Origin of the sequence: Psychrobacillus sp. NEAU-3TGS, assembly GCF_029955155.1 — a bacterium.
GTDB lineage: Bacteria > Bacillota > Bacilli > Bacillales_A > Planococcaceae > Psychrobacillus.
Genome location: NZ_JAPNOZ010000012.1, coordinates 57,672 through 115,342 on the forward strand (window position 1 = coordinate 57,672; position 57,671 = coordinate 115,342).

Below are 57,671 nucleotides of genomic sequence, written 5' to 3' on the forward strand. Positions count from 1 at the left end.
GTAAACCTTTTTTCATATTATCTCCTACTTTCTAAAATAATTATTCTCACTTATAATTAAATTCATCCAAACCTGATATTTTCTTTTTAAAATAGCTATGTTAAAGGCTAGGGTTGATTTTTCGTGAGATTGTTTTTTTGTGAAATAATAAACTAACGTTAGCAGTTTAGTTGAAGAGTGTTGTTTAAGATTAATTGGAGTGAACGTACAAATAGTGGTAAAACAAACGAACAAAGTGCACAACCTGTGGCTGTCGAAGATTAATTAAATTTAATCAATTTATTTTCTAAGTAATATCTTCTAATGAATTTAGCGAGAAGCGAAAACTTTCTTGCCAAGTTCTTTTTTTATTTCTCAACTATAAAAATTTACGTTAAAGAAAAATAAGTAATCTAAATTTGTAATTTTTTTGTTAACCTTTTTATTATTGAAACGTTTTAAGGGTGGAGGTTTGAAATGAACGATTCCATGATGTAAAAAAACTAAATAAGATACTAAAATTTGTTTACTCTTACCTAATAAAGATGGGTGCATCATAGGAAGATGCAGAAGATATTATTCAAGATACTGCTTATATATTTTTACAATACATAGACCCAGTCCAGTTTAATAATACCAAAGCTTGGCTTTTTAGAGTAGCTGTAAATCAATATTATGATATGTCTCGTAAGAAATCTAGGCGAATAGCGGTATTATTTTAATTCTGCAACAATAGGCGGAAGGATTTTTTTCTGGATTACTTTAGTAAATGGACTTATTAGTATAGCTGTTGCAGTCTTCGCGTTCTTAATAAATTTCAAGCACAAGGTGACTGCTAACTCAAATTAAATTATAACATTGTGAAGATTTTCACTTAAACTAACTGGTGCTTTAGTTAAACAAGAGCATCATTTCGATGTTCTATTTTTTTATCCAAAATATTGAGTAGACATCAGAAATCCATTGTGAAATGTTACACTTAAACTAACGGGGCAGTTTAGTTTAAGACGGAATTATCCGAAATAGTAAAATATAATTAGGGAAAGAAAATTAATAGGGGTTTACTGATGGATATAAAATTAAGTGCAGAGATATACAGAATAAGTGTTTCAATAGGACTTCTAACCATCCAAGATATTATGCTAAGAAAAAATAAAGTCGTTTAATTTTGAAGTGTTAAACATGCATAAATACCTTCTAAATAAAAAAACAAGCTCCCAATAAAATTGTTCGCTTGTTTTTTGTACCCTTACATTTAAAAGGGAGATAACATTTAGTTAATGAAATTTTGAGGAATACATTCACGAACACCAGAATTTCTCAATGAGTTAAATAAAGCTGCACTGATTCTTAAAAGAACAAAGTTATCAGTGCCATTTTCTAATTCATAGATTACAAAGTATGAATTATCGACTGTAAAAATACATTTTCGTTCTAATTCAAATCCAGGTGGTACAGTAGGAAGATTAAAACGTGGTACAACTACAGGTGTATCTCCTTCATCTCTGATAAAATTGAAAGTTTGTTGGTCAATCTCATAGATATTAACTGGATCAATCTCCACGCCTTTTTCTGGAATTGTAATTTCATCTTCAACTAATAGGAAAAAGCGTTCGTTTCGAAAATTGAAAATACCTCTCGCCCCAATTTCAAATGATGCCATTTTATTTTCACCTCCTTTCTTATATATAAGTTATTCGTATCGAATACAATTGCTTGGACAATAAGGAAGGTAGAGTGAAGAAGAGAAAAAAAACATTCATAGTAGTTGTTACAGCATGACTGCTAAAGAAGCAAACGTTGAATACATGGAAGTTCTTTAGTTTCGATCGTAAGAAGATAATCCTCAAAATAGATATTAATAAAGTTGTTTAAAATTGGACTATATAGCCCTTATAATTTAGGGTTCACCCTTTTAAACAACTTTATTAAGATGGAACAGATGTATGATGAGTGGATGTAAAAAAAGATACAGGAGTGATTACACTAAATTTGAATTAACGCAAAACGACTGAAAATCGGTTGTTTTCGATCGAGTTGAACTTGAATAAAGTGTAGTTTTGTAAAAAAGCTAGATTTTATATTGGAAATTTATGTTACGATTACTATAAAGATTGTGAAGGAATGTACTTAAACTAACTGGTGCTTTAGCAAAATATGGCCATCATTTCGATGGTCTATTTTTATGTCCACAACATTAAGTAGATCTAAGATATGCATTGTGAAATTGTTACACTTAAACTAACAAAGCAGTTTTGTAAGTAGGAGTTTGCTTTAAATTGTAGAATTATTATCAAGATAGGCAAATATAAGGATGCATAAAAATGGAAAATAGAAATACCGAAGTATCCCTTAGAAAAGGAAATATAAATGTTGCAGATGCGGTTTTAGAACTTCAAAAGGAAGTTCTTTCGGAAAGTGAATTATGATTTCGGTAATAGAAGAGTATGAGGAAACATCGGAGCAAATTTACTTGCAACGATTGTGGATTCACTTGCTTTTTCATTATTACTTGCTTCGCCTTGTTCTGGACCAAATAGATTCAAAATTAAAACATCTATAAGAATTAATGCGATTCCTGTAATACTGGCAACATTGATTTTCTCTTTCCAAATTAATACGGAAATAATGGTTATAGCAACGTTACCTATTCCAGACCAAAGGGCATAGGCGGTATTATTTAATACAAATATACTGGTTGAAAGCAATAGGACGGCAGAAGAAATAGAGGAATGGACAATTTGTTTTTTAAAGAGGAATAACTTTTTGTAGCAATATCAATTTATTCACTTACATAATTTTATACAAACGATTTTAAACGCTGTCCTTTTCACTTAGGATTAGCGTTTTCTTGATTCTTCCTATGACATTGAACTGTTCCTTTCTTTTTCCTCGATTGTATTTCTCCCATTCCCCCTCCACTAGACGTTGTCTCAACCACAGTCGAGAGTTCGCTTTTTTGTATTACGATAATGAAAAATTCTGAATTTTGTGTTGACTTATACAGTTCGAACTATTAATCTAATATCATATTACTGTATATAACATATCCGTTTTTTATTTGTTATATTAAACAGATATTGATAACTCCATTCCATAAAGAAAGAAAACTAGGGGGAATGATATTTGTATAATCCATTAATTGAAACGATGCAGCGTAAAGAAATGGAAAGCCTACAGCTAGATCGACTCCGTAGTACAGTTAAGAACGTTTATGAGAATGTTCCATTTTATCGAAAGAAATTTGAGGAGCTTGGGATTAAGCCAGAAGATATTCAAAGTTTAGAAGATTTAACGAAGCTGCCATTTACAATAAAAAAAAATTTGCGAGATCATTATCCTTTTGGATTATTTGCAGTATCACAAGAAGAGGTTGTTCGGATTCATGGATCTTCCGGAACGAGTGGGAAACCAACAATTGTTGGATACACAGCAGAGGATATAGAAATGTGGGCTGAAGTTGTAGCACGTTCTATTGTGGCGGCAGGTGGTAAAAAGGAAGATATTTTCCATAACGCATATGGCTATGGTTTATTTACAGGGGGAATAGGGCTCCATTATGGTGCGGAAGTTCTCGGAGCAACCGTTGTGCCAATGTCAGGCGGAAACACGGAAAGACAGATTACATTAATAGAAGATTTTAAACCTAGAGGCATTTGCGGGACGCCTTCATACATGTTGAACATAGCGGAGAAAATGAAAGAGAAGGGTATAGATCCGAGGCAATCATCGATGGAATATGGAATTTTCGGAGCGGAGCCATGGTCGGAAGAAATGAGAAAAAGGCTAGAGCAAACTTTCCATTTGAAAGCAGTTGATATTTACGGATTGAGCGAGATTATTGGACCAGGTGTCTCCGTTGAATGTTATGAAGCTCAAAATGGTCTACATGTACAAGAAGATCATTTTACATCGAGGTAATTAATCCTAAAACACTTGAACCAGTTGCTGAAGGGGAAGAAGGAGAGTTAGTTTTTACAAGTTTAACGAAGAGAGCGCTTCCAATCATTCGATATCGCACTGGTGACATTTCGTCCATAACACGCGTGAAGTGTACATGCGGCAGGACTTTGACAAGAATGTCGAGGGTGAAAGGTCGTACGGATGATATGTTGATAATACGTGGAGTGAATGTCTTTCCAACGGAAGTAGAACGGGTTCTTTTACAAGTGGAAAATCTTGTACCTCATTATCAAATTCATTTAATTAGAAAAGACGCGATGGACATCGCCGAACTACATGTAGAAATAGATAATAATCTCTATGAAAAAATCAATGGTGATTTAAGCGATTCTCAAGTAACTCAACTGAAATTAGAAATTCAAAGTTCATTGAAATCGAGCTGTTTAGTGTCTATGGATATTGTTTTTAATAGTCCTAAAACGATACCAAGATCTGAAGGAAAAGCGATTCGAGTTATAGATTCTCGAGATAAAAATGTAATAGGTGTGTAATTCATACTCAGAAGGAGGAAGTATGTTTGTCTCACAACGAGGAAATTATTGATGTAACCATAATTGGGGGAGGACCAGTAGGCTTATTCACTGCATTTTATGCTGGTCTTCGAAATATGTCTTGTAAAATAATTGAAAGCCTTCCGCAGCTAGGTGGACAATTATCTGCTTTATATCCTGAAAAGTATATTTACGATGTTGCGGGTTTCTATAAAATAACCGCGCAAGATCTCATCGATAGATTAAAGAAGCAAATGGAGCAATTTGAGCAAACAGTTTGTTTGAATGAAGCAGTGGAAGAGATAGAAAGACAGCCCGACAATTCTTTTAAACTATCGTCTAACAAAGGGATACATTTTACTAAAACAATCATTATTACTGCAGGAAACGGTGCTTTCCGTCCGAAAAAAATGGATCTTGAAAACTCTTCAAAATTTGAAGAGACTAATCTCCATTATTTTATTCATGATTTGCAAAAATTTGAGGGGAAAAAAGTGCAGTTGTTTGGTGGTGGTGATTCTGCAGTAGACTGGGCTCTTATGTTAGAACCAATAGCAGAAAAGGTTACATTGGCTCATCGTCGTGAGAAGTTCCGAGCACATGAACATTCAGTGGAGAAGTTGAAGAATTCAACTGTAGATGTATTAACTCCATTTGTTCCATCTGCATTTATAGGAGAAAAACGAATTAAACAAGTCGAGTTAATAGATGTGAAAGGCAATGAAACAAAGATAATCGATGTTGATGATGTCATTGTCAATTATGGTTTCGTCTCATCTCTTGGTCCTATTAAAAATTGGGGGTTTAATTTGGAAAAAAACAGCATTGTCGTAAATTCAAAAATGGAAACAAATATTCCGGGAATTTATGCAGCTGGTGATATTTGCACATATGAGGGAAAAGTGAAGTTAATCGCGAGTGGATTTGGTGAAGCACCGACTGCAATTAGCAATGCAAAAGTGTTTATCGATCCAACGTCTAAAGTTCAGCCTCTTCACAGCACAAGTGTTATGGATAAACCCAAGAGACAGGCTGAAAAAGTCTGATAAACATAAGAATGAAGAGAATATGCCAATGTATACAATTGTTGATCAAGAAACATGTATTGCATGTGGATCTTGTGGAGCAAATGCACTAGACCTCTTCAATTATGATGTGGAAGGACTTGCGTATGTAATTCTTGATGAAAATAAAGGGACAGCTGAAGTACCTCTAGAGTTGCAAGAATATTTAGAAGATGCGTTTGATGGATGCCCTACAGATTCTATAAAAATCGCTACCAGCCCAATAATAATAGAGATGGTTTAAAGTGAGCTAAATTTTATAAACTAGCATAATTTTTAAGTGATATAACATTATATAGTTATAACGTCATTAAATCGTTATATACAATCATATAAAGGCATAACTTTATTAAGGGGGGTTAGATATGACCAATTTGCATAATGCGGCAGAAGAAGAACAATTGGCTCATTTCATGCAGCGAATTGAACGTGGCGACAAGATTGAAGCAGATGATTGGATGCCAGAAGAATACAGACTGACATTAATTAGATTGATTTCTATGCATGGCATTAGTGAAATAATGGGGGCACTCCCTGAGAAAGAATGGGTGCCTAAAGCTCCTTCGTTAAATAGAAAGCTAGGCATTATGGCAAAAGTGCAAGATGAAATGGGTCACGGCCAGTTGCTTTTGCGAGTAACTGAAGACTTACTTTTACCTTATGGAAAAAACAGAGGAGATATAATGCAAGACTTATTTAATGGAAATTTAAAATTCCATAATGTTTTCCATATGGAAACGAAAACATGGGCGGATGCCGGAATTATAGGTTGGCTCGTTGATGGAGCGGCTATTATTACACAAACAAATATGCTAAATGCTTCGTACGGGCCTTATGCAAGAGCACTGCAGCGAATTTGTGCAGAAGAGGTATTCCATGCTCAACATGGAGAATCGATCATTATGTCGCTCGCTGAAGGTACAGAAGAACAGAAGGCAATGATTCAGGAATCTCTCGATCGCTGGTGGGAAGCTCTACTCATGTTCTTCGGACCGGCGAGCAAAGAGACGACAGGATCTTCTAAACAAGACTTGACGATTAAATATAAAATTCGTTCCAAAACAAACGAAGAATTTAGACAGCTATTTTTTGATAAATACGTTCCGCGTATTTTATCACTTGGTCTGAGAATTCCGGATCCGACAATCCGTTTTGATGAAGAAAGTAAGCTATGGTCCTATAAACAACCGGATTGGAATGAATTTAAGAAAATTATAAAAAACGGAGGACCACGTTCACATGCACGTCTGAACTTACGAAGGTCATCTTACGAAAATAATGCATGGGTGCGTGATGCACTAAGTGTGAAAGTCACTTAGCGAAAGGAGGCAGAATAAATGACCGAAGAGAAAACATTTTATCAAGAGTATGAAGTCTTTAGTAAGCGAACGACAAGCTCTGCATTCCAGCATCAGTTTAGCTTATTAGCACCAAATGAAGATATGGCATTTATTTTGGCACAGGAAAACTTCATGAGACGTGAACCGGTTGCTGACATTTGGATTGTGAATCGAAAGAGTATTCGAAAGATGGATGTTGAAGAGAAGATGACGCTTAGTAGACTTGACAATAAAGATTACCGGACAACAAAGGGCTATGGTTACTTAAAGAAAAAGTGGCGCCAGTACGAGCAGCAAATATTGGATGAAAAAGAGATTCTATCATGGGGAGGAGAGCGTAAATGAATGAAAATGAAACAGTCATGAGCCAAGAGTATAAAGATGCAATAACAAGCCTATTATTCCAACTTGCCGATGATGATTTCTTGTACGCTTATCGTGGATCTGAATGGCTAGGGCTCGCTCCCCATATAGAAGAAGACGTCGCTTCTTCTTCCATTAGTCAAGACAGCATGGGGCATGCAGCGATGTTCTATAAATTACTCGAAGATTTAGGAATAGGAAATGCAGATGAACTTGCCCATTCACGCCCTGCACTAGACAGAAAAAACAGCGTCTTGATGGAGAGAGTTAACGGAGAAGGCTATTATATGGAAATCCCTTTATATGATTGGGCTTATCAAGTTGTCAGAAGTTATTTTTACACACAAGCGAAAAAGATAAAAATCGATTCGCTATGTGAAAGCTCGTATAGTCCCCTTGCAGATACTGCTGTAAAAGTGAAAATGGAGCTTTATTATCATAGACTTCACTGGGAAACGTGGTTTAAGCAATTACTTAGTTCTACAGATGTTGCGAAAAAGAAAATGGACGAAGCTATTAAAAAGGTAATGGATGATTTTTATGATGTATTCTCTTATGGAAACGAAAAATTATTAATTGAAAAAAGTAGATTAATAAGTAGCGAAGAGATTTTGAGAGATAAGTGGAAAGCAAGTATTGAACAAGTATTTACAGCGCTTCAAATGGAAGTGCCAAAGATATCAGATAAGCCAACTAAAAACGGACGAAACGGTGAACATACACATGATTTGGAAGAAGCAATACGAACACTTTCGGAGGTTTACAAATTCGATCCAATAGCAACTTGGTAATTCGAAAATCGAAAGAGGTGACTTAAATGGAAGCATTCTTAGAAATTTCCCCTCGGCACGTATATGAAGTACTTGAAGGAGTACAAGATCCGGAAATTGACTCCATTAGCATTATAGATCTAGGCATGGTGAGCGAAGTTACTACAGAAGAGAATAACGTAAAGATTGTTTTGCTCCCTACTTTTTAGGATGTCCAGCACTCGATATTATTAAAATGAATACAATCAATGCTGTAAAAGAATTACCTGAAGTAAAAGATGTTCAAGTGGAGTTCGTCTTACATCCCCCGTGGACATCAGATCGAATTACGGAACAAGGACATGTGAATCTTAGGAAGTTCGGAATTGCACCACCACCAAGACGTATGGAAGCGGACGGCACGTGGCATATAGATTGCGCTTACTGCGGATCTGCGTATGTAACGATGGATAATATTTTTGGTCCTACTGCATGCAGAAGTATTTTGTACTGTAAGAGCTGTAAAAACGTCTTTGAGGCTATGAAACCTGTATCTACATTAATGTAAAGTGAGGAGAAGAAAAATGGCAAAGTTAATCGCATTGTATAAACACCCTGAAAACAAAGAGGCTTTTGATGCACATTATTTTAACGTCCATGCACCACTTACAGCGAAAATTCCAGGGCTTCGTGAGATGAAAGTAACCAAAGTAACAGGATCTCCAATGGGAGGAGATGGAAAATACTATCTCACATGTGAAATGCATTATGATAGTTTAGATGCATTGAAGGAGGGCCTACGTTCACCTGAAGGAAGAGCTTCTGGCAAAGACTTAATGGGATTTGCAGGTGATCTTGTCACATTAATGATTGGTGAGGAAGCAAAATGAATCGTTTCGAATTCATTGAAACATCTTTAAAAAGAAACATAGCAGTTATTGAGCTGAATCGACCTCGACAGTTAAACTCATTGAATCGAAAAATGGTAAATGAAATTGTCGGAGCGATGGAGGAATTTGACCGAGATGAAAACGTTCGTGTAATAGTTCTTACAGGTAAAGGACGGTCTTTTTCAGCAGGTGCCGACATTGACGAAATGATGGATGATAATCCAGTAAGCTTAGAACAACTAAATCAATTTGCTGATTGGGATCGTTTTGCACTCATTAAAAAGCCTATACTCGGTGCGGTAAAAGGGTTTGTCTTCGGTGGTGGATTTGAGCTTGCGCTTTGCTGTGATTTATTAATCGCTAGTATCGGTACTGAATTTTCATTTCCAGAAGTAGGACTAGGCGTAATGCCAGGTGCAGGAGGAACACAAAGGTTAACAAAACTAGTGGGTCGTACGAAAGCCCTCGAATGGCTTTGGACGGGGGAGCGTATTTCTGCGGAAACTGCTCTAAAACATGGAGTTATTAACAAAATCGTTGCATCTGAACTACTAATGGAAGAGACAATGAAATTGGCAGACCGTCTTGTTAATCAGCCTCTTCTATCATTACGGCTTATAAAAGACTCCGTTAATAAAGCTGTAGATTATCCTTTATACGAAGGAATGCAATATGAGAGAAAAAACTTCTATCTACTTTTCGCTTCACAAGATCAAAAAGAAGGTATGACTGCATTTGTTGAAAAAAGAAAACCGAATTACCAAGGGAAGTAAGGAGGCCGTTGCATGTTCGAAACGATACGCTATGATGTCAAAAATGGAATTGCATGGCTCTATTTAAATAGGCCAGACAAATTAAATGCATTTATCGCACAAATGAACAGAGAAGTGAAAGATGCGATAAAAGCTGCTACATTTGATGAACAAGTTCGCTGCATAGTCATTTCAGGTGAAGGAAGGGCTTTTTGTTCTGGACAAGATTTGGCAGAAGTTGATGAGAAAATGGATCATGGCCAAGTTTTAAGAGATTACTATGGACCGATGATAAAGCAAATTAGACAATGTGAAAAACCGATTGTCGCAGCTGTAAATGGAGTTGCGGCTGGTGCAGGGTTCAGCTTAGCACTTGCTTGTGACTTTAGAATTGTATCAGAACGCGCCAGTTTTTTGAATGCTTTCATTCATGTTGGCCTCATTCCTGACTCGGGTAATCTGTATTATTTAACCAAGTTAGTCGGTCATGCTAAGGCATTGGAATTATCCATTCTTGGAGAAAAAGTGTCGGCTACTGATGCAGTCGCATCAGGTCTTGCGAATAAACTCATTCCGTTAGATTTATGGGATGAAGAGGTGTCGGCATTTGCAGCAAATCTTTCTACTTTACCAACAAAGGCAATTGGTTTGATTAAACGATCATTGAAATTCGCTACAGAGCTTACTTTTGAAGACTATCTTGAACAAGAAGCACAAGGGCAACGTATTGCTGGTTTAACAATTGATCATCGCGAAGGTATTCATGCATTTATGGAAAAAAGAAAACCTGTTTTTTCAGGACAATAGGGAGAGCTGAGCACATGACAACAATTCGGGATAATGATATTGAACAAGAGGCAATGAAACGATCGTTTTATCATTTGATTGTAAATGGAGAAAAAATAAAAAGTAGTACAGGTGAAACGATTAAAACTTACAATCCAGCAACGGGAGAGTTAGTTGCTGAAGTTGCAAAAGCGTCCAAAGAAGATGTTGAAAAAGCCATTGCTAGTGCACGAGATGCATTTGATAATGGTAAATGGAAAATGTATCCTGTTGGTCGCCGAGCGCAAGTATTGAACAAAATCGCTGCAATAATGCGTTCTCGTTTTAATGAGCTAGTTGAATTGGAGATTCTCGATACAGGTAAAACGGTTCATGCAGCCCAAGGTCAAGTTTCTCAAGCGATTGAAGATTTTGAGTTTTATGCAGGAGCAATCGTTGGTCACCGAGGAGTCGTTAACAATGTTCCTGGCCAATTCCATAACTATACAGAGAAAGAGCCAGTAGGAGTTTGTGCACAAATCATTCCGTGGAACTATCCACTTATGATGGCTGCTTGGAAAGTGGCACCGGCTATTGCAGTAGGTTGCTCGGTAATTGTAAAGCCAGCTTCCCTCACACCATTAACAGCAATAATCTTGGGAGAAATTTGTCTTGAAGCAGGTGTTCCTGCGGGTGTGGTGAACATCCTTCCAGGTTCTGGATCTGATATTGGTAACTTTTTAGTGGAGCATCCTCAAGTGGATAAAGTAGCTTTCACTGGTTCAACGCCTATCGGTAAAGACATTATGGGGAAAGCATCTCAATCGCTAAAACGTGTAACACTGGAGCTTGGTGGAAAATCTCCTAATCTTGTATTTGAAGATGCGGATATTGACGCTGCAGTAGATGGTTCACTGTTTGGTATTTTCTATAATTCAGGTCAATCATGTGAAGCTCGATCTCGTTTGTATGTACATGAGGATATCTACGATGAATTTTTGAATAAGTTTGTTGAAAAAACGAAAAAATTACAGCTAGGCAACCCGTTTGATAAAGGAACACATGTTGGTGCAATTATTGATCAAGTTCAACTTGATACAATCGATAGTTATGTACGATCAGCTCGGAAAGAAGGAGCAGAAATTCTTGTTGGTGGAAATGTTTCGAAACCAAATGGATACGAAAACGGATTCTGGTATGAGCCAACGATTATTGCAAATGTAAATCACGATATGACAGTTGTAAAAGAAGAGATTTTTGGTCCAGTTGTTGTATTAATGAAATTTAAAGATGAAAAAGAAGCAATCCGACTTGCAAACGATACAGAGTTCGGGTTAGGCTCAGCTATTTGGTCAAAAGATGGTGCACGTGCGACGCGTGTTGCGAATCAGATCCAAGCCGGCATTGTGATGGTAAACTGTCCATTCTCAGCATTTCCCGGGACACCATTTGGCGGTTATAAGCAATCAGGGTTCGGACGTGAGCTATGTATTGAAACGCTAGACCTCTATACGGAAACGAAAAGCATTTTATCTTACTACGGCAGTCGACCACTGAATCCATTCGGATTGTAATTAGAAAAGCGGAAGCTATTATGTCTGCCCCGACAGGCAAATGGGGAAAAGCGAGGAGGCAGCTCCTAATCCACCACAGCTTTTTCACATTTGACCCCGAGGGGCAAGGCGCTGGAGTCTGGACTGTAAAATAAACTGAAAATACGGACAGGGAAAAATTCAAACCCTGTCCGTATTCTTTCATTAAGATAAGGGGAGTAGAATAATGATCAACCGTATTGTTATCATAGGTGCAGGTATTATGGGAAGAGGGATTGCTTATGTAGGAGCAGTTGGTGGCTATGCAGTGACACTTGTCGACAATCATAATTCTGCATTACTAAACGCGAAGAAAGATATAGATAGCATGTTTGAAAAAGGACTTGTGCACGGTAAGATTACATCGGTACAAGTTGAACAAGCAAGACTTAATTTAAGCTTTGAAAGCGATCTTTCAAAAGCAGTAAGTACTGCTGATTTAATTATTGAAGCTGTACCTGAAATAACAACTATTAAAAAAGAAGTGTTTGAAACGATAGAAGAACATGCTCCTTCTCATTGCTATTTTGCTACAAATACTTCGACGATGAGCCCAACAGAAATCGCTTCTTATGGAAAACGCCCAGATAAAACAATTGCGATGCATTTTTTTAATCCTGTACATAAAATGCCTTTAGTCGAAATTGTGCGAGGGTTGGAAACAAGTGATGAAACGGCTGAAAGAATTAAAGAAGTAGCAATAAAAATGGGAAAAGAAACTGTTGTCATTAATGAATTTCCAGGGTTTGTAACGAGCCGAATTAGCGCACTTGTTGGTAACGAAGCATTTTACATGCTTCAAGAAGGGTTAGGTACACCAGAAGAAATTGATAAAGCGATTAAGCTAGGATTAAATTACCCAATGGGACCATTCGAATTAGTAGATTTAGTAGGACTTGATACAAGATTAAATAATTTGAAATATTTACATGAAAAGCTTGGGGAAAAGTATCGTCCTGCACCACTTTTAGAACAATATGTCAAAGCAGGGCGTCTAGGACGAAAGAGTGGAAAAGGTGTATACGACTATTCTATTGACGAAGAGTTGGTTTCGAAATGAGAGAAGTAGTCATAGTAGATGCTGTCCGTACGCCAATTGGAAGATATAACGGATCACTAAGAGAAGTTCGACCAGATGATTTAGGAGCTATTGTTATTAAAGCACTTGTTGAACGTAATCCGAACCTTCCCGTAAAGGAAATTGAAGAAGTTGTTTTCGGAAATGCAAACCAAGCAGGTGAAGATAACCGCAACGTTGCAAGAATGTCGACATTGTTAGCTGGCCTACCTGTCGAAGTAGCAGGTACAACTATAAACCGTCTGTGTGGTTCTGGACTTGACGCTATTATGTACGCTGCAAGAGCAATATCAGTTGGCGATGGCGATATTTACATCGCTGGTGGCACTGAAAGCATGACGCGATCACCGTTTGTCATGGCAAAGCCAGATAGAGAGTTCCCACGTGGAAATATGGAACTGCAGGATACAACAATCGGGTGGCGTTTTACAAATAAAAAACTGAAAGAGAAGTACGGTGTAGATACGATGCCAGAAACTGCCGAAAATGTTGCAAAGCGATTTCATATAACGCGTGAGGATCAGGATTTATTTGCATTCCGGAGCCAGCAACGTGCTAAAAAAGCTTTGGCAGAAAATCGATTTTCGGAAGAAATCGTTCCGGTTATGTATATGGACCGGAAAGGGAATGAAATCATTGTCGACCAAGATGAGCATCCAAGACCAAATACAACGTTACATCAGCTTCGGAAATTAAAACCATTATTTGAAGGTGGTACGATTACACCAGGTAATGCTTCGGGAGTCAATGACGGTGCATCTGCCTTACTTCTTATGAGTGCGGAAAAAGCAAAAGAATTGAATGTGAAGCCATTAGCAAGATATGTTACAGGTGCAACAGCGGGACTTGAACCAGCTGTTATGGGGCTTGGTCCTATTTTCGCTTCCAAAAAAGCACTACAACGTGCAGGGTTGAAAACAACTGACCTTGGTCTTGTAGAATTGAATGAAGCTTTTGCTTCACAATCTCTGGAGTGCATTCGCCAACTAGAAATAGAAAGTGAGAAAGTGAATGTCAATGGAGGAGCAATAGCTTTTGGACACCCTCTAGGTGCGAGTGGTGCTCGAATAGTAACGACACTTATATATGAAATGAAGAAAAGAAATGTTCAATTCGGAATGGCGACAATGTGTATCGGCGTCGGTCAAGGGATTGCAACTATATTTGAGAATGTATCAGAGTAGGTACTACCATTTAGCTGTCCTTCAAGCGTCAAAGCTCTTTAAAAGAAGAGTAACGACGAGAGAAGGGCATTTTTATAACCAATACCATAGATTGTTCTTGCAACGAAAACAAAGCGACAGGAGTAATTCAATATAGTTGTTCGAATAGGAGATGTCATCATGACGAATATTTTATTAAGAAAAGAAAACAACATTGCATATATCACCATTAATCGCGAAGAAGCGCTGAACTGTTTTAATTACGATACATTGCATCAGCTTCAACAAGTAGTAGATGCTATCTCAATTGATCCGGAAGTGAAAGTGATTATAATTACAGGAGCAGGGGATAGATCATTTAGTGCTGGTGCCGATTTGAAAGAGCGGAAAACATTAAAAGAATCAGATGTTAGGAGAAATGTGAAAGCGATACGAGATGTGTTCAACAGTATTGCAAATCTACCACAGCCAACTATAGCTGCAGTAAATGGGTATGCATTTGGCGGTGGCTTCGAACTCATGATTGCGTGTGATTTTTCCATTGCAGTTGAAGGAGTGAAAATGGGTCTAACTGAAACAAGTTGGGCAATCATACCAGGAGCAGGTGGGACGCAAAGACTACCAAGACTAGTAGGAGAAATGAGAGCGAAAGAGCTGATTTTCACTGCAAGAAAATTCACGGCAGAAGAAGGGGTACAGCTTGGAGTGGTATTAAAAGTAGTCCAAATAGAAAACCTTCTGAATTCTTGTGAACAACTAGCAAATGAAATAATGAAAAATGGTCCTGTTGCTATTAAACAAGCGAAGTATGCAATTACACAAGGGATGAATACGGACTTACAAACGGGGCTTGCAATTGAGTCTAAGGCATACGAATTAACGATTCCAACTGAGGATCGCATTGAAGCGTTACTTGCATTCAGTGAGAAAAGGAATCCTGTCTTTTTAGGGAAATAAATAGTAAACTCTAATAACAAAATAATGAAAGAAGGGGAGAAACGTGTTATATTGGAAATCAGGGAAAAAGAAAGAGTGAGTTTACATGTCGAATACACAATCAATGATATTTACAATTTACGGTGATTATATCCGTCATTACGGAAATAAAATATGGATCGGAAGCTTAATCCGACTGCTTAAAGAGTTTGGACATAATGAACAGTCGGTACGAGTAGCGGTTTCAAGAATGATGAAACAAGGTTGGCTCGAGTCCGAGAAGGAAGGGAATAAAAGTTATTACTTTTTGACGACACGTGGTGAAACTCGGATGGAAGAAGCTGCCATACGGATTTTTAAATTAATGCCAAACGACTGGGATGGAAAATGGCGTATGCTAATGTATACGATTCCAGAAGAAAAAAGACAAGTTCGAGATGAACTACGAAAAGAGCTTTTATGGAGTGGATTCGGCAGTTTTTCTAGTGGATGCTGGATATCACCGAACAATCTTGAAAAAGAAGTAGAATTTCTTATAGAAAAATATGGTATACAAAATTATGTAGATTTCTTCGTAGCAGACTACAAAGGGCCACAAGCAAACAGAGCTCTTGTTGAAAAAAGTTGGCCGCTTCAAGAAATTGAAGGAAAATATCAAGATTTTATCTCTACCTACAGCAAACAATATATAATCCATCAGAGCATGATGAATGACGGAAGAATGTCGGATGCAGAATGTTTTGTTGAACGAACAAATCTTGTACATGAATATCGTAAGTTTCTATTTTCTGATCCTGGTCTTCCAAAAGAACTGTTACCAGAAATATGGAGTGGTAACCATGCAGCTCTTTTATTTGAGCAATATTATAAATTGCTTGCACAGCCAGCAAATCATTTTTTCGAAGAAGTATTCCAAGAAGATAATGATATGCGTCGTAAGGACAAAGCATATGATGCAGATGATCATCCACTTCTTATGGACTAACGTTTTTGGTGATCAGAAAAATACTTTGTTTGTAAACACATATCGGAAAGTAAATCACAAGGTTTTGGGAATGTTGGACATTTCCTAAACCTTGTGATTTTTTATATGTTTGTAAACATCAATAGGTATTGGAAAAAGCCGTCAGACTTCTACGGAAAACGGAGCTTCCAAAACCCCGCACGAGCGTAAAGAGGGCACTGAAAAAGTCCCTATAATTCGGATTTACCACATAGGGTTGTCCAATATTCCAATACAAAAGAAAATCGTTGAGCTCCCTTTCTGCGGGCGTTGCCTCAACCTCCTCGCTTCGCTGTGGGGTCTTCGACTAACGCTATTCCCGCAGGAGTGTCGCATTTTCTAACGAGCTGTTATATATGAAGTGTTTATATTTATATAATCGAAAGCTTTTCAGTGCCCAAAGAGTAGGAGATTCGTCCGCGGAAAGTAGTGGCTTTGCTGTACTCAACTTGTCTTAATCTATATATAAGATTATGGCGGCAATTCTTTTAGTACGTTTTTGCTACATAAATTATTCTTCGTTCTAATGAAAGGTGCTTTTATTTGATATACAAGTGAATATTCAAAAAAGTAAAGGGAGCGCCTTATAGCTTTTAATGGTAACTCTATTGTTAGATAATAAAGGTCTCTAACTCATAGAAAAAATGGTCATGAATTCACTTGCGAATAGACGACCATTTTATTTAATTACATTAAATTTTTTAGAGTAGTTACTTTTTTATCTGAAGTAGTAGAATGATTGCCATCATTTTTTTCTTTTTCTTTCATTCCATCCTATTCTTCTTTTTCGAAAATTTCTCGATAATCGATTCCTTTTTGTACATAAGTATCAATGGAAAGCTGAATAATATCGAAATCTTTTTCGTTTAATTCTCGAACTACCTTTCCAGGTGAACCGATGACTAGTGAGCGAGGAGGGATTTTCTTTCCAGGCGGAATTAACGTATTAGCACCGATAATGCACTCTTCTCCAATTTCAGCATGATCTAGAATTGTTGATCCCATTCCAATAATAGAGCGTTTTCCAACCTTACATCCATGAAGGATAACATTATGTCCAACAGTAACTTCGTCTTCTATTACAACTGGCGCATCTTCATATAAATGAATGGTTGAATTATCTTGGATACTGCATCTTTTTCCAATTGAAATTGATCCTTCATCTCCACGCAGTACTGTATTGAACCAAATAGTAGATTCTTCTCCAACTTGAACCTCTCCGATAACTTTTGCACCTGGAGCAACAAAAACAGTAGGATCTAACTCAGGTTTTTTCCCTTTAAAAGTGATAATCATAAATTTACCTCCATTTTTTAAATAATTTCAATTGTCATTCTATTAATTTTACTATAACATATTTTTATAGGGGTGGATAAAAATATGTTATATATTTGTGGAAAGTTGCAAATAACTTATCCAATTATTCAAGGTGGAATGGGGAATATTAGTAACGCACAGCTCGCTGCAGCTGTCTCAGAAGCGGGGGGCCTTGGCACAATCGGGTGCGGTACAATGTCTCCTAAGGAAGTAGAGAATATAATATTAGAAACAAAAGCGTTAACAATTAAGAGCTTCGCTATAAACATTGCACTTAGTGTCACACCATTTACAGAGGAACTAATTGATCTTGTTATCAAACATAAAGTACCAATTGTTTCGTTATCAGCGGGAAACCCAGCGCCATATATTCCTCTACTACATGAACAAGGAGTAATTGTAATAGCCCTAGTAGCTTCTGTAAAACATGCACAGAAAGCGGAAGCTGCTGGGGCAGACATACTCGTTGCAGAAGGGTTTGAAGCTGCTGGTATAAACTCAAACTTAGAACTAACTACTTTCACACTCATTCCGCAAATTGTGAAACACGTAAAAATTCCCGTACTCGCAGCTGGAGGAATTGGAGATGGCAAAGGATTGGCGGCTGCTCTTATGCTTGGTGCAAGCGGTGTCCAAATCGGTACGCGTTTAATCGCAACAAAGGAAGCCCCTTTTCACGATGTTTATAAGGAAAATTTATTGAAGGCCAGTGACACGGAAACATTGATCGTCGGTCGAAGTGTAGGAAGACTGAGAAGAATCTTAAAGACACCTTATGCTGTGAAGCTCTATGAATTGGATAAAACAGGGATGACACTGGATCAATATAGTGAACTGACCTCGGAAAAACAACATCTTAAAGGTGCATTAGATGGCGATATCGAAGATGGTTTTATGAATAGTGGACAAATTGCAGGGCTTATTGAAGATATTCCAACAGTAAAAGAACTAATTGACGAAATGATGGAAGAAGCAGAAAATCGTATGATTAAATCTGCAAAAGAATTAAAGAGAATACTAGAGTTGTAAAAAGTAGTGGGGATCTTACTCACTACTTTTTTGTATGAATCAGTTAATTTAGAATTGATAGATTTTTATAATTACTATATTGACTATGGTATTACAAATTGTTACTATTACGTTGTAATAGTGTTATGTCGTGTGAAATATAATGTAATATGAAAGCGTTTACATCATTTTGTGTAATGGTGAATAGAAATAGCCAAACACCATTTAGTATTAAGAAGATTCGAGCATATTGTAAGTAGAGGTGTTGTAATGAGAAGCGGAATGGAAATAGGCAGAGAAGAGAATATACAAATATCAGTAACAGAGGATATGTTTGCATCTTTTGAAGGGAAAATAGTTCATCCTGTCTATTCAACGGTAACAATGACATATCATATGGAATGGGTTTCCAGAAGAATTATTCTTCCATTTTTAGAAGACCACGAAGAAGGAATGGGAGCATCCGTAAAGCTAAGTCATATAGCGCCTTCCCCACTCGGTACGGTAGTTACGCTAACTGCCACTTTAGTTGATGTACAGGACAATGTAGTACTAACAAAAATTGTGGCATCCAACCAATTAGGTATTATTGGTAAAGGTGAAGTGAAACAAGTTATTTTACCTAAAAAAACAATAGCTGAAAAACTAAAAATTGCTTCCATATTTCCAGAGAAAGATGAATCTATTTTAGACTAGAAAGTAATTCCTTAGGGGGTATAAAGGGTGATAATGGCTGAAAAAATGGCAATAACAAAAGAATTTGATCTTTTCGAGAAGATGGCGAAACATGAACAAGTGGTTTTTTGTAACGATCCATCTACTGGATTGCGTGCAATTATTGCAATCCATAATACAACGCTTGGCCCAGCACTTGGTGGATGTCGTATGCAACCATACAGTAGTGTGGATGAAGCGCTAGAAGATGCTCTTCGTCTTTCCAAAGGAATGACTTATAAATGCGCAGCTGCTGATGTCGATTTCGGAGGCGGGAAAGCAGTAATTATTGGTGATCCTAAAACAGATAAATCACCGGAATTATTCCGCGCATTCGGACAATTTATAAACTCTCTGGGTGGACGTTTTTTTACAGGTACCGATATGGGGACGACAATGGATGATTTCATTCACGCGCTGAAAGAAACGAATTTCATTAACGGACTTCCAGAAGAATATGGTGGAGGTGGTGATTCTTCTATACCAACTGCCGCTGGTGTTTTGTACGGCATCAAAGCAACCAATCAATTGTTGAATGGAAATGATGACTTAGGTCAACATAGTTATGCGATTCAGGGATTAGGTAAGGTCGGGTTTAAAGTTGCAAAAGGACTTCTGGAAGCTGGTGCTCGCATTTTCGTAACAGATATTAATAAAGACAGCCTTCGATCAATCGAAGAAGTAGCTGCAAAAACAACTGGCAAAGTTCAGATTGTTGAAAATGATGATATTTATTCCCAAGAAGCAGATATATTCGTTCCATGTGCATTTGGAGGAATTATTAACGACACTACAATTCCTCATTTTAAAGTGAAAGCAATTGTAGGTTCAGCTAACAATCAATTATTAGAAGATAGACATGGAAGTTTATTGAGAGATAATGGGATTTTGTACGCTCCGGATTACATTGTAAATTCTGGTGGTCTTATACAAGTTGCAGATGAATTGTATGGCATAAATCATGAACGTGTACTTGCAAAAACAAAACATATTTACGATGTAATATTGGAAGTATATAAAGATGCTGAGAGCAGCGGAAAAACAACAGATGAATCAGCGAATGCAATGTGTGAAAAAAGAATAGCAGATCGAAGCAAACGGAATAGCTTTTACTCAGCACCAGCGAAACCAAAATGGTCGTTTAGCAAACTATCCTAATGGGAGGCGAGTTAAGTGGAAGATAACTACCCTATAAAAAGAATCATAGACGATCAAGGATCTCTTGTTGATACGGGATTTGAAAATCAAATAGATGAGCAATTGGTTCAAGACCTTTACTATCACATGTTACGAATTCGTACTTTTGATAGAAAAGCGATTAACTTGCAACGACAAGGACGTTTGGGTACTTATGCCCCTTTTGAAGGACAGGAAGCTGCTCAAGTTGGTAGCGCACTCGCATTAAAAGCTGGAGACTGGGTTTTCCCAACTTATCGAGATCATGGTGCGACAATTACATTCGGAAAAAGTATGGCTAGAACGTTTTTGTACTGGAATGGGAGAGTAGAGGGCTGTGTGGCACCGCAAGATAGAAATATATTCCCACCCGCTGTTCCTATTGCTACTCAACTACCCCATGCGGCAGGTGCTGCTTGGGCTGAGAAGAGAAGAGGAACACAAAATGCAGCAATTGCTTATTTCGGGGACGGTGCAACTTCGGAAGGTGATTTTCATGAAGGTTTGAATTTTGCGAGTGTATTCAAAGTACCGGTTGTCTTTTTTAACCAAAATAATGGATATGCGATTTCAGTCCCGATTGAAAAACAAATGAATTCTGAGACGATAGCTCAAAAATCAGTTGCCTATGGTATTCCAGGGGTACGAATCGATGGAAATGATTGTTTCGCAGTATATTTTGAAACGAAAAAAGCCTTTGACAATGCACGAGCTGGAAATGGACCAACATTGATAGAAGCAATTACGTGGCGAAAAGGTGCACACACAACTGCTGATGATCCGTCAAAATACCGTCCTGAAAAACAAGGGGAGGATTTTGTTGATCCATTAACAAGATTAGAACTGTTTATGAAAAATTACGGCTATTGGAATGATGAATGGATCCAAGAAATAAAAGATAAAACGAGCAGTGAAGTTGAAGCGGCAGTTGAAGAAATGGAAAAGTTTCCTCCGCCGAACTTAGAAGACGTTTTTCATCATGTATATGCTGAAATGCCAGCCCAACTTGTTGAACAAAAAGAATCGTACCTTGCACATCTAGGGAGGCGGTAATGAATGGCACAAATAAAAGAGTCAGTCACAAAAAATGAAACGACAAAGCAGTTGACTTTAATTCAAGCTATTAATGATGGTATGCGACTCCTTTTAGAAGAGGATGAACGAACCATTATTCTTGGTGAAGATATCGGTAAGAACGGTGGGGTATTCCGAGCGACTGAAGGACTACAAGAAACATTTGGTGATGATAGAGTAGTAGACACTCCACTGTCAGAAGCAGGGATTATCGGAACGTCGATTGGGCTTGCTGTTAACGGTTTTAGACCGATTGCTGAAATTCAATTTCTCGGTTTTATTTATCCTGCTTACGAGCAAATCATGACACATGTCTCACGAATTCGAATGCGTTCGATGTCCCGTTTTACAGTGCCAATGGTTATTCGAGCACCATATGGGGCTGGAATACGCGCACCGGAGATACATTCTGATAGTACTGAAACCTTATTCACACATATGCCTGGCATTAAAGTCGTTTGCCCTTCAAATCCTTACGATGCAAAAGGATTGTTAATTGCTGCCATGGAAGATCCTGATCCTGTATTGGTTTTGGAGCCTATGAAAAACTATCGTTCGAAGAGAGATGAAGTACCTGTTGAGAAATATACGGTGGAAATTGGTAAAGGAAAAATTGTACGTGAAGGTACAGATGTAACACTAATTGCTTGGGGAGCGATGATATCGATAGCAGAGAAAGCATCTGAATTGGCTGCCCAAAAGGGAATTAGTTGTGAAATTATTGATCTACGAACATTGTATCCAATTGATCGTGACATCATAGCTAACTCTGTGAAAAAGACAACAAGAGCAGTTATTATTCATGAAGCTCAAAATACTGGAGGATTAGGTAATGATATCGTGTCGATTATTAACGATACAGCCTTCCTTTATTTACGAGCTCCAATTGAACGAGTTACGGGATTTGACGTACCGGTTCCATTCTTTGCATTAGAAGAACATTATCTACCAACACCGGCAAGAGTCGTTGAGGGAATTGAAAAAGTGGTTCATTTTTAAGGAGGATATGGAATGCTCGAAGTAAAGCTGCATGATGTCGGGGAAGGAATGACCGAAGGAGAAGTACTTCATTACTTAGTGAAGGTAGGAGATTCGGTTATAACTGATCAACCACTTGTAGAAGTACAAACAGACAAAATGGTTGCTGAACTTACTTCTCCTTGCTCAGGCATCGTTAAAGAAATTCGTATTGAAGAAGGTGAAGTTGTACAGGTCGGAACAAGCTTACTCTACATTGAATCCGATGAATCTGTACGGACGGAACAAAAATTACATGTAGAAATGAATCCAGTTTCAGAAACGATAGGGAAGTCTACGAATAACAATGAAGAAAAAGCTCTTCCGATTACTTATAAACGAGTGCTTGCTACTCCATACACACGCAAAATTGCACGCGACAATAACATTAATATTGAAGACATCCGTGCTACAGATCCATCTGGAAGAGTCACTGAGGAAGATGTTTATCGATTCTTGAAAGGAATACAATCAACTGAGGAATCTGTAAAGGATGAAAAGCAAACAGTATTATCTCAAGAAATACTAGATGATATTCCTTTTAAAGGGATTCGGAAAAAGATTGCAGAAAAGATGACGAAATCACTCTTTACAATTCCCCATGTCACTCATTTTGACGAAGTCAATATGACAAACTTACTTGAATTGAAAGAGCAAATGAAAGCATCTGGAGAATCAATCAGTATCCCAGCATTTCTTATTAAAGCACTTGTTATTTCATTAAAGGAATTCCCTATATTCAATGCGGAACTCGATGAAGAAAATAGCAGGATACTACTAAAGAAAAACTATCATATTGGTATCGCGACAAACACAGAAAGTGGTTTAATGGTCCCGGTTATTCATCATGTCGATAAGAAATCAATTAAACAGATTAATAGTGAGGTCAAAGGGTTAACAGAAAGAGCGATTGCAGGTAAACTACAACCATTTGAAATGCAAAATAGTACTTTTACGGTAAGTAATGTTGGACCTTTAGGAAGTACAGGAGCGACGCCGATTATCAACTATCCTGAAACCGCTCTGATTGCTTTTCACAAAACGAAAAAACAACCAATTGTCAATTCTCAGGATGAAATCGTAATTGGCCATATTATGACATTTTCTATGGCGTTTGACCACCGTGTAGCGGATGGGGCTACGGCAGTTGAATTTACGAACCGCTTTGCAGGTATGATTGAACAGCCACATAAACTGATGTTGGAGTTGATATAAAATGGTTGTTGGGGAAATCAGTCAAGAGCGGAATCTTATAATTATTGGGGGAGGGCCAGGTGGTTACAGTGCCGCCATACGGGCTGCACAGCTTGGTCTTACAGTCACGTTAATTGAACAGGCTGATATGGGGGGTGTCTGTTTGAATAATGGTTGTATACCCTCTAAAGTTTTTACACATGCAGCCGCAAAACTATCAGAAACCGCTCATCTAAACAGCCTTGGAATTGGAAGTTCAGATATGCTCTTCGATTTCAAAAAGCTAAGCTCTTATAAAACGAATATTATAAATCAGCTTAGGTCAGGTGTAGAAAGTTTATGTAAGGAAAATAAAATTGAAATAATACGTGGGAAAGCCACACTCCTATCTGTTAATAAAATCGGAGTAGAAAATGGACATCAATTCGATATTTATACATTTGAGCAACTCATTATCGCAACTGGTAGTAAGCCTATCACACCAGAGGTTAAGAAAGTAAAAGATTCAAGAGTATTATTGACGAATGAAATATATAAGATGGATAAAATTCCAGAACACCTCATTGTACGGGGGCAAGATTACATTGCACTTGAAATTGCTTCTAGCTTTGCGGCATTTGGTGCTCATGTCAGTGTTGTAATTGATGCCAAACTAGGTCTTCCTTTCGATGACTGTATAAATAAAGAATTAACCCGTTTGTTTAAAAAGCGGAAAATAAAAATGTTAAAAGAAGTGGATTTCATTTCAAAACATGAGACGGAAGAAGATATTACAATAACCTTTTTATCAGATAGAAATGTAGTGGAGACAATCAGTGGATCTCATCTATTTGTTTCTGAAAACAGGAAGCCTAATTTGGAGGAGCTTGGAATAATCCGCTTCGGAATCGAATTGACTGCAGAAGGATTTGTTAAGGTTGACAATGATATGCGATCATCCATCCCTTCTATATATGCAATCGGTGACATAACCGGTGGCCCAATGCTCGCTGGAAAAGCAATTAAACAAGGAAAAGCTGCAGCTGCATCCATTGCTGGAATACAAACAGAAGTTGATCTTACATTTATGCCAGTTGTTGTGCATACCATTCCACCAGTCGTTTCAGTGGGGCTAACGGAAAAAAATGCACATGATATAGGGATAGATATTCGTGTTAGCCAATTTGCTCTTGGTGGTAATGGTTATGCAACAATTACTGGGAAAAAGGCTGGATTTATTAAAGTTATTTCAGATTCAACAACTGAAATGATACAAGGCATTCATATGATAGGAGAAGGGGCGGTTGAAATGTCTGGCTCCTTTGTCCAGTTGCTTGAAATGGCAGCGAAAGAAGAAGATATTATTTTTCCACACTATGCGCATCCAGGATACAATGAAGGACTACTTGAAGTAGTAGAGGGGTTAGTAGGACAAGCAATTCATACTTCACCAATGAAAAAGAAAGACTTAACGAAGATTTTATAAAAGCTAAAACCGTTTTACGAAGATAAAAGACTGAATATTTTAATTTTTATATGATATTGAGTTAGTAACGTTTTTTTACATTAGATCCAAATAAATACAAAATAAAATGGAGTAGAAGAGGGGGAATTGTATTGAAGAACGGTTTGAAAAAAATGTTGGCTGTTTTTTTCAGTTCTACACTAATACTTGCGGCATGTAGTGATGGAGGGGAAAAAGAGGCATCTTCGGAGAAATATAAAATAGGCGTTACTCAGATTGTTGAACACCCTTCCCTAAATGCGGCTTTCGATGGCTTTAAAAAGGCCATAGAAGATGCAGGAATCAATGCGGAATATGAGGTTCAAAACGCTCAAGGTGATAATAGTTCTAATACGACAATTGCAACGAATCTTGTTAGTGCAAATGTAGATCTAATTTTTGCAAATTCAACACCGAGTGCTCAAGCAGTAGCTAGTGCTACATCAGAAATCCCTATCGTTTTCACTTCAGTAACAGATGCTGTTGGAGCTGAGCTTGTAGACTCAATGGAAAAACCAGGAGGAAATGTAACTGGCACGATTGATGCTCATCCTGATGCAATTAATAATACTATGAAGTTTCTTAAAGATGAATTGGGAGCAAAAAATGTTGGAATGGTGTTTAACTCTGGAGAGCAAAATTCTCGCGCTCAAGTAGATGCAGTAAAAGAAATGTTGAAAGAAATGAATATGTCTGTAGTGGAAGCTTCAGTTGCAACATCTGCAGACGTGAAACAAGCAACAGAATCATTAATCGGTAAAGTAGACTCGATGTATATCATTACAGATAACACAGTAGTTTCCGCACTTGAATCTGTAATTTCAGTAGCAAATGAAAATAAAATTCCAATGATGGTAGGCGAATTTGACTCCGTTAAACGAGGAGGTCTAGCAGCATACGGCTTTGAATATTTTGACATTGGATACGAAGCAGGACAAATGGCTGTCAAAATCTTAAAAGAGGAAAGTAAACCAGCTGACTTACCTGTTCAAATTCCGCAAAAGCTTAAATTGATAATGAATAAAGACACAGCATCTACCATAGGAATTATCGTAAAAGACGAATGGAAAGCCGAGTTTAGTGAATAAATAGGAGTTGATTCTAAATGTTTTCAGCGATGTTTGGCTCAGTGGAGCAAGGAATCATCTATGCAATAATGGCACTTGGTGTGTATTTATCATTCCGAGTTTTAGATTTTCCAGATTTAACAGTTGACGGGAGTTTTGTAACAGGAGCCGGAGTTGCTGCCACGATGATTGTCCTAGGATATCATCCGGCAGCTGCTACGGCAGTTGCTATAGTTATCGGATTTCTTGCTGGATGTGTAACCGGCTTCCTACATACTAAAGGAAAAATAAATGCACTATTATCTGGAATATTGATGATGATAGCTTTGTATTCTATTAATCTACGCATTATGGGACTGACTTCTGAAAATTCCATTGGTCGTCCGAATATACCATTATTAAATGCCGAAACGATATTTATTCAATTCCAAACTTTTTGGAGTTCTTTAGGTATCGATAGTAACATTAATCATTTTTTCAGCATGATGGGAGTTCAATACTTGCCTTCTACTTGGGGTACATTGTTCATCATGATCATTATCGTTTTACTCATTAAGTTTATCGTTGACTGGTTTTAAAACTGAAGTGGGTCTTGCAATTAGAGCTACTGGTGATAACAAGAAAATGATTCGAAGTTTATCTGCTAATACTGACACACTTGTAATTGTTGGTCTTGGATTTTCAAATGCATTAGTTGCTTTTTCAGGCGCTCTTATTGCTCAATATGCAAAGTTTGCTGACATCGGAATGGGAATCGGAATGATTATTATCGGACTTGCTTCAGTCATTATTGGTGAGGCTGTATTTGGTACGAAGACAATATTGCGAACAACCTTTGCAGTAATTGCGGGAGCTATTATTTATAGAATTGTACTAGGTCTCGCACTTAGAGTGGATTTACTTGATACAGGAGATATGAAATTAATTACTGCTGTTATTGTAATTTGCGCGTTGATTTTACCACAATACTTTGAAAAGAGGCGGGAAAAAAATAGAAAAGCTAAACGCCTTGCGGAACGGCAAATGGAACATGAACACTTGCTCTTGAGGGAGGGAAATGCCATTGCTAAAGCTCAGTCAGATTAATAAGTTATTTAATGAGGCAACACCAGATGAAAAAATTGCTTTAGATCAAATTAATCTAACGTTAAACCCTGGAGATTTTATGACTGTGATTGGTAGCAATGGTGCTGGAAAATCGACGATGCTGAACATGATTTCAGGCGCCCTTACTCCTGATTTTGGTGAAATTGAAATAGCAAATAAAAACGTTACAAAAATGCCGGAATATAAACGTTCACAAATGATAGGAAGGGTATTTCAAGACCCAATGGCTGGAACTGCCCCTACGATGACCATCGAGGAAAACTTGGCAATGGCTTATTCGCGAAACAAAAAACGTAGATTAAAAAATGGAGTTGACAAGAAGCGACGAGAGTTGTTCCGGACATCACTTGAAACACTTCATTTAAACCTGGAAAATCGGTTGAATGCAAAAGTAGGAATGCTTTCTGGAGGGGAGAGGCAAGCGCTTTCTCTTTTGATGGCTACATTTACGCAACCATCTATTTTACTTCTGGATGAACATACTGCTGCACTAGACCCATCACGAGCGGAACTTATTACTAATTTAACAAAGCAGCTCGTTGAAAAGGATCGGCTAACTACACTAATGATCACACATAATATGCAACAAGCGTTAGACCTCGGGAACAGGCTTATTATGATGGATAAAGGACAAATCATTCTAGAAATTGAAGCAGAGGAAAAGAAAAAACTAACCATTGCTAAGCTAATGGACGAATTTCAACGCATTCGTGGCGAGAAATTAACTAGTGATAAAGCATTGTTATCTGTTTAACAATCTGTTGTTGTGTTTCGAAGCTTAAGGCGCTTTACCACTACTTTGCGGTTTCAGGACTTCATCTTACAAGAAAAGCGCCTTTTTTAATTTCTATCTGTCAAGACTCCAAGGCGAAGCTTTAATAGACGTAGAAGCTTACGTCTTTCATAAAGTATTTCTTAGGAAATAAATTGTTAGCAAGATGGAAAAAGGAGTGAAGCATATGAGCCGAGCTAGTTTTAAAGTGTTGGGGGAACCCGGATTAATAAAAGCTGAAGTAAATACACATATGAATACTGTTGTGATGGAGGACAACGAGTTAATACCTCATGAAATTCAGTTTGACAACCCGATTACAGGAACTGTTTATGGGACAATGCTGAATTTTAAAGGTGAACTTGAAAGATTAGGTGATGATGTAAATAACGAACCATATTTTTCGCCTCCTATCGCACCTGTCCTTTATATAAAACCTATGAATACGTTCAATTGTTATGGTGGTTCAATACCGATGCCAGTAGGTATATCGAAATTAGAAATGGGAGCGTCTCTCGGAATAGTTATAGGAAAGCAAGCAGTATTTGTGGATGAATCTACTGCATTATCTTATGTGGCAGGGTACACGATCGTAAACGATGTTCGAATACCGCATGATAGTTTATTTCGGCCAGCGATTCATTTTCAAGCAAGAGACGGTTTCTGTCCAATTGGGCCATGGATTATCGACCGTCATGTAGTAGATAACCCAGATAACATATCAATCCGCATATACATTAATGATAAACTCCAACAAGAAAATTCAACATCCAATTTAGTTCGTTCAGTCTCACGGTTACTTGCGGATGTGACCGAGTTTATGACATTAAATCCAGGAGATTTGTTACTCGTAGGTGTCCCTGAAGACGCACCGCAAGCAAAGGTAGGAGATAAAATTCGAATTGAAATTGACGGTATTGGTAGCTTAGAAAACGTAATTGTTGATGAAAGCGAGTCAAAATGGAGGAAACCGATATGAGAAGAGCACGAGTAGCATATGGGGGTGCCATCCATGAAGCAATTGAATGGGGAAATCAACTCAAATTAGCGGATGGTCGAGTAGTCAAAGAAGAGGAAATAATGTGGCTTACGCCAATAGAGCCTCGAACAGTGTTTGCATTAGGGCTTAACTATGCGGATCATGCAGCAGAGCTTTCATTTGATGCACCATCAGACCCCCTTGTCTTTTTGAAAGGACCAAATACGTTGATAGGTCACCAAGCATATACACGTCGCCCAGCAGATGTCACTTACATGCATTATGAGTGTGAATTAGCTGTAATAATCGGTGAAACAGCTAGAAATGTCCAAAAAGAAGATGCCTATAAATATGTAAAAGGATACAGTGTCGCCAATGATTATGCGATAAGAGATTATTTAGAAAACTACTACCGCCCCAACTTGCGGGTGAAAAATCGAGATACATGTACGCCATTAGGACCCTGGTTAGTCGACGTAAAGGATATTGCCGATCCGATGTATCTAAGAATAACAACACACGTTAATAGCGAATTAGTTCAAGAAGGAACAACAGCAGATATGATTTTTGATATTCCATCGATTATTGAGTATTTAAGTAGCTTTATGACGTTGAGTGAAAATGATGTCATTCTAACAGGTACTCCTAAAGGATCGGTTAATACAGTAGTAGGAGATGTTGTTGTCACTGAAATAGAAGGAATTGGTCGCTTAGTAAATACGATTATCGGGGATGAGGCCTTTACAAATCGATAGTGCGAAAAGGAGGGTCTAGATGCCACATTTTATTGTCGAGTATACGGATAATATTAAAGGTGAGACGAATCTTGGAAAGTTGTTTGAGGAAATTCATAAAGTGCTCATTACACAAAATAATGTTTTTCCAATTGGTGGAATCCGTTCAAGAGCAATTGAATTAAATGAGTACAGAGTGGCTGATGGTACGGAAGACGATGCTTTTGTTCATGCAGTCTTAAAAATTGGTGCCGGACGTTCAGAGGAAGTAAAAAAAGAAGTGTGTTCTACAATATTTGAAATAATGAAGGCACATTTCTCCCCATTAATGGAAAATAGGTATCTAGCCTTGTCCATGGAACTGATCGAATTTAGTGAAGCCGGTACTTATAAACATAATAATATTCACGCTAGATTTATAAATAAGTAGTAATCGTCTAGTTCAATAGAGTGAAGTAACTAGTATAAAAACTAAGATAAACTGGAAGTATTTATCCAAAAATAGGAGGGAATAGGATGGGTGCACGAACTGGAAAAGAATATATAGAAGGCATAAAAAATCGGAAAACGGAAGTATGGATTCACGGAGAGAAAGTAGACGATGTAACAACACACCCAGCGTTTAAAAATGTTGTAGAAAGCGTAGCAGGTCTTTACGATTTGCAACATGAGAAACAAGAAAAAATGCTATATACCTCACCTACATCCGGAAAAAAAGTTGGGCTTTCATTCATAACTCCTAAAACGAAAGAAGATCTGTTCAAAAGACGTGAAATGCATACCGAATGGGCAACTTTTTCTGGTGGTATGATGGGACGTTCTCCAGATTATTTAAATACAAGTATTATGGCATTCGGTACTGCTAACCAATTTTTTGCACAAGAAGGTGGAGGAAGTGACCAATTTGCTAAAAATGCATCAGACTACTATGAATATGCTCGTGAAAACGACATTAGTTTAACTCATACATTAATTCACCCACAAGTGAATCGGTCTATGTTAACGCAGTCTGAACAAAAAGATCCTTATCTTTCCGCGCGTATCACGAAAAAAACTCCCGACGGAATAATCGTAAATGGCTGTCGACTTTTGGCAACATTAGGCGGGATTACGGATGAGATCGTTGTATTCCCTTCTACTATAAATAGAACACCTGGAACTATAGACGATCCATTTGCATTAGCATTTGCAATCCCAAATAATACTCCTGGTTTAAAATTTCTTTCCCGTGAATCCTTTGACTATGGTAAAAGCAAATGGGACCATCCACTAGGCGCTCGGTTTGATGAGAGTGATGCAATCATTTCATTTGAAGATGTACTTGTCCCGTGGGAAAGAATTTTTGTGTGTGAGAGTACTGATATTTGTAATCGTACGTATGCCGAGACGAATGCAGTTATCCATATGACGCATCAAGTTATTTCTAAAAATGTCGTAAAAACAGAGTTCATTTTAGGTGTAGTCATCAGTATGATGGATGCAATTGGTATAGATAAATTCTTGCATGTAAAAGAAAAAGCAAGTGAAATCATGGTTATTTTAGAAGTGTTACGCTCTCACCTATATAAATCTGAACACAATGCAAAAATTGATCAATATGGCAATATGACGCCAGACTTTGAACCATTAAATGCAGCACGAAACTGGTTCCCAAAAATGTATCAGCGTATGCATGAAATCATAAAAATTCTAGGTGCATCAGGATTAATGGCGCTTCCAACTGAATCCGATTTCAGCAATACAGATGTTGGTCCATTAGTACATCGTTACACTCAAGGTGCAAATATAAATGGTGAAGAAAGAGTACAACTATTCCGCTTAGCTTGGGATATTTCCATAAGTGCGTTCGGTAATCGTCAAGCACTCTACGAATACTATTTCTTTGGAGATCCAGTGAGAATGTCAAATGCTTATTATGATGGTTTTGATAAGCAACCTTATAAAGACATGGTAACTAACTTTTTAAATAAAACGAAAAAAGAAGCCGGCATATTTTAAGCTTTTCATGCGCTATATATTAGTTGAAAGGAGATGGAATTATGCACCAAATAAACAATGAAATAGATGATCGTCTGTACCGGAATGTGATGGGCAGTTTCGCAACAGGTGTAACAGTTATTACTACAAAAGTTGCTGATGTTGTGCATGGCATGACTGCAAATGCATTTATGTCTGTTTCCTTAAATCCTAAGCTTATCGCAGTCAGTATTGGAGCAAATGCAAAGATGCACCATCATATAAAATATTCGAAGAAATTTGCTATTAACATTTTATCATCAAATCAACTAAAAGAATCGAAACAATTTTCGGGTCAGCTTCAATCAGAAACTGAAATAACATTCGTTAACTACAATGGATTGCCGATTTTAGAAGATACATTAGCTGTTGTTACATGCGAACTGCATAGCGAATATGTAGTAGGAGACCATACGATTTTTATAGGTCAGGTTACTGGCGCTAAGATTGAACAAAAAGATCCACTATTATTTAGTCAAGGGAAGTATAGGGAACTAAAGGAATTACAGATATAACAATGGTTGGTACCTAGACTAAATAGATGAATGAAGTTTACTTAAAAGGAGAAGATTCTATTGGCATACGAGGAAGCTAAAAAGAAGTTAAGAGGGTCCATTTGTCCTGTCGTTACACCGTTTACAGAAAGTGGCGAGATTGACGAAAAGGCATTCATTGATCTAATTGATTGGCAAATAGAAAGTGGAAGTCATGGAATTTCTGTAACGGGAACAAGTGGTGAACCAAGTTCATTAACAATCGAAGAAAGAAAAAGAGTAATGGCTCTAGCGAAAGAAACGATTGGTGGTAGGGTATTTTTTGCACCTGGCACTGGCTCTACTAATCATGATGAAACAATGGAGTTAACAAAGTATGCAGAAGAATTAGGTTCTGATGCTGCTATGGTTATCGTCCCTTACTACAATAGGCCTAACCAAGAAGCACTTTATCAGCATTTTAAAACCGTAGCTGATTCCGTTAAAATCCCTATTATTATCTATAATATACCAGGTCGATCAGCGGTAAATATGGAAGTTAGTACGATGAAACGTTTAGTAGATGATTGTCCAAATATTATTGGAGTAAAAGAAGCAAATAAAGACTTCGAACACGTAAACCGGGTACTCCTAAACTGTGGTAGAGACTTCCTACTGTTCTCTGGAATTGAACTACTTTGCTACCCTATGCTAGCAATTGGCGGTGCTGGATTTATTAGTGCCACAGCAAATGTAGAGCCAGTAAAAGTAGCAGAACTATACAACGCATGGGAAACAGGAGACGTTAAAAAAGCACAAGATCTTCATTTCGAATTAATGCCATTAAATGACGTACTTTTCAAAGACACTAATCCAGCTCCAGCTAAAGTGGCACTAGGTATGATGGGGAAAATCACGCCGAAACTTCGATTACCTTTGGGATTACCTTCAACTGAAATACAAGAGGAAGTACGTAAAACACTTATAGAACTTGATATTTTGCCGAAGGAAGCAGCTGTAAAATAAATTACTACAAAATTATCTTAAGAAAATAGGTGATGATAGTATGGTATCCTCCCATGAGTTAATTTCTATGAAACACGAAACACAAAAGGATATATCTCTATATATAAATGGAGAATTCACTTCCGCATTAAGAGGAAGTACATTTAAAAATATGAATCCATTTACTAATGAACAAATTAATGAAGTTGCTGAAGGTCAAACGGATGACATCAATAAAGCAGTTGCAGCTGCGCGCGAAGCCTTTGATCACGGGCCTTGGAAAACAATGAAATTAAGTAAAAGACTATCGTACATTTACCGTATTGCAGATTTGATTGATGAAGAAATAGAAAGAATTGCTTATTTAGAAGCACTTGATACGGGTCTTCCCATTAGTCAAACTAAAAAAATGGTGAGCCGCGCATCAGAAAACTTTAGATTTTATGCGCGTATGGTGGAAAATCGCTTAGTTGGAGATGCCTATCAAGTAGATGATGAATTTATCAACTACACAATTAATGTACCTGTAGGAGTTGCAGGATTGATCACACCTTGGAACGCTCCTTTCATGTTAGAAACATGGAAAGTGGCGCCGGCATTAGCAACTGGTAATACTGTTGTGTTAAAGCCAGCAGAACTTTCTCCACTTTCAGCAAATCTATTAGCTGAAGTGATTCACAAGGCTGATCTTCCAAAAGGTGTTTTCAATGTTGTACATGGATTTGGCGAAATAGCAGGTGATGCGCTTGTTAAACATCCTGATGTTCAGCTTATTTCATTCACTGGAGAAACAAAAACTGGTTCTACTATCATTAAAAATAGTGCCGATACACTTAAAAGTTGCTCAATGGAACTTGGTGGTAAATCGCCAATCATCGTATTTGAAGATGCCGATTTCGATCGTGCTTTAGATGCTTGTGTGTGGGGTATCTATTCTTTTAACGGTGAAAGATGTACTGCGAACTCACGATTATTTTTACAAGAAGGTATTAAAGACAAATTCATTGATGCGTTAAAAACACGTGTTTCTAATATTAGAGTTGGTGACCCGTTAGATGAAAATACGGAAGTAGGTCCACTGATTGATAGAGTGCATTTTAGTAAAGTGAAAAGCTACTTGGAAATTGCAAAAGAAGAAGGCACTGAAGTTGTAACTGGTGACATCCCAATGGAGTTTGCTAGAGGGAACTTTGTGGCACCGACGATTATACTAAATGCTAAAAACAACATGCGTGTTTCTCAAGAAGAAATTTTTGGGCCGGTACTAACTGTATTGACATTTAAAGATGAGGAAGAAGCTATTAAGTTAGCAAACGAAGTCGAATATGGCCTTGCGGGCTATGTATGGACGAATGATATTAAGCGAGGACATCGTGTTGCGCATAGGGTCGAAGCTGGAATGCTTTGGGTGAATGCACAGAACGTTCGTGATTTAAGAACACCTTTTGGAGGTTCCAAATCCTCTGGAATAGGACGTGAAGGTGGACATTACGGTTTCGGTTTTTATACGGAACAGAAAATCATTCATATTTCCATTGCTGATCATCATATACAGCAATTCGGGAAAAAATAGAGGAAGGAATGGTGAAAACGATGGATTTTTCAATCATTCGTATAGCGAGAACTGTTCTTCATGTAGTGGACTTGGAAGTATCAAGAAAGTTCTATGTGGATGGATTAGGCATGATTGAAACAGAAAGCGATGAAAATCATATATACTTAAGAGGTTTAGAAGAGCACTCACATCATAGTTTACTCTTGAAAAAAGCGGATAAAGCCGTAGTAGAAGTACTCAGTTATAAGGTTGAAAAAGAAAAGGATCTGGATGAAATTGAAAAGCTTTTTATTTCTAAGGGCTTGAAAACAAAATGGATGGAGAAGGGGAAACAACATGCAATGGGTAGAACCCTTCGAGTCCACGATATATCAGGTATCCCCCTAGAATTTTTTGCCGAAATGACTACCGTTGACCGAATGCTGCAACGTTATGACCTTTATCATGGGGCAAAAATTCAGCGAATAGATCATGTAAATTGTGCAGTACCCCATGTTCAAACTGCCTATGATTTCTATGTGAAGGAATTAGGTTTTTTATGCTCTGAGTATACGGATACAGAAGACGGGAATTTGTGGGCTGCCTGGCTATATCGAAAACCTACTGTTCATGACCAAGCATTTATGAGTGGTCCTGGACCAAAATTACACCACTTCGCATACACTCTAACAGATCGATTAAGCGTGCTTGATTGCTGTGATGTATTAGCGAGTATGGGGTATGCTAATTCGATTGAACGAGGACCTGGTCGACATGGTTTATCTAATGCTTTCTTCTTGTATTTGAGAGATCCAGATGGTCATCGTATAGAGCTTTATACAGGTGATTATTTAACTAGTGACCCAGATTTAAAGCCGAAACGTTGGGATTTAAATGATCCCCTTCGTCAAACGTTCTGGGGACATAAAGCACCAGACCAATGGTTTAATGAAACAAGTACATTTATTGATATTGAAACGGGTGAAGAAATAGAAAGTAAAGAACCGTTTTTAGAACAAAGAAAACCAAAAATAATGGCTTAAGGACCTAGCTCCATTAAATAATAAAGACAATATAAACCATCTATGGAAATGGTGCCTTATCATTTCGTAGGTGGTTTTCTCCGTATGTTCAATATCAAATACAAGTTCAGCCATGTGTATCTAAACTTTCTGGCACTAACCGATTCATTTATTAGATTAAATTTAGAAAATTTTTATAAATCTATAGTATATCTTTTTAACAATGCTTACAATTAAAGAATTAACTTGTTCAGCTAAAGGGGCAGTTTTGTTCAACAAGGAATACTGATTAAGCTAGTTAATAAACTAATTAGAAAGTCATTCTAATATTAAAAATTCTTCATCAAGAGGAGTAAGACTTAAATTGTCGAATTACTATTTCAACCAAATTTATTAGGAGGAAAGCTGTGCGGAGTTTATTAGGTAAAGTGATTCTTATTACTGGAGCAAGTTCAGGAATTGGGCTTGCCACAGCCCTTTTAGTGGCATCTAGAGGGGCAAAGGTTATAATTAATTTTCATTCAAATGAGATAGGGGCTATGAAGGCTGTCCAACTTATCCGAGAAAAAGACGGAGACGCTATTGCTATTCAAGCTGATGTTATGAAAAAAGAAGAAGTGAACTCAATGGTTGAACAAGCTCTTGATTCATTTGGGACAATTGATGTTTTGGTTAATAATGCTGGTGGTGGGATCCGTCAAAGCAGCTTTATGGATATGAGTGAAGAATTGTGGGAAGAAACGTTTAGATTAAATGTAAATAGTGTTCTTTTATGTTCTCAAGCCGTATTAAAACATATGATTCCGAAAAGGAATGGCAAAATCATCAATGTATCTTCAGCGGCAGCTCGAATTGGAGGAGCAGGAGAAAGTATTCACTATGCATCTACTAAAGGAGCAGTAAATACAATGACCATTGGAATGTCTAGAGAGCTAATTGAATATGGAATTGTCGTGAATGGAGTGGCACCAGGAATGGTAGAAACACCTTTTCACGAGAAATTTGCTCCAAACGATAATCGTCTTGAGCGTATGGCTTCATCTGTACCAATTAAACGGGCAGCAACACCAATGGAAATAGCAGAGGTAATTGTTTTCCTTTCCTCAGATGCTTCAAATTACATACTTGGAGAAATTATAAATGTTAGTGGTGGAAGATAACTAAAAGTGCTATAGATGGTAGCAGATTGATTGGACCAATTAATATGGTTCTTATCCAAAGCTACTATTTCTCCAATTCGACAACCGGTAGAAAACATGAATTCAAAAATCGCTTTTTCAATTGGGGATTGACAGGATTCACGAAGATGTTCAATTTCTCGTTCGGTTAAATACTTGGGTATCCGCTTCCTTAATTTTGGAAGTTGGATTCTTACTAAGAGAGCCTTCTCATGAGACCAACGAAAAAATGATTTCATAATACGAAGTGCAAGACTGGCTGGTTTTAAATGCTTACAGGTTATAGCAAGATATTCCTTTAGTTGATATGTATCCATCAATGTCATCTCTACATCATTAAAATAATCAATTATTAACGAAGACTGTAACTGGTAGGCTTTCAAGGTTTGTGGCGAAAAGCCCTCTATTCGCTTATCCGCTACAAACGAAGCCCATGCTTTTGACAGTAGCAATTTCATTATCCCTTAAAATAGTAATACTAAAAGGATTATTTCCAACTTAATAAAATTATAGACATAAGTTGTGTTTTTACTAATGGGGAGTTTAGTTGAATATAAAGGTTTTTTGTAATGGTATCAAATAAGTGTTGGTTGGGGAGTGATGCGTATGATTTCAGAGTTAAAAAAGTTTGAATTCTTTAAGTGTAAAGATTTGTTATATGAGCAAGGTCAATTGGAAGCAAAAGCAGTAATTGAAGGAGTAAATCCAGGTCGTGTATTTGTAGATGATATTAATCATCCTATTTCTGGACTTATTTGGTTAGGTAACAATGATGGCTTTATCTTTATTGGGGATGAAAAAAATGAAGGGTTCAATAATGAATTAAACAATTTTATTGATAATATAATCATACCGGAAGCAATAAAAGTTGGATTAACTTGGTTTGAAGGTATTGGTAATCATAGAAAATGGAATACAACAATTGAAAAAGTGCTTAAAAGCCGTAAATTAGGAAGTTGGAATCAGAGGGTATATACGTTACAAAAGGATGATTATAAATGCAACTCTGAACTTGCCATTGATCAAGGATATAAGGTAGTGAAAATTTGTGAAACCCTCTTTGAAAATAATGATTTCTCAATAAAAAACATTGAATTTTTACACTCCCAAATTTTAGAGTTTTGGTCTTCTTTTGAAACGTTCTTTTGTGTAGGTATAGGATATTGTATGATTTATAAAGATGAGATTGTAAGTATTTGTTTTTCCGGTTTTGTCGTTGGAAATATACACGCTGTATCCATTGAAACTATAGAAGGACATCGAGGTAAAAAGTTAGCACAAAAAATAGCTAAATCTTTCGTAACCGATTGTCTAAATAATAATATTGTTCCGTATTGGGATTGTATGGAATCAAACAAGCCGTCTATTGCAGTTGCAGAAAATATAGGATTCAAAAATGTATTTAACTATATAGGGTATGATTTTTCCTTTAAGTAATTTTTACTTCAACTAACGGGTACTTTAGTAAAAATTAGTGGTTGCTTAGGCAGTTCTTTTTTACTTACTGAGCTAACAGGGCAGGTTAATTGAATAAGAATGGATTCCAGAAGATCGTCATAAGAGTCGATCTTTTTTCTTTGTCACAATTTTCAATAAAATAGTAAATAGTTACTATTTGAAGCACGTTTGAACCTAATTTAAAGTGATAATATTTTATGAATTGGAAAAGCTAGTCTTAAGAAAGGAGGAACTGCGTATGTCTATGAAAAAGTGGTTAACTGGCTTGGTCGTTTTGCTTGCGATGATAGTAGTTGTAACAATTCCGGGCCCACTCAGTGTATTTGCCGAGTCCGGCGTCGTAACACAGCCAATTGAGTCAGAGAAAGCGATTGAGGTCGAGTTGAATGACAATTACTTTAATCCGAAAGTTATCACTATTCCTAATGGAAGAACGACAATGCTGATATTGAAAAACAAAGGTACGAAAAAGCACACCTTCACTGTGGAAAAGCTCGGAATTGACACCGAAGTCCAGCCGGGAACAGAAAAAACCATTACCGTGAACCCGTTAAATAGTGGTACATATGATCTGATATGTAGGTACCATTTCCAGGAAGGTATGATTGGAAAAGTAACAGTTCAATAACAAGCAGGGCCAATCGGGCCTTGCTTTTTTGTAGGCAATGAAATCTTATTTATTATTACCTAGACATCATCATAACAACTAACTTCCCTTCGCGAACGAATGTTCCTTTAAAAAGGGAAATGCTCAGTTTTTGTAAAGAAAAGAGGTAGGTGAGAAAAAGTTTATTCCCATATTCACTAGTGTTAAAAGTACTAAAAGTTTGAAGAAAACAGGTAGATGGAATCAATATTGGAGAAATCATAATAGTAATATTCTTTTGAGGAACAATAAATTTAGAAGTAATAAAAAAATGTAATAAAGCGAGGAGTTTTATGAAAAAGGTTGCAATGATTTTCCTATGTCTTCTTATATTAATTCTTCCATCACAAGTTTTTGCTCAACGTAAAGTACCTATTTTAATATATCATTCGATTGACGAATTTGAAGGGCATGGTTCTAAGGAGTTATATGTAACACCGAAGAATTTCGAGAAACAAATGATTTATCTAAGGGACCATGGCTACACATTATTAACTTTTGATCGATGGCAAGACATTAATAAAGTAAACAAACCCATTTTCATTACCTTTGATGATGGGTACAAAAACAATCTGAATGCATTTGATATCTTTCAAAAACTGAAAAACGAACATTTTAAACCAACTGGTACCATTTTTGTTATTTCTGACTTTATCGGTCGCTCCAACCGATTATCGACATCGGATCTAAAAATGATGGCTGATTCGGGGATTATCTCCATTCAGTCTCATACTGCTACACATCCTGATTTGACGAAAATAGAAAATTTCGAATATGAACTGAAAGGGTCCAAAGATAAAATTCAAAAAATAACAGGCAAACCAGTTAATGCTCTAGCGTATCCATACGGAATTTTCAGTAACAATGTCGTAGCAGAAACGAAGAAATACTATTTGTTTGGAATTACGACAACTCCTGAACTATTTTCTGAGAAGGGCATCAAGGACGAATTCTATCTTTTACCAAGGATCTATATTAAGTATTCAACTACTCTTGATGACTTTGCAAAGATCGTTGAAGGAGAATGAAGGTGATTACTATACCTGGTAATCGTTTTTTCTTTTGGAACCAAGGGAAAGTTGTAAAGGTAAAATGGTTAAGCACAAGTAGATTTCAAATATAAGTTGGAACAAGCAATTTGGAGATTTCAGACTACCTAAAATGAGTTCGTTCAGGTCAAATCAGACTGAGTTAATGATGTTATAAGGTGCGAGAACTTCGATGTGAGAACAATTGGGATACCAAGGGTTCTCACATCATTTACATGTATTTAATGTAAGTATCAGTTTAACTTTTTTAAATGCATTATCTTGTAATGTTCAATTATCGCGCACGTAAATTAAATCAAATCTAAAGTAGACAATTCATAGACTTTCATCCAGTTGTTTACGTCTAATGACCCTAGTTATATTTATCTACATCTCTTTCATCTCATGGATTTTTTGCAAGGTATTAAGGTGCATTGATTTATCTTCGGGCGACTTAGCGAATTTATACCACTCCACAAGCCTGTATCCGAACATGGCAAGGATTAGTTCGTATATACAATGATTGGAAATATGGGACACATCCGCATATTCCGAAAAACCCCTGTAATATGCCGGAATGCATTTTTGGTAGTATTCAATCATTTGACAGACGTCCGCTTCATCCGTTATTAAACTCGCAATATCCTCGCCCATGTGCCCCCATCCGGCGGTATCCCAATCGATAAGTACTATTTTACTGTCCGAATAGAATATGTTTGCCACCCAAAAATCTCTGTGACAAAGTACTATTGGTAGCTTTTCAATTCGACTGAATATTTCGTCCACATTATTATCTATGTCTATGAGCATTTTACATAGGTGCTTAGGAATTTCGCAGTCATCGGAGCGAATGTAATCATACAAAACATTCCATGACCGATAACGCAGATAGTTGTTTTTCGTAAACTCAACCTTGCTTAAATTGGGCAAATTCTGCAATACACTTGGTCGTTCAGTGTACAATTTCCCTTGAAATCGTCCCAATTCCTCGGCTATGTGTTCATACATTTCCTTGGTTAGATTTAAGCCTGACACACCATCAATATATTCCATCCACAGTTGAATCTCATCGCCATTTATTTCGGCGTGATAACACTCCGGCCAACGGAACGAATCTAAGAAAACCTTTTTGAAATCGGATGCATAGAGGTCGTATTCTCTACGCCATGAATTCGGATCACCATAACGCTCAAATTTTTTCTGTGTTTTCCAAACCACTTTATACGGCAGATTTTCACCATCAGAAGTTTCAAGTGTGCCTGTTACAAGTCGAACAACTCCCACTGTCCCACCTTGCAACTCTTTTAGTTGATAATCTAAGTGAATTATCGTCTTGTCTAGCATTTTATTCAAAACAAGCGACAGCATTTCCTTTACATACTTTTCATCGTGATTGTTCATTTCTTCTTTCCTCCCTTTTTACCCTTATGCCGCATGGCAATCGACTTTCGCTTCGCCTGTTTGTTCAAGAGATACCCAGATCTATCATCCACAAACTTGTTTTCCCACTTCTGTACAAGGTAACGCTCCCAACGCTCCGATACCAATGATCCATCGGCAAGGGCTGCAAGAACAGCGCAGCCAGGCTCCGACAGATGGCGACAGTCATTGAATCGACAATGGGTGAATAATTTCTCTAGATCGTTAAATCCCGCACTGATCCCGTCGTCCGCACCGAACAGCCCGAGTTCACGCATACCAGGCGTATCAATAACCATCGCACCGGAAGGGAGCATGAAAAGTTGGCGATGCGTTGTTGTGTGCCGGCCTCTACTGTCGGTCTCGCGGATCACCTTGACAGTCATCACTTCCTGATTCATTAAGGCGTTTAGCAATGAGGATTTACCCACACCTGACATGCCGAGGAATACCACGGTTTTACCTGGCTGCAGATATTCATTCAACCCGTCTAAACCACTCCCGGCGTGACTGGAGACTGCGTGTACTGGCACATCTGGTGCTGCTTGTTGAACCTCAGCTAACGGTGCGTTGAAATCCGGGATCAAGTCAGTTTTTGATAAGATTACGACAGGCTGGCCCCCGCTCTGCCGTGTCTGTGTCAAGTAGCGCATGATGCGGCTGACCTTGAAATCCCGGTTTAGGGACGACACGATAAATACGTAATCAAAATTTGTTGCTACGACTTGCTCCAGTATGGTTTTGACATACCTTGCCGCGTGTCCTGAATAGTCAGCGCGGGAAAATTTCGTACATCGTGGTAGCAATTTGGCAATGTGCGAAGCACCGTTTTCGTTATATTGAAGAAATACAAAATCGCCAACGCACGGAAAGTCATTCCGAGTCACTGCAGTGTGGTAGAAAGTGCCCTTAAGTACAGCCGACACTTCTCCTTGTTCAGTGATGACCGTACATTGCTCTCTCTGTAGTTCCGTAACCCTGCCCGGTATTAAACCCGCCGGCGGCGTTTCGGTTTCGATATAGCCGTATTGTTTCAAATCAATCATTGAACCGTTCCTTTCCTCAAAAATTCAAGTTGTATTAGGCATAAAAATACCGCGAACAAGCAGCCTCCTAAGAAGCTGCTGTTCCGCGGTGATAAACCAAAAGTGGGCTTATAATCAAAAGGGATACGAACTTCATCGTATCCCGCTAACAGCAGTATTCATGAAAGGTTACTGTTTACGGCATAGCAAAAAAACACGGGTGGTATTCCCGGTTGCTCCCATTCCAAGCGATTATAAAAGATTGGAATTTACTATACCTAAAATTTGGTTAAGTTAAAACCACCAATACCATATAAGTAGTCATTAAAAACATCCCCTTTCGCAGGAAAAAGTTGAAATATAATTTCACTTCTATAGTGTGACACAACCATTTGTTAGAATCAACGGAAAATTTTGATTATAATAAAATTTAATCTGCCACTTACCTCTCCAACTCAATCTTCTCAACAGTCGCATATAACTTGAGAAAAGCCATCTTCGATGGTCTATTTTCACATCCAAAATAACAAGTAGATTGCAATCAAATGTTTAAACTAACGAAGCAGGTTAGTTGAAGAAGGAATTGTAGGATTTATATAGAATATTTTCTTTAATAGAAAGATAGGGGGGACTTAAATGGAGAAATATTATTGGGATACTCAACTGGAGTACCTCAAAAGAACGAGAGATTTATATTATAACGATGACTATTTAGAGTTTTTAGTAAATAGTGTTTGGAAGATTTCTAAACCCGTACATATTATTGATTTTGGTTGTGGATATGGGTATTTAGGACTCAAATTATTACCTCTATTACCGAAGGGTTCCAAATATACAGGGATAGATAAAGGACAACAACTGATTAATAAGGCGATAGAATATTTTCATAGTCTTCCGTATGAATCCAAATTCTTTGTAGCAGATACCGAAGAGATTGAAATAGAGGATAAGTACGACATTGCTGTTTGCCATGCTTTTTTATTACACATTTCCGAACCCCAAAAAATGCTTCAAATAATGGTGAATTCTATTGTTAACGATGGAAAAATAATTTGTTTTGAACCACATTGGATTTCAGGTATGTCATCTTACGAACTTGGTGGGTATGAACAATCACAAATTGTTCCACTTGGTATTCTGCAGAAATTATTCGAAGAAAGTAAAACTGATGGAAATATTGGAGCAAAAGTACCTAAATATCTATCTGAATTGGGCGTGAAGAACATTGAGTGCAGAGTAAGTGATAAAGTTAACTTCCTCTATTCAGATAAGAATCAACAAGATAAGAAAAAATTGTTTTATTCGCTTAAAGAAGATGGAGTAGGTGGAGAAATTATAAACAAAGATTATTTTATTGAAAGTTTGACAAACCGAGGGGTTACACTTAAGGAAGCACAGGAACAATTTGAAGCTGAACTACTGTTTTCACAAGTATTTAACATGGATTCCTCTTTAATATACGCACCAAGCATGAAAATTACTTTTGGAGATATAAAAAAGTGTTAATTAATCTCTAAGCCGTTATTTCTTATTCAACTAACAGGTGCTTTAATTCAAGAAGGGTAAAGCCTTTTTTTTACTGAACTAAAAGGGCAGGTTAGTTGAAGGAGGAAAATATTCTTAAATTGTCGAAATTAAAGAATTTAGGATCTTATAGTGGATATTATAATATCCTATCCTACACATACAATCTATAAGGAGGAATTAATGCATTGAAAACAATAGGCTTAATTGGTGGGATGAGTTGGGAATCATCAAATGAATATTACCGTTTAATAAATGAAGAAATAAAGAAGAAATTGGGGGGATTACATTCAGCCAGATGCATTTTATATAGCGTTGACTTTGACGAAATTGAACGTTATCAAGCTAATGGTGATTGGAAAAGTGCTGGACACGCTCTGGGGGATGTGGCTCTCTCTTTAGAAAAGGCAGGAGCAGATTTTATTGTTATTTGTACAAACACAATGCATAAGGTAATAAATTATATTGAAGAAAAAATAAATATTCCAATTCTACATATTGCTGATGCAACAGCAAATGAAATAAAGAAAACAAAAGTAACTTCAGTTGGGTTACTTGGGACTAAATATACGATGGTACAAGACTTTTACAAATCAAGAATTGAAGCTAATGATATAAAGGTATTAATTCCTGTTACTGAGGACATAGAACTTATAAATGAAGTGATCTATGAAGAATTATGTTTAGGGAAAATCAATCATGCGTCAAAAGAATATTTTAAAAAAGTTATCAAGAATTTAATTGATAAGGGTGCCGAAGGGATTATATTAGGATGTACAGAGATTGGATTATTAATAAAAGAAGAGGATTCCGAAGTTCCAATATTTGATACAACAGTAATTCATGCTATTGAATCAGTTAATAAGGCAATTGAAAAATAGTAGTATCTTCTTTAAACTAACAGGTGCTTTACTTCGAGAAGGAGTAAAGCATTTTTTCTTCTTAAACTAACGGAGCAGGATAGTGGAAAGAGAAGGATTTATATACGATATAAGTATATTAGAACAATATCAAGGATTTGGATATGCAAAGGAAGCAATGAAGCAAATTGAAATAGTCGGGAAAGAACTTGGAATGAATAAAATAGGTCTGCATGTTTTTGATCATAACAAAGTAGTAAGAGGATTATATGAAAAATTAGGTTACCAGACAACAAATGTATTGATGGAAAAAGAAATTTAATACTTTCCTTATTGAGTTAACGGATGCTTTACTTCAAGAAGGAGTAAAGCTTTTTTCTTATTGAACTAAAGGGGCAGATTAGTTGAAGAAGGATTAGTTGTAATTAATGGATTTGCTTTTTTATCAATATATATTAAAATTTATAAAACTATTTTCTAATATTAAGAAAGGGGGCAAAAAGTCATGGAAACTGTTTTCAGAAGAATTGCAACAGAAGTAAAGTCATATTTACATATAGAAGATATACTTTTAACGGGACCAGTCTGTCCTTTTTTAAGCAAACTTCATATAGAAACCAGCTACCGGAAGCTTTTTGTCTATTTATTTTAGAACTGTAGAAACCTTGTTTGTGCATTTCGATTAAATATTAAGCAGTAACTAGACGCCGGTTTTTAGATGGTGTCTTTTTTGCGTATAAAAGAGAAGAATTGTGTTGTATGTGTGTATTCAGCCTGTTGCGGGATGAATTCATGAAATAGTGGAAAAAGAACAGATAAGGAACTACCAAATAACGAAAAAACTGTTGCAATAATTTGAGTGGTACCAGAAGTTTAGAAAGGGTGAGACAATTGGTTAAAAAACTTAGACAATATAGAAAGGTTTCAGTGTTCAATACGCTTCTAATTTAGAAAAATAATTAGAAGCGAGGAATAATAATATGAAAAAACAAAAAATCTTTAATGAATCTTTTCTATTTTTATTTATAAGTAACTTTTTAGTATTTATAGGGTTTGAAATGTTGCTGCCTATTTTACCAGCCTATTTGTTAAGTATCGATGCATCTCCCGTTCAAGTTGGTCTAATGACAACATTATTTACACTAGGTGCTGTTCTAATCAGACCTTTTGTAGGATACTATTTAATTGATAACCAACGGAAAAGTCTTGCCATTGTTGCAAGTATAGCTTTAATGATTATTACATTGCTCTATCCGATTCTTAATATTATTTGGCTTTTGCTATTGTTACGACTTTTCCATGGGGTAGCATGGGGAGTCTCAACTACAGCTAATAGTACAATTGTAGTCGATTTAATTCCTAAGTCACGGCTAGGAGAAGGTATAGGGTATTTTTCTATTTCAACAACGGTCGGGGCAATCATTGCCCCGAGTATAGGTATCCTTATCTATGACTCTTTTTCTTTCAATATTTTAATTTGGTCATCAGTAGTGCTTAGTCTATTAGCAGTAATTGTACTTAGTTTTGTATATTCACCTACTCCTGATAAACAGGAGAGGCAACCATTTAAATATATTGGAGCGATTTTTGAAAAAGACGCATGGTTCCCAGCGTTACTGACGGTTATTACAACACTAGGTTTTGGAGCGATTATTACCTTTTTAGTTCTTTTTGGAAAGCAAAAGGGATTGGATCATATTTTTCTGTTTTTCCTTATCAATGCGACTGTCTCTACTTTACTACGTCCGTTTACAGGAAAATGGTATGACAAAAAAGGACCTTGGTCTATCATCATTGTGTCAGCAATTCTAGGTTTTTTGTCACTTGTGTTGCTGTCTTATACGACAAACAATCTTTATCTTATAATTGCAGCGATTTTATTTGGCGCAGGATATGGAACTGTTATGCCATGTTTACAAACATGGACGGTTCAAAAGGTAAGTGAAGAAAAAAGTGGTGCTGCCAACGCAACCTTTCTTTCTAGTTTTGACGTTGGTGTTGGAGTTAGCGCATTTATTTTAGGGATCTTAGCTGAATGGATTAGTTTAGAGATGATCTTCAGGGTTATTAGTCTAAGTTTTATTTTTGTTGCAGTTTTAGTCTATAAGGATTTTTCAAATGAAAAGAAAAGGTCTGTAAACATATAAAATCGATTTACCAACAAATCCACTTCTAGTTAATAGAGGTGGATTTGTTGTTTATACTTTACTTAATTTACATAATTTTGTGAATATTTACGGTACCCATATAGAAAAAGTTATAATTTTCTTTAATGGTTTTGGAAGTAGGGGTTGTCACATAAAATGACGATGATAATTAATGGGGTTATATTCAATTATGATATTATCAGTAAGCAAAAAAAAGTAGTTTTTCACTACACCCCAGATATAAAGGCTTAATTTGAAAGTAATCCTATAGAAGGTGATGGAAATTATTTGTAATAACTAGTGATATCAATTATTTTCCGAAATATGTAAAGCAACTTATTACTTTGGAAGCGTAACTCTTTTTCTTCACCTAACGGGTGCTTTAATTAAACAAGGCCTTCATCTCGATGGTCTTTTTTTTCTATAACATTACGTAGATCTCAGAAATCCATTGTGAAATGCCACACTTATACTAACGCGAAAGTTTAGTTGAAGAAGAAATAGAATGGTTTTCATTCCTCCTAAAGACTTAAGTGACTAAAATGTAACATAAGTCCATCATATTGTTAGATTAATCGATGGTTTTTCTGGTTTCAGTTTAATATATTTAAAGTATTAGAAATATTACATCCGGTAGGTGTTGATCTAAGAATAAGGATTTATAGGGAGGTAAAAATGGGAGAAATAGAGATTGCTTTAATAGTAAAAATGATAATAATTGGGCTAGTCCAAGGATTTACAGAACCAATTCCTGTGTCATCTAGTGGGCACGTAATGATTGCAAGTGAAATCTTGGGGTTAGGTGAACAAGGATTTACTTTTGCTATACTAACAAATACAGCTTCACTATTTGCGATACTTTTTATATATAGAAAAGATATCGCAAGACTTGCAGTGAATTCAATTCTTTATTTGAAAACGAAAAATCTTCGTTATAAGAGTGACTTTCGTTTTGTTTTCTTTATCATCATTGGTACTATTCCAGCAGGGGTTCTTGGGATATTATTGAGTGATTATTTAGCGGAAAGCGTTAGCATGAAAACGATTGCGCTGATGCTCTTTGTAACAGGGATTGCCTTGTGGTTAATTCGTAATCTTAAAGGTAATAAAGACGAGAGTGATATTACAATTAAGGATGCTTTCCTCGTGGGATTAGGGCAGGCTGTCGCATTAACACCAGGGATTAGTCGGTCAGGTGCAACAATTATTTCAGCAGTTGCTGTTGGAATGAAACAAGATACGGCACTTCGATTTTCATTTATGTTGTATATTCCCGTGAGCCTCGGAGGAGTTATACTAGGTCTTTCTGATTTTCTAAATGAACCGAATAAAGCAGACTTGGCAATTCCATATTTAGCTGCATTTATTGCAACACTATTAATGACCTATTTTGCAATGAAGTGGTTTATGGGAATTATGAAAAATGGGAAGCTGGTTTATTTTACATATTATTGTTTCATAGTAGGAGCATTACTTCTAATTTTCTTCTAACGTGGTACTTACTTCAAGAAGGAGTAAAGCCTCTTTCCTTATTCAACTAAGGGGCAGTTTAGTTGAATAAGAGAAGCCGAGATAGGAATTTCGTATTTGAAAAAAAGTTGAACCAAGAGGTGATTTTTTGTTTCTAGTTCCTATTATAATCGTAATACTGTTCATAATGATTTAAGCGAAGATAAGTAAAAAGGGATTTATTAAGAGTAGTTTTATAATAGCTCTTCTTTTTACGTTTATAATAATAGCTTTTTTCAAACATCCAACCTATTAGTAATGATGTCATTAGTCTGTGTAAGTCTATGGTTAATGTTTATCGGGGCATTTGCAATAGGTTAATAAATATACAATGACAGTATTTTGGATTGTGGAGATTTCATCACCTTTACTGAATATACAAAAGAAGGGGTTTAGTTTAATAAGGGATATTAATCAATTATAAATTAGGACATAACTACCTATCTGGAAAAAAGAAAATCCAACAATCTTTTTTGAAAAGAGTCTTGAGTTATTTTACACGCGTAAATTCAAAATAACCTTCAGAATTGGTAACGATAAGTTGACATAAAGTGAACCTTAAATCAGTGGGGGTATTACTGCCAGTTAATGTGGGATAAAGAACCCCATTGAAATCGCTACGTCGCTAGGGAAGCCCCTCACCATAAGCCAAGCAGCTTCACTGCTGGTCTGATGAACTTGGCTACCCCTGTTAAGGCTCCTGCACTTAGTTCGTTTAGATATTCATTTTTATATAGATAGTAGTCAATTACCTATTCAAAACTAAGAAAAGATCTCTAGCGCGTGTGAGTACGCACTAGAGATCTTTTTGATTAGAAATATCGAAAATTAAGTGCGAGGTACCCGCGTTCTAACACTAGTGTTGCTGGAATTGGAGATATCGACTTGAGTCTTTCGAGATTAAGTTGTTCTCAGATATGCATTGTGAAATGTTACACATAAACTAAAGCCGCAGTTTTTCTTTGTTTTTATACAGGGTATCTTATAGAACTAACGTGTGCTTTAGCAGAACAAGGCTGTCTTAGTCAGCCTATATTTTTATTAATAATACTCTTTCATTTATTGCTGTTTTTTAAGTTTAATATAAATGAATATTTGTGAATGACCGGTCTTGACGCAGGTGCATTATATGTTCGAGCTATTATAGTGGAATGTGAGCAACAGGTTATGATATCTAACCAAACGAAATAAAGAACGATGCCTCGACAAGCTAAATTAGAATACTAAACCTTTACATAACAATTGACTATGATTATTTAATTTATATCAACATATAGAAAGATATTCTGGTTTCAGACTAGAACTTTTTACCAATATACATCCTTACCCCAATCTACTAGAATGCATAAGATAGTTTTTAGAAGATTCTTAATATTGCTGCTGATGCTAAACCAATGAATATGACGTATTACACAAAGCTATATTCTAATTTTGAAAAATCACCTTTAATATGAAGGAAGGATTTTTCTATACAAGTAATGGTAGTAATATTGATGTTTACAATTACAAATCTATGGAGAGAGAAAAGCGTTATGCCATGAGCGGGGACATCCAAAACATATTTTATCAAGATGGAAAACTATTTGTTGTTCCGATCGAAGAATTATTTTCTACTAAACTATCAACATACGCAATAAAAGCGTATAACGTTAAGGGAAATGAACTTATACAGTAATTGGAAGTTTTCTTGTAAGGTCTGAGTTTGGATTTACGGAAAAACAATAAATATCACAAAGAATAAGGTTACCAATCGGATAATGATTGGTAACCTTATTTTTATCAGTCTAACGGAAACTAAAAACGTATATGAAGAACTTTTATTGGAGGATTTCAACTGGGTAAAAAAGGGATTTGTAAATGAAAAATAGCTATGTACATAGTTTCACGCAGTTTTTGAACTAACGGGTTTTTTACTTCAAGAAGGAGTAAGCTTTTTTTCTTATTGAACTTATAAAGTAGTTTAGTTGAATATGGGTTAGGAAGATATATGATAATAAAAAGGAGAGAAATATTATGAAATTTTATATTGCATCTAGCTTAAAAAATATAGAACAGGTTAGATATGTTAGTAAAAGGTTAAAAAATAAAGGATTTATTCATACATATGACTGGACTATAAATGATAATGTAACAACATTGGAAGAACTGAAGGTGATAGGTCGAAAGGAGAAAAATGCTGTAATAGAAGCGGATTTTGTTGTTGTTTTATTACCAGCAGGAAAAGGAAGCCATATTGAATTAGGTATTGCTATGGGAAATGACAAAAAAATTTATCTTTACTCACCGAACAATGAGGTTGATAACATTGAAACAACCAGTACGTTTTATCATTACCTGAAATCGAAAAGTGTTATGGAACAATAGATGAGTTAGTAGATATTATAGATTTAAAATCAAAAGGGTTTTTAAGCTAGCGGTTGCTACTTCAAGAAGGAGTAAAGCCTTTTTCTTATTGAAGTAAAGCAGCAGGTTAGTTCAATAAGAAGTCTGTTTGTATCTTCACCATCGTAGTTCCTGTAATTGCAAAATTTCAATCCCATTGCTTTTATATCGTAAAATACGATATAATCTGTGATAACGATATAAAAGAGGTGTAATATGGAACTTAATAAATACTTTACAGATATATATTATTATCTACATCCAACACATGAACTGACAATCTCGCATCAAAGTATACGAATTCTACAAATCGTTCAGAAAGAAGAAACGGTGACTGTAAGTTTCTTGTCAGAAGCATTAAAAATCTCCCATAATACAGCATCAGAGCATGTTAAGAAGCTTGCGAACAATGGATGGATCGTTAAGCAACGTACTGAAGAAGATCAACGAAAAGTTTTTTTGAAGTTAACAGCAGAAGGATTAGAAGTTGCAAGACAAAACACAGAATTAGATGAATTAAAATTACATGCAGCTTTGAATAAGCTAAGTGACAAGGAAAAGATTACAGTCTTAAAAGCTTTTCGTTTACTGAGTGAGGCAGCAAAATGATGGTTTGGATTAAACTCTTTACGTCTGCTTTAATCATTGCATTTGTTACGGAACTAGCCAGAAGATTTCCTTTATACGGTGGAATTATAGCTGCACTACCGTTAATAAGTCTCCTTAGTATTTTTTGGTTAACTGTTCAAGGAGAAACAGTTAACCAAATTCAAACTTTTACTATAGGTGTGATTATCGGATTACCAGCAACAATTGTTATGTTACTAGCAGTATATATCATGTTGAAAAATTCTTTTCCTTTTCTTGTGGCACTTTTTGTGGGAGTTATTTCATGGGGGCTATGTTTAGGGCTTCAAAAAATAATTCTTGATATGTTCTCGACTAAAAAAATACTCTAGTTTTCTTATTTCACTAACAGGTGCTTTACTTCAAGAAAGAGTAAAGCTTTTTTCTTATTGAACTAACGCAGTAGATTAGTTGAAGAATGAACAAGCAAGTATTGTAAAATAATGTGAGGAACGTTATGTATAATAAAGGCTCATAAAGGAAGTTGTTTAATAAATAGCTAAGACTTAGGAGATATGTTAATTTGCCTTATATTCACGAGTTTGGAATAGTTGGATGTATTGAAAAAGAAAAAGAGTATGTAGGTTATGAACCTGAAAAATATAATTGCATAGGTATAGATGGTGACCTTTTTGATGAACTTATGTCTAAGGATTTTGGTAAAAAAATGCATCTCTTAGAAACATTCGCACATAACACAAATAGACCTTATAAAAGCCTCGCCTATTTTGGAATAACATTGATACCACCGAGTTCTCATAAACAATTTTTAAATATGGTTAGTGAAGCAAACGACGAGTACAAATTAGAAGAACTTGAAGAATTGCTGAAAAAAATAGCTGAAGCAATAAAAGAAGATAGATGGTTGATTCATTATGGCGTTTAATTTCTTCAATACATACACGTAAGCCTAAGAGGTGATTGGTCAATTAGAGCAATCGCTTCTTAGGCAAACGGAGCAGGTTCGTGAAAGAAGGACCTTCTAACAATTATAAAGAAGTAACAATTAAAGGTGGTAGAATTAGTGAAAAATGATCTTGATGGTGAAAACATTATTCGTACTGCCTTGATGACTTCTGTTGTTATAATCTTAGAGTTAATACGAGTTTTAATCATAATGGCTATTGTGGTTGGCATTTTGGGTTATTTTGGAGAAGTATATGTAAAAATTGGAACTGATATAGACAGATATAGTTGGATGACTTATATCGCTTTTCCTATTCTGATTTTTGTACTATATAGAAATAAATTGCAATTTAGCGGATGGAATAAAGGAAAAGGTATAGAAATACTACCGAAATTAGTTTCTCAAATACTTATTTTCACTTCAATTAGTCAGTTATTCTTACCGCCAGTTCTGAGTTTCTTTTACAGCTAATGTGGGGGCAGACATAGCTGAAAAGGAAATAGATGAAAATATCTTTGAGGTAGCTTCTGTATATGTAGATGTTTTTACACAAGCATCAACAGTCGGTGAAACACAAAGTGCCATAAGGGCAAATATAAAATCGATATACAATTTGGAGGAATCATATTATGAAGTTAAAAGTTTATACATTAAATTCATTTGCAAAATCCATTGAGGGAGGGAACCCTGCCGGAGTGGTACTTAGTGCTGATTATCTAACAGATGAGGATATGAAAAAAATAGCAGGTATCATCGGTTTTAGTGAGACTGCTTTTGTCATGAAGTCAGAACTTGCTGACTTCAAGGTTAGATTCTTTACACCTAATGAAGAGGTTGATCTTTGTGGACATGCAACGATAGCAGCGTTCTATACACTTTCAAGCCAAGGATATATTAAACCAGGAAAATATTCTCAAGAGACAAAGGCTGGAATTTTATATGTGGAAGTAATGGAAGACCTATCAATTATGATGGATCAAAATGCTCCAAGCTATTATGAAATAATAGACAAGGAGGAAATTGCAGATTCCTTAAATATTACTATAGATGAAATGTTGGAGGATCTACCAGTGCAAATTGTATCTACTGGCCTTAGGGATATACTTGTACCGATTAGAAACTTAGATATATTAAATTCAATAAAGCCAGATTTTGAAAAAGTAACAAATATCAGCAGTAAATATAATACCATTGGTTATCATATTTTTACACTTGAAACACTAAAGGGTTCAAATGCTCACTGTAGAAATTTGGCACCTTTATATGGAATTCCAGAAGAATCTGCAACTGGTACATCCAATGGTGCCCTTTCTTGTTATCTATATAAATATGGTAAAATCAAACCTGAACATGATATTAATATATCTGTTGAGCAAGGTTACTCTATGAAAAAACCTTCTGAAATAATTATAGCCTTAACGACTCAAGGGAAAGAAATTATTGAGGTAAAGGTGGGCGGAAAAGCATTGAATTTGTCTGAAACAGAGGTTGAAATATAATTGTAGAATATAAATATCTAATAAAATGAAATAATAAGATAGCCGGATTAGATGTTATGTTACATCTAATATGGCTGTTTTTTTCTTAATTAAATATCCTTGGTAAAATGTTGGCTATTATTATAGCCAATTATATTTTAAGCATAAATTCGGGCTACATAAAGGCAACCCACTTTATTAAAGGGGGGCGATGAAAATAATTATACTTTTTTCAGGGAAGTTGAAGAGCTGTTCATTTAACAAGCAACTTAAGTAGACCAGCAATGGTTTGAGCAATTAATAAAAAAGTAAGGAAAAAATAAACTCGGAAAATGATTCTCCAAGTTTATTTTTCTATACCAAATCAATCATTAATTATTAAACAGCCTAATTTATAGGCTGTTTAATAATCCTTCGTGATTGTTCTTCGGTGAATTTACTTCGCTAGAAACAGCATAAGTCTCCATAACGGATGCATCATACGGGACTAATAACCTTTTCAACCTTTCTTGTTCTTGTAGCTCCGTACTTAACCAAACCTTTTCATCTTCAGGTCTTAGTATCACAGGCATTCGGTCATGTATATCGGATACTAAGGAGTTTGCTTCCGTTGTCAGTATTGTACAGGAATGAATGGTTTTTCCCTCTGGAGATTTCCATGACTCCCATAAACCTGCAACCGCAAAAACTTCATCTGACTTCAACTTTATTCGCATGGGTATCTTACTAGAATCATGTTTTTTCCATTCGAAGAAGGAATCCATTGGTATTAAGCACCTTCTTTTTGTAAAAGCATTGCGGAAACTTGGCTTTTGTTCCACTGTTTCCGAACGTGCATTAATCATTTTGTAGGAGACTTTTTCATCCTTTGCCCATCCGGGTATTAACCCCCACCTTAATTTTACTAACCGATTCTTTTTACCGTCATTAATAATAGAGACTACTTGTTGTGAGGGTGCTATATTATAGCTGGGTATGAATAAGTCCTCTTCCATCGAATATTCAACATCGAATCGTTCAAGCAATGATTCAAAATCTGTAAAAAGTGTATATCTTCCACACACAACTATCACCTGCTTTTTTCTTTCTCAATGGTATACATTAGAGATCGCAATTGTAGTAATGATACGTGATTTGTTAATCTGTATGGATACTATTATGGGAGATTATTTACTTTCATATTCTTTTATTATTTCTTGTAATTCTTTTTTGGTTTGATTGGTCACTTCTATATTGTATCTCTTTGCTTGCATTAGCTGATGTTTGTCTGGTGATTGGTTAAAACTTCCATTTGTTGGGCGTATCCGATATGCTCCTTGTTCTTCTACTCTTCTCATCGCATCCTTTTCATCAGTTACTCCTATTCACTAGCGATGACTCTGGCACCTGCTTCTGCGTATTTCCGTTTCAAAGCCCATGAATTTGTTCATCTCTGGAGTAAAACCAGAATTTATTTAATATTAGTTGCTGTAATTTTGAAGAACAATAAAATACAAAATATGTTCAAAAATTCTTCTACTTCGAAAAGGTTTAATTTAGGAATAAGCATTGATGATAAAAAGGGTTTCAAGTTTGAAAAGATTACGAAAAGAAGTTTAAATGTATAAGTGGATGGCTAAAATAACGAATTATTGGATGGTTACTTGTAAAAGTAATTACACTAGAATTTGATTGTTTAGGATGAGCTACTAATAAAATTTAAAAGGACTGTTACATATGGATTGGAAACCAGATCGAAAAGCAAAAAAGGCTATATATAAACAACTTGCTGAGTATATTGAAAATAGAATAGCAGACGGTACATTTCCACCAGATAAACAACTACCATCTGAAAGGCATTTAGCGAAGGAACTGGACTTAAACAGAAGCACCATAGTTGCTGCTTATGACGAGTTGGAGTCTAATGGACTCATTGAAAGAACTAGAGGAAGTGGGACTACCATTAGTAAAGATATATGGGGTATTGCAAAGAAACGTATTCCGAGCTGGAATAGGTATATCGAAGCAGGATCTTTTTTGCCTAATCTACCTGTTACGCAAAGAATAAGAAATGAAACGGTAGATCATAAATTAATTAATTTAGCTAGCGGAGAATTGTCGGAAGACCTATTTCCCATGAATTTTTTAAGAGAAATTACTTCGACTCGTTCCTTCATTGGAAGCTTAGGATATGATCACCCGCAGGGTAGCGCTATCTTAAGAAATACCCTGACAAAACATGTAAATAAGTATCGAGAAATTGAAACCAATCCTTCTTCAATCCTGATTACATCTGGGGCACAACAAGCCTTACACTTAGTCGTTCAGTGTTTGTTAAAGCCTGGAGATGCAGTTGCGATAGAAGACCCTTCTTATAATTATAATCTTCAAATTTTTCGGTCAGCATGCTTAAAGGTATATTATTTGCCTGTCGATAAAGATGGCATCAATCCCGATAATTTACTGTCATTATATAAAAAGCATCGAATTAGAATGATATTTTTAAATCCTACTTATCAAAATCCTACAGGTTCTTTCTTAAATGAAAAACAACGTAAAGCTATTTTAAATATATCGTCAGAACTTGGAATTCCTGTAGTAGAAGACGATCCTTATAGCTTAACATCTTTTACTGGAGATAAAATCCCTACACTGAAATCAATGGATGCTCACGGGAATGTATTATATATTAGCTCTTTGTCAAAAATTGTTGCTTCAGGGTTAAGAATTGGCTGGATTATAGGACCAAAATCCGTGATAGAAAGATTATCTGATGCAAAACAACAAATAGACTTCGGCCATTCAAGCTTTACACAATGGATTGCTAATGATTTTATGGAATCTGAAAATTTCCAGTATCATACTAAAAAATTGATAAAGGAATTAGTAAAACGGAGAAATCAAATTGTTGCAAGTCTTAATTTTTATTTAAAGGATCAGGTGGAGTTTTCTATTCCACTGGGCGGCATTCATATATGGTGCAAGATTAAAAAAGACTATAATGAAGTGCAATTACTAGAGGAATCTATTAAAAGGGGTGTAATTTATGTTCCTGGTTCAACAATGGGATCTAAAAAAGGGTTTGTCCGATTTACTTTTGCTAGAGAAGATGAAGAATCAATCGACAAAGGAATTAAACGATTTGCAGAAGCACTTCATTTTCTTTAAATAACTATGTTTATCTTGGAATCTTCTTAAGAATCATGATCCTCATGATTCTTTTTTTATGGTAAATGGATGGTCAATAATTAGTTGGATTGGATGGTCACAAAAATATTGAAAGACTTTATGATGGAGAAGTGAATAATCAAACAACCATATAGGCTAATGAATAAGGTTTTTCAATTATATACTTATAAATAGGTACTATTGGAATAGGTAATGTATATGAGGGGTTTGTGTGATTCCACAGAGGACAATATAGTTTTAAAAGAAAAGATTTTGCTATATTCTTTTCTACTAAAACTCCAAAAAAGTGTAAACAGAAATTCTCCAAGGAGTTGATATATATATGACATCGATGACTATTTTAATTATAGTAATTAGTACAATTTTAAAGATGTTAATGAGTCCGCCGAGTGCGGTTGTAGGATGGGTTGTAAGTAAATTTGAACTTCATCCAAAGCTTGATTCAAAAGATGTTACTGTAACATTTAACGGAAAGGAATTAGAAGAGATAGAAAA

At 36.3% G+C, this 57,671-nt stretch carries 56 protein-coding genes and 5 pseudogenes (2 of these 61 cut by a window edge); 52 read left to right on the top strand and 9 right to left on the bottom strand.

Annotated elements, in window-relative coordinates:
* A protein-coding gene (locus OR571_RS16500) for a hypothetical protein (RefSeq protein ID WP_282244324.1) crosses the window boundary here: on the bottom strand, window positions 1–16 show its start. The gene continues 563 nt to the left of window position 1, outside the view; 16 of the gene's 579 nt are visible here — the first part of the coding sequence; it begins with the start codon at window positions 14–16; its stop codon lies beyond the left edge, outside the window.
* A gap of 535 nt (window positions 17–551) precedes the next feature.
* Between OR571_RS16500 and OR571_RS22990 the strand changes: the two are divergent.
* A pseudogene (locus OR571_RS22990) lies at window positions 552–701 on the top strand (RNA polymerase sigma factor); the annotation flags it as partial.
* A 551-nt stretch (window positions 702–1,252) separates the two neighbouring features.
* Here OR571_RS22990 and OR571_RS16505 read toward each other — a convergent pair.
* Both OR571_RS16505 and OR571_RS16510 read right to left on the bottom strand, forming a co-directional pair.
* On the bottom strand, window positions 1,253–1,642 hold the full coding sequence (locus tag OR571_RS16505) for a spore coat protein (protein ID WP_282244325.1): 390 nt from the start codon (window positions 1,640–1,642) through the stop codon (window positions 1,253–1,255).
* Window positions 1,643–2,402: 760 nt separating this feature from the next.
* Complete coding sequence (locus tag OR571_RS16510) at window positions 2,403–2,720, bottom strand: DMT family transporter (protein ID WP_348775083.1); 318 nt, start codon at window positions 2,718–2,720, stop codon at window positions 2,403–2,405.
* 409 nt (window positions 2,721–3,129) lie between these two features.
* Between OR571_RS16510 and OR571_RS16515 the strand changes: the two are divergent.
* From OR571_RS16515 to paaX, 15 genes and pseudogenes are all read left to right on the top strand, one after another.
* A pseudogene (locus OR571_RS16515) lies at window positions 3,130–4,433 on the top strand (phenylacetate--CoA ligase family protein).
* A gap of 26 nt (window positions 4,434–4,459) precedes the next feature.
* Window positions 4,460–5,479, top strand: coding sequence for an NAD(P)/FAD-dependent oxidoreductase (locus OR571_RS16520; protein ID WP_282244326.1), 1,020 nt, complete (start codon window positions 4,460–4,462; stop codon window positions 5,477–5,479).
* A 22-nt stretch (window positions 5,480–5,501) separates the two neighbouring features.
* Entirely contained in the window at window positions 5,502–5,741 is a 240-nt protein-coding gene (locus tag OR571_RS16525; protein ID WP_282244327.1) for a ferredoxin, read from the top strand.
* Between the two features lie 121 nt (window positions 5,742–5,862).
* The gene (gene paaA / locus OR571_RS16530; protein ID WP_282244328.1) at window positions 5,863–6,816 is read left to right on the top strand and encodes a 1,2-phenylacetyl-CoA epoxidase subunit PaaA; all 954 of its coding nucleotides are present in this window, start codon (window positions 5,863–5,865) and stop codon (window positions 6,814–6,816) included.
* A gap of 18 nt (window positions 6,817–6,834) precedes the next feature.
* Window positions 6,835–7,182, top strand: coding sequence for a 1,2-phenylacetyl-CoA epoxidase subunit PaaB (paaB, locus tag OR571_RS16535; protein WP_282244329.1), 348 nt, complete (start codon window positions 6,835–6,837; stop codon window positions 7,180–7,182).
* Window positions 7,179–7,991, top strand: a complete 813-nt coding sequence (gene paaC, locus OR571_RS16540; protein WP_282244330.1) for a 1,2-phenylacetyl-CoA epoxidase subunit PaaC — start codon at window positions 7,179–7,181, stop codon at window positions 7,989–7,991. The genes paaB and paaC overlap by 4 nt, the downstream gene beginning before the upstream one ends.
* Window positions 7,992–8,017: 26 nt before the next feature.
* A pseudogene (gene paaD, locus OR571_RS16545) lies at window positions 8,018–8,517 on the top strand (1,2-phenylacetyl-CoA epoxidase subunit PaaD).
* Between the two features lie 16 nt (window positions 8,518–8,533).
* Window positions 8,534–8,839 (top strand): EthD family reductase, encoded by a 306-nt coding sequence (locus tag OR571_RS16550; protein WP_282244331.1) that lies wholly within the window; start codon window positions 8,534–8,536, stop codon window positions 8,837–8,839.
* On the top strand, window positions 8,836–9,612 hold the full coding sequence (locus OR571_RS16555) for an enoyl-CoA hydratase/isomerase family protein (RefSeq protein ID WP_282244332.1): 777 nt from the start codon (window positions 8,836–8,838) through the stop codon (window positions 9,610–9,612). Before OR571_RS16550 ends, OR571_RS16555 begins: the two co-directional genes overlap by 4 nt.
* Before the next feature lie 12 nt (window positions 9,613–9,624).
* On the top strand, window positions 9,625–10,398 hold the full coding sequence (locus OR571_RS16560; protein WP_282244334.1) for an enoyl-CoA hydratase-related protein: 774 nt from the start codon (window positions 9,625–9,627) through the stop codon (window positions 10,396–10,398).
* Window positions 10,399–10,412: 14 nt separating this feature from the next.
* Window positions 10,413–11,930: an aldehyde dehydrogenase family protein gene (locus OR571_RS16565; RefSeq protein WP_282244336.1), complete on the top strand. Its 1,518-nt coding sequence runs from the start codon at window positions 10,413–10,415 to the stop codon at window positions 11,928–11,930.
* A 205-nt stretch (window positions 11,931–12,135) separates the two neighbouring features.
* The gene (locus OR571_RS16570) at window positions 12,136–13,008 is read left to right on the top strand and encodes a 3-hydroxyacyl-CoA dehydrogenase (protein ID WP_282244338.1); all 873 of its coding nucleotides are present in this window, start codon (window positions 12,136–12,138) and stop codon (window positions 13,006–13,008) included.
* Window positions 13,005–14,210 carry an acetyl-CoA C-acyltransferase gene (locus OR571_RS16575; RefSeq protein ID WP_282244340.1) on the top strand — a complete coding sequence of 402 codons (1,206 nt, stop codon included), beginning with the start codon at window positions 13,005–13,007 and terminating at the stop codon, window positions 14,208–14,210. Before OR571_RS16570 ends, OR571_RS16575 begins: the two co-directional genes overlap by 4 nt.
* A gap of 159 nt (window positions 14,211–14,369) precedes the next feature.
* Window positions 14,370–15,146: an enoyl-CoA hydratase-related protein gene (locus OR571_RS16580; RefSeq protein WP_282244342.1), complete on the top strand. Its 777-nt coding sequence runs from the start codon at window positions 14,370–14,372 to the stop codon at window positions 15,144–15,146.
* Window positions 15,147–15,231: 85 nt separating this feature from the next.
* Window positions 15,232–16,110, top strand: a complete 879-nt coding sequence (gene paaX / locus OR571_RS16585) for a phenylacetic acid degradation operon negative regulatory protein PaaX (protein ID WP_142540524.1) — start codon at window positions 15,232–15,234, stop codon at window positions 16,108–16,110.
* A 792-nt stretch (window positions 16,111–16,902) separates the two neighbouring features.
* Here the strand turns inward: paaX and OR571_RS16590 are convergent.
* Window positions 16,903–17,424, bottom strand: coding sequence for a gamma carbonic anhydrase family protein (locus OR571_RS16590; protein ID WP_282244345.1), 522 nt, complete (start codon window positions 17,422–17,424; stop codon window positions 16,903–16,905).
* Between the two features lie 84 nt (window positions 17,425–17,508).
* Here OR571_RS16590 and OR571_RS16595 point away from each other — a divergent pair, with 84 nt between their 5' ends.
* The 19 genes and pseudogenes from OR571_RS16595 to OR571_RS16685 all read left to right on the top strand — a co-directional run bounded on the left by OR571_RS16595 (window position 17,509) and on the right by OR571_RS16685 (window position 36,980).
* On the top strand, window positions 17,509–18,474 hold the full coding sequence (locus OR571_RS16595) for an NAD(P)H-dependent flavin oxidoreductase (protein WP_282244347.1): 966 nt from the start codon (window positions 17,509–17,511) through the stop codon (window positions 18,472–18,474).
* A gap of 249 nt (window positions 18,475–18,723) precedes the next feature.
* Window positions 18,724–19,149 (top strand): thioesterase family protein, encoded by a 426-nt coding sequence (locus OR571_RS16600; protein WP_282244348.1) that lies wholly within the window; start codon window positions 18,724–18,726, stop codon window positions 19,147–19,149.
* Window positions 19,150–19,182: 33 nt separating this feature from the next.
* Complete coding sequence (locus tag OR571_RS16605; RefSeq protein WP_481900419.1) at window positions 19,183–20,325, top strand: Leu/Phe/Val dehydrogenase; 1,143 nt, start codon at window positions 19,183–19,185, stop codon at window positions 20,323–20,325.
* A gap of 15 nt (window positions 20,326–20,340) precedes the next feature.
* Window positions 20,341–21,396, top strand: a complete 1,056-nt coding sequence (gene pdhA / locus OR571_RS16610; RefSeq protein ID WP_282244352.1) for a pyruvate dehydrogenase (acetyl-transferring) E1 component subunit alpha — start codon at window positions 20,341–20,343, stop codon at window positions 21,394–21,396.
* A 3-nt stretch (window positions 21,397–21,399) separates the two neighbouring features.
* Window positions 21,400–22,416, top strand: coding sequence for an alpha-ketoacid dehydrogenase subunit beta (locus tag OR571_RS16615; RefSeq protein WP_282244353.1), 1,017 nt, complete (start codon window positions 21,400–21,402; stop codon window positions 22,414–22,416).
* 12 nt (window positions 22,417–22,428) lie between these two features.
* Entirely contained in the window at window positions 22,429–23,649 is a 1,221-nt protein-coding gene (locus OR571_RS16620; protein ID WP_282244355.1) for a dihydrolipoamide acetyltransferase family protein, read from the top strand.
* 1 nt (window position 23,650) lies between these two features.
* Complete coding sequence (locus OR571_RS16625) at window positions 23,651–25,093, top strand: dihydrolipoyl dehydrogenase family protein (RefSeq protein ID WP_282244357.1); 1,443 nt, start codon at window positions 23,651–23,653, stop codon at window positions 25,091–25,093.
* A gap of 131 nt (window positions 25,094–25,224) precedes the next feature.
* The gene (locus OR571_RS16630; RefSeq protein ID WP_282244359.1) at window positions 25,225–26,199 is read left to right on the top strand and encodes an ABC transporter substrate-binding protein; all 975 of its coding nucleotides are present in this window, start codon (window positions 25,225–25,227) and stop codon (window positions 26,197–26,199) included.
* Between the two features lie 17 nt (window positions 26,200–26,216).
* Window positions 26,217–27,264: pseudogene (locus tag OR571_RS16635) on the top strand (ABC transporter permease).
* The gene (locus OR571_RS16640) at window positions 27,242–28,039 is read left to right on the top strand and encodes an ABC transporter ATP-binding protein (protein WP_282244361.1); all 798 of its coding nucleotides are present in this window, start codon (window positions 27,242–27,244) and stop codon (window positions 28,037–28,039) included. The pseudogene OR571_RS16635 and the gene OR571_RS16640 overlap by 23 nt, the downstream one beginning before the upstream one ends.
* A 205-nt stretch (window positions 28,040–28,244) precedes the next feature.
* Window positions 28,245–29,036 carry a fumarylacetoacetate hydrolase family protein gene (locus OR571_RS16645; protein WP_282244363.1) on the top strand — a complete coding sequence of 264 codons (792 nt, stop codon included), beginning with the start codon at window positions 28,245–28,247 and terminating at the stop codon, window positions 29,034–29,036.
* A complete protein-coding gene (locus OR571_RS16650) occupies window positions 29,033–29,791 on the top strand; it encodes a fumarylacetoacetate hydrolase family protein (RefSeq protein ID WP_282244365.1) in 759 nt (252 codons plus the stop codon). The genes OR571_RS16645 and OR571_RS16650 overlap by 4 nt, the downstream gene beginning before the upstream one ends.
* 19 nt (window positions 29,792–29,810) lie before the next feature.
* Window positions 29,811–30,200, top strand: a complete 390-nt coding sequence (locus OR571_RS16655) for a 5-carboxymethyl-2-hydroxymuconate Delta-isomerase (protein ID WP_282244367.1) — start codon at window positions 29,811–29,813, stop codon at window positions 30,198–30,200.
* Window positions 30,201–30,286: 86 nt separating this feature from the next.
* A complete protein-coding gene (gene hpaB, locus OR571_RS16660; RefSeq protein WP_282244369.1) occupies window positions 30,287–31,768 on the top strand; it encodes a 4-hydroxyphenylacetate 3-monooxygenase, oxygenase component in 1,482 nt (493 codons plus the stop codon).
* 62 nt (window positions 31,769–31,830) lie between these two features.
* Window positions 31,831–32,301: a flavin reductase family protein gene (locus OR571_RS16665; RefSeq protein ID WP_282246262.1), complete on the top strand. Its 471-nt coding sequence runs from the start codon at window positions 31,831–31,833 to the stop codon at window positions 32,299–32,301.
* Window positions 32,302–32,361: 60 nt separating this feature from the next.
* Window positions 32,362–33,285: a 2,4-dihydroxyhept-2-ene-1,7-dioic acid aldolase gene (hpaI, locus tag OR571_RS16670; protein WP_282244371.1), complete on the top strand. Its 924-nt coding sequence runs from the start codon at window positions 32,362–32,364 to the stop codon at window positions 33,283–33,285.
* Window positions 33,286–33,352: 67 nt separating this feature from the next.
* Window positions 33,353–34,837, top strand: a complete 1,485-nt coding sequence (gene hpaE / locus OR571_RS16675; protein ID WP_481900407.1) for a 5-carboxymethyl-2-hydroxymuconate semialdehyde dehydrogenase — start codon at window positions 33,353–33,355, stop codon at window positions 34,835–34,837.
* 20 nt (window positions 34,838–34,857) lie between these two features.
* A complete protein-coding gene (gene hpaD, locus OR571_RS16680) occupies window positions 34,858–35,841 on the top strand; it encodes a 3,4-dihydroxyphenylacetate 2,3-dioxygenase (RefSeq protein ID WP_282246264.1) in 984 nt (327 codons plus the stop codon).
* A 386-nt stretch (window positions 35,842–36,227) separates the two neighbouring features.
* Window positions 36,228–36,980, top strand: coding sequence for an SDR family NAD(P)-dependent oxidoreductase (locus OR571_RS16685; protein ID WP_282244376.1), 753 nt, complete (start codon window positions 36,228–36,230; stop codon window positions 36,978–36,980).
* Here OR571_RS16685 and OR571_RS16690 read toward each other — a convergent pair.
* Window positions 36,938–37,456: a site-specific integrase gene (locus OR571_RS16690; protein ID WP_282244378.1), complete on the bottom strand. Its 519-nt coding sequence runs from the start codon at window positions 37,454–37,456 to the stop codon at window positions 36,938–36,940. The genes OR571_RS16685 and OR571_RS16690 overlap by 43 nt on opposite strands.
* Before the next feature lie 148 nt (window positions 37,457–37,604).
* Between OR571_RS16690 and OR571_RS16695 the strand changes: the two genes are divergently transcribed.
* The 3 genes from OR571_RS16695 to OR571_RS16705 all read left to right on the top strand — a co-directional run bounded on the left by OR571_RS16695 (window position 37,605) and on the right by OR571_RS16705 (window position 40,130).
* Window positions 37,605–38,435: a GNAT family N-acetyltransferase gene (locus tag OR571_RS16695; RefSeq protein ID WP_282244380.1), complete on the top strand. Its 831-nt coding sequence runs from the start codon at window positions 37,605–37,607 to the stop codon at window positions 38,433–38,435.
* Between the two features lie 259 nt (window positions 38,436–38,694).
* Entirely contained in the window at window positions 38,695–39,084 is a 390-nt protein-coding gene (locus OR571_RS16700; protein ID WP_282244383.1) for a cupredoxin domain-containing protein, read from the top strand.
* Between the two features lie 311 nt (window positions 39,085–39,395).
* Window positions 39,396–40,130, top strand: coding sequence for a polysaccharide deacetylase family protein (locus tag OR571_RS16705; RefSeq protein ID WP_142540545.1), 735 nt, complete (start codon window positions 39,396–39,398; stop codon window positions 40,128–40,130).
* Between the two features lie 387 nt (window positions 40,131–40,517).
* Here the strand turns inward: OR571_RS16705 and OR571_RS16710 are convergent, their stop codons facing one another.
* Both OR571_RS16710 and rsgA read right to left on the bottom strand, forming a co-directional pair.
* Window positions 40,518–41,531, bottom strand: a complete 1,014-nt coding sequence (locus OR571_RS16710) for an aminoglycoside phosphotransferase family protein (RefSeq protein WP_282244386.1) — start codon at window positions 41,529–41,531, stop codon at window positions 40,518–40,520.
* Window positions 41,528–42,595, bottom strand: a complete 1,068-nt coding sequence (gene rsgA / locus OR571_RS16715) for a ribosome small subunit-dependent GTPase A (RefSeq protein WP_282244388.1) — start codon at window positions 42,593–42,595, stop codon at window positions 41,528–41,530. The genes OR571_RS16710 and rsgA overlap by 4 nt, the downstream gene beginning before the upstream one ends.
* A 615-nt stretch (window positions 42,596–43,210) precedes the next feature.
* On the opposite strand from rsgA, the gene OR571_RS16720 reads away from it, so the two are divergent.
* The 12 genes and pseudogenes from OR571_RS16720 (at window position 43,211) to OR571_RS16775 (ending at window position 54,029) form a co-directional block, all read left to right on the top strand.
* Window positions 43,211–44,080 carry a methyltransferase domain-containing protein gene (locus OR571_RS16720; RefSeq protein WP_282244390.1) on the top strand — a complete coding sequence of 290 codons (870 nt, stop codon included), beginning with the start codon at window positions 43,211–43,213 and terminating at the stop codon, window positions 44,078–44,080.
* 206 nt (window positions 44,081–44,286) lie between these two features.
* Window positions 44,287–44,979 (top strand): aspartate/glutamate racemase family protein, encoded by a 693-nt coding sequence (locus OR571_RS16725; protein WP_282244392.1) that lies wholly within the window; start codon window positions 44,287–44,289, stop codon window positions 44,977–44,979.
* A gap of 94 nt (window positions 44,980–45,073) precedes the next feature.
* Window positions 45,074–45,280: pseudogene (locus tag OR571_RS16730) on the top strand (GNAT family N-acetyltransferase); the annotation flags it as partial.
* A gap of 658 nt (window positions 45,281–45,938) precedes the next feature.
* Window positions 45,939–47,105 carry an MFS transporter gene (locus tag OR571_RS16735; RefSeq protein ID WP_282244394.1) on the top strand — a complete coding sequence of 389 codons (1,167 nt, stop codon included), beginning with the start codon at window positions 45,939–45,941 and terminating at the stop codon, window positions 47,103–47,105.
* A gap of 675 nt (window positions 47,106–47,780) precedes the next feature.
* On the top strand, window positions 47,781–48,596 hold the full coding sequence (locus tag OR571_RS16740; RefSeq protein WP_282244396.1) for an undecaprenyl-diphosphate phosphatase: 816 nt from the start codon (window positions 47,781–47,783) through the stop codon (window positions 48,594–48,596).
* Window positions 48,597–50,064: 1,468 nt separating this feature from the next.
* Window positions 50,065–50,289 (top strand): hypothetical protein, encoded by a 225-nt coding sequence (locus OR571_RS16745; protein ID WP_282244398.1) that lies wholly within the window; start codon window positions 50,065–50,067, stop codon window positions 50,287–50,289.
* A gap of 338 nt (window positions 50,290–50,627) precedes the next feature.
* Entirely contained in the window at window positions 50,628–50,978 is a 351-nt protein-coding gene (locus OR571_RS16750; protein WP_348775056.1) for a group-specific protein, read from the top strand.
* Between the two features lie 234 nt (window positions 50,979–51,212).
* On the top strand, window positions 51,213–51,605 hold the full coding sequence (locus OR571_RS16755) for a MarR family winged helix-turn-helix transcriptional regulator (protein ID WP_282244400.1): 393 nt from the start codon (window positions 51,213–51,215) through the stop codon (window positions 51,603–51,605).
* Window positions 51,602–51,955 carry a DUF3147 family protein gene (locus OR571_RS16760; protein ID WP_282244402.1) on the top strand — a complete coding sequence of 118 codons (354 nt, stop codon included), beginning with the start codon at window positions 51,602–51,604 and terminating at the stop codon, window positions 51,953–51,955. The genes OR571_RS16755 and OR571_RS16760 overlap by 4 nt, the downstream gene beginning before the upstream one ends.
* 191 nt (window positions 51,956–52,146) lie before the next feature.
* Window positions 52,147–52,509, top strand: a complete 363-nt coding sequence (locus OR571_RS16765) for a hypothetical protein (RefSeq protein WP_282244404.1) — start codon at window positions 52,147–52,149, stop codon at window positions 52,507–52,509.
* A 138-nt stretch (window positions 52,510–52,647) separates the two neighbouring features.
* Complete coding sequence (locus OR571_RS16770; protein ID WP_282244406.1) at window positions 52,648–53,001, top strand: hypothetical protein; 354 nt, start codon at window positions 52,648–52,650, stop codon at window positions 52,999–53,001.
* Window positions 53,002–53,159: 158 nt separating this feature from the next.
* Complete coding sequence (locus tag OR571_RS16775; RefSeq protein WP_282244408.1) at window positions 53,160–54,029, top strand: PhzF family phenazine biosynthesis protein; 870 nt, start codon at window positions 53,160–53,162, stop codon at window positions 54,027–54,029.
* Between the two features lie 371 nt (window positions 54,030–54,400).
* Here OR571_RS16775 and OR571_RS16780 read toward each other — a convergent pair whose 3' ends face one another.
* Together OR571_RS16780 and OR571_RS16785 are read right to left on the bottom strand one after the other, a co-directional pair.
* Window positions 54,401–55,072: an SOS response-associated peptidase gene (locus tag OR571_RS16780; RefSeq protein ID WP_282244410.1), complete on the bottom strand. Its 672-nt coding sequence runs from the start codon at window positions 55,070–55,072 to the stop codon at window positions 54,401–54,403.
* Window positions 55,073–55,174: 102 nt separating this feature from the next.
* Window positions 55,175–55,345: a hypothetical protein gene (locus OR571_RS16785; protein ID WP_282244412.1), complete on the bottom strand. Its 171-nt coding sequence runs from the start codon at window positions 55,343–55,345 to the stop codon at window positions 55,175–55,177.
* Between the two features lie 379 nt (window positions 55,346–55,724).
* Between OR571_RS16785 and pdxR the strand changes: the two genes are divergently transcribed.
* On the top strand, window positions 55,725–57,155 hold the full coding sequence (pdxR, locus tag OR571_RS16790) for a MocR-like pyridoxine biosynthesis transcription factor PdxR (RefSeq protein WP_282244414.1): 1,431 nt from the start codon (window positions 55,725–55,727) through the stop codon (window positions 57,153–57,155).
* A gap of 352 nt (window positions 57,156–57,507) precedes the next feature.
* On the top strand, window positions 57,508–57,671 hold the beginning of the coding sequence (locus OR571_RS16795) for a YfmQ family protein (RefSeq protein WP_282244416.1). It continues 271 nt past the right edge of the window; 164 of the gene's 435 nt are visible here — the first part of the coding sequence; the start codon lies at window positions 57,508–57,510; its stop codon lies beyond the right edge, outside the window.

Excerpts from the sequence above, each read along its gene's own strand:
- OR571_RS16505 (WP_282244325.1), bottom strand. The coding sequence starts at position 1,642 with ATGGCATCATTTGAAATTGGGGCGAGAGGTATTTTCAATTTTCGAAAC.
- OR571_RS16525 (WP_282244327.1), top strand. The coding sequence starts at position 5,502 with ATGCCAATGTATACAATTGTTGATCAAGAAACATGTATTGCATGTGGA.
- paaA (WP_282244328.1), top strand. The coding sequence starts at position 5,863 with ATGACCAATTTGCATAATGCGGCAGAAGAAGAACAATTGGCTCATTTC.
- paaB (WP_282244329.1), top strand. The coding sequence starts at position 6,835 with ATGACCGAAGAGAAAACATTTTATCAAGAGTATGAAGTCTTTAGTAAG.
- paaC (WP_282244330.1), top strand. The coding sequence starts at position 7,179 with ATGAATGAAAATGAAACAGTCATGAGCCAAGAGTATAAAGATGCAATA.
- OR571_RS16550 (WP_282244331.1), top strand. The coding sequence starts at position 8,534 with ATGGCAAAGTTAATCGCATTGTATAAACACCCTGAAAACAAAGAGGCT.
- OR571_RS16555 (WP_282244332.1), top strand. The coding sequence starts at position 8,836 with ATGAATCGTTTCGAATTCATTGAAACATCTTTAAAAAGAAACATAGCA.
- OR571_RS16560 (WP_282244334.1), top strand. The coding sequence starts at position 9,625 with ATGTTCGAAACGATACGCTATGATGTCAAAAATGGAATTGCATGGCTC.
- OR571_RS16565 (WP_282244336.1), top strand. The coding sequence starts at position 10,413 with ATGACAACAATTCGGGATAATGATATTGAACAAGAGGCAATGAAACGA.
- OR571_RS16570 (WP_282244338.1), top strand. The coding sequence starts at position 12,136 with ATGATCAACCGTATTGTTATCATAGGTGCAGGTATTATGGGAAGAGGG.
- OR571_RS16575 (WP_282244340.1), top strand. The coding sequence starts at position 13,005 with ATGAGAGAAGTAGTCATAGTAGATGCTGTCCGTACGCCAATTGGAAGA.
- OR571_RS16580 (WP_282244342.1), top strand. The coding sequence starts at position 14,370 with ATGACGAATATTTTATTAAGAAAAGAAAACAACATTGCATATATCACC.
- paaX (WP_142540524.1), top strand. The coding sequence starts at position 15,232 with ATGTCGAATACACAATCAATGATATTTACAATTTACGGTGATTATATC.
- OR571_RS16590 (WP_282244345.1), bottom strand. The coding sequence starts at position 17,424 with ATGATTATCACTTTTAAAGGGAAAAAACCTGAGTTAGATCCTACTGTT.
- OR571_RS16595 (WP_282244347.1), top strand. The coding sequence starts at position 17,509 with ATGTTATATATTTGTGGAAAGTTGCAAATAACTTATCCAATTATTCAA.
- OR571_RS16600 (WP_282244348.1), top strand. The coding sequence starts at position 18,724 with ATGAGAAGCGGAATGGAAATAGGCAGAGAAGAGAATATACAAATATCA.
- OR571_RS16605 (WP_481900419.1), top strand. The coding sequence starts at position 19,183 with ATGGCTGAAAAAATGGCAATAACAAAAGAATTTGATCTTTTCGAGAAG.
- OR571_RS16615 (WP_282244353.1), top strand. The coding sequence starts at position 21,400 with ATGGCACAAATAAAAGAGTCAGTCACAAAAAATGAAACGACAAAGCAG.
- OR571_RS16620 (WP_282244355.1), top strand. The coding sequence starts at position 22,429 with ATGCTCGAAGTAAAGCTGCATGATGTCGGGGAAGGAATGACCGAAGGA.
- OR571_RS16625 (WP_282244357.1), top strand. The coding sequence starts at position 23,651 with ATGGTTGTTGGGGAAATCAGTCAAGAGCGGAATCTTATAATTATTGGG.
- OR571_RS16645 (WP_282244363.1), top strand. The coding sequence starts at position 28,245 with ATGAGCCGAGCTAGTTTTAAAGTGTTGGGGGAACCCGGATTAATAAAA.
- OR571_RS16650 (WP_282244365.1), top strand. The coding sequence starts at position 29,033 with ATGAGAAGAGCACGAGTAGCATATGGGGGTGCCATCCATGAAGCAATT.
- OR571_RS16655 (WP_282244367.1), top strand. The coding sequence starts at position 29,811 with ATGCCACATTTTATTGTCGAGTATACGGATAATATTAAAGGTGAGACG.
- hpaB (WP_282244369.1), top strand. The coding sequence starts at position 30,287 with ATGGGTGCACGAACTGGAAAAGAATATATAGAAGGCATAAAAAATCGG.
- hpaE (WP_481900407.1), top strand. The coding sequence starts at position 33,353 with ATGAAACACGAAACACAAAAGGATATATCTCTATATATAAATGGAGAA.
- hpaD (WP_282246264.1), top strand. The coding sequence starts at position 34,858 with ATGGATTTTTCAATCATTCGTATAGCGAGAACTGTTCTTCATGTAGTG.
- OR571_RS16690 (WP_282244378.1), bottom strand. The coding sequence starts at position 37,456 with ATGAAATTGCTACTGTCAAAAGCATGGGCTTCGTTTGTAGCGGATAAG.
- OR571_RS16695 (WP_282244380.1), top strand. The coding sequence starts at position 37,605 with ATGATTTCAGAGTTAAAAAAGTTTGAATTCTTTAAGTGTAAAGATTTG.
- OR571_RS16700 (WP_282244383.1), top strand. The coding sequence starts at position 38,695 with ATGTCTATGAAAAAGTGGTTAACTGGCTTGGTCGTTTTGCTTGCGATG.
- OR571_RS16705 (WP_142540545.1), top strand. The coding sequence starts at position 39,396 with ATGAAAAAGGTTGCAATGATTTTCCTATGTCTTCTTATATTAATTCTT.
- OR571_RS16710 (WP_282244386.1), bottom strand. The coding sequence starts at position 41,531 with ATGAACAATCACGATGAAAAGTATGTAAAGGAAATGCTGTCGCTTGTT.
- rsgA (WP_282244388.1), bottom strand. The coding sequence starts at position 42,595 with ATGATTGATTTGAAACAATACGGCTATATCGAAACCGAAACGCCGCCG.
- OR571_RS16720 (WP_282244390.1), top strand. The coding sequence starts at position 43,211 with ATGGAGAAATATTATTGGGATACTCAACTGGAGTACCTCAAAAGAACG.
- OR571_RS16735 (WP_282244394.1), top strand. The coding sequence starts at position 45,939 with ATGAAAAAACAAAAAATCTTTAATGAATCTTTTCTATTTTTATTTATA.
- OR571_RS16740 (WP_282244396.1), top strand. The coding sequence starts at position 47,781 with ATGGGAGAAATAGAGATTGCTTTAATAGTAAAAATGATAATAATTGGG.
- OR571_RS16745 (WP_282244398.1), top strand. The coding sequence starts at position 50,065 with ATGAAGGAAGGATTTTTCTATACAAGTAATGGTAGTAATATTGATGTT.
- OR571_RS16750 (WP_348775056.1), top strand. The coding sequence starts at position 50,628 with ATGAAATTTTATATTGCATCTAGCTTAAAAAATATAGAACAGGTTAGA.
- OR571_RS16755 (WP_282244400.1), top strand. The coding sequence starts at position 51,213 with ATGGAACTTAATAAATACTTTACAGATATATATTATTATCTACATCCA.
- OR571_RS16760 (WP_282244402.1), top strand. The coding sequence starts at position 51,602 with ATGATGGTTTGGATTAAACTCTTTACGTCTGCTTTAATCATTGCATTT.
- OR571_RS16775 (WP_282244408.1), top strand. The coding sequence starts at position 53,160 with ATGAAGTTAAAAGTTTATACATTAAATTCATTTGCAAAATCCATTGAG.
- OR571_RS16785 (WP_282244412.1), bottom strand. The coding sequence starts at position 55,345 with ATGAGAAGAGTAGAAGAACAAGGAGCATATCGGATACGCCCAACAAAT.
- pdxR (WP_282244414.1), top strand. The coding sequence starts at position 55,725 with ATGGATTGGAAACCAGATCGAAAAGCAAAAAAGGCTATATATAAACAA.